Annotated in this window: 49 protein-coding genes, 2 tRNA genes and 4 pseudogenes (1 of these 55 cut by a window edge); 21 read left to right on the top strand and 34 right to left on the bottom strand. The window is 72.8% G+C overall.

Translation table 11 applies throughout. The features are described 5' to 3' along the window. Together ACTWQH_RS19975 and ACTWQH_RS19980 are read left to right on the top strand one after the other, a co-directional pair. Positions 1–128: family 16 glycoside hydrolase (locus ACTWQH_RS19975; RefSeq protein ID WP_443288062.1), on the top strand; the 128-nt coding region annotated here is incomplete at its 5' end. Between the two features lie 204 nt (positions 129–332). Continuing rightward, complete coding sequence (locus ACTWQH_RS19980) at positions 333–1,304, top strand: extracellular catalytic domain type 1 short-chain-length polyhydroxyalkanoate depolymerase (protein WP_443287996.1); 972 nt, start codon at positions 333–335, stop codon at positions 1,302–1,304. A 161-nt stretch (positions 1,305–1,465) separates the two neighbouring features. Here the strand turns inward: ACTWQH_RS19980 and ACTWQH_RS19985 are convergent. From ACTWQH_RS19985 to ACTWQH_RS20015, 7 genes and pseudogenes are all read right to left on the bottom strand, one after another. Further along, positions 1,466–1,808 (bottom strand): annotated as a pseudogene (locus ACTWQH_RS19985) (glycoside hydrolase family 2 TIM barrel-domain containing protein); the annotation flags it as partial. A 214-nt stretch (positions 1,809–2,022) separates the two neighbouring features. Further along, positions 2,023–2,352: a hypothetical protein gene (locus ACTWQH_RS19990; protein ID WP_443287997.1), complete on the bottom strand. Its 330-nt coding sequence runs from the start codon at positions 2,350–2,352 to the stop codon at positions 2,023–2,025. Then, positions 2,349–3,173: a phytanoyl-CoA dioxygenase family protein gene (locus tag ACTWQH_RS19995; protein WP_443287998.1), complete on the bottom strand. Its 825-nt coding sequence runs from the start codon at positions 3,171–3,173 to the stop codon at positions 2,349–2,351. Before ACTWQH_RS19995 ends, ACTWQH_RS19990 begins: the two co-directional genes overlap by 4 nt. Before the next feature lie 53 nt (positions 3,174–3,226). Then, the gene (locus tag ACTWQH_RS20000; RefSeq protein WP_443287999.1) at positions 3,227–4,357 is read right to left on the bottom strand and encodes an alpha/beta hydrolase; all 1,131 of its coding nucleotides are present in this window, start codon (positions 4,355–4,357) and stop codon (positions 3,227–3,229) included. Positions 4,358–4,384: 27 nt separating this feature from the next. Then, positions 4,385–4,555: pseudogene (locus ACTWQH_RS20005) on the bottom strand (ATP-binding cassette domain-containing protein); the annotation flags it as partial. 20 nt (positions 4,556–4,575) lie between these two features. Next, on the bottom strand, positions 4,576–5,259 hold the full coding sequence (locus tag ACTWQH_RS20010) for a response regulator transcription factor (RefSeq protein WP_443288000.1): 684 nt from the start codon (positions 5,257–5,259) through the stop codon (positions 4,576–4,578). Further along, the gene (locus ACTWQH_RS20015) at positions 5,256–6,464 is read right to left on the bottom strand and encodes a sensor histidine kinase (protein ID WP_443288001.1); all 1,209 of its coding nucleotides are present in this window, start codon (positions 6,462–6,464) and stop codon (positions 5,256–5,258) included. The genes ACTWQH_RS20010 and ACTWQH_RS20015 overlap by 4 nt, the downstream gene beginning before the upstream one ends. Before the next feature lie 70 nt (positions 6,465–6,534). On the opposite strand from ACTWQH_RS20015, the gene ACTWQH_RS20020 reads away from it, so the two are divergent. The 4 genes from ACTWQH_RS20020 to ACTWQH_RS20035 all read left to right on the top strand — a co-directional run bounded on the left by ACTWQH_RS20020 (position 6,535) and on the right by ACTWQH_RS20035 (position 10,524). Continuing rightward, entirely contained in the window at positions 6,535–6,900 is a 366-nt protein-coding gene (locus tag ACTWQH_RS20020) for a MerR family transcriptional regulator (RefSeq protein WP_443288003.1), read from the top strand. 47 nt (positions 6,901–6,947) lie between these two features. Continuing rightward, complete coding sequence (locus tag ACTWQH_RS20025; protein ID WP_443288004.1) at positions 6,948–7,964, top strand: zinc-binding dehydrogenase; 1,017 nt, start codon at positions 6,948–6,950, stop codon at positions 7,962–7,964. A gap of 245 nt (positions 7,965–8,209) precedes the next feature. Next, positions 8,210–9,232: a family 43 glycosylhydrolase gene (locus ACTWQH_RS20030; RefSeq protein WP_443288005.1), complete on the top strand. Its 1,023-nt coding sequence runs from the start codon at positions 8,210–8,212 to the stop codon at positions 9,230–9,232. After that, entirely contained in the window at positions 9,229–10,524 is a 1,296-nt protein-coding gene (locus ACTWQH_RS20035) for an MFS transporter (RefSeq protein WP_443288006.1), read from the top strand. Before ACTWQH_RS20030 ends, ACTWQH_RS20035 begins: the two co-directional genes overlap by 4 nt. Here ACTWQH_RS20035 and ACTWQH_RS20040 read toward each other — a convergent pair. The 3 genes and pseudogenes from ACTWQH_RS20040 to ACTWQH_RS20050 form a co-directional block, all read right to left on the bottom strand. Beyond that, a complete protein-coding gene (locus tag ACTWQH_RS20040) occupies positions 10,475–11,419 on the bottom strand; it encodes an RNA polymerase sigma-70 factor (RefSeq protein WP_443288007.1) in 945 nt (314 codons plus the stop codon). The two genes, ACTWQH_RS20035 and ACTWQH_RS20040, sit on opposite strands and share 50 nt — an antisense overlap. Continuing rightward, a complete protein-coding gene (locus tag ACTWQH_RS20045) occupies positions 11,416–12,330 on the bottom strand; it encodes an NAD-dependent epimerase/dehydratase family protein (protein ID WP_443288008.1) in 915 nt (304 codons plus the stop codon). Before ACTWQH_RS20045 ends, ACTWQH_RS20040 begins: the two co-directional genes overlap by 4 nt. 112 nt (positions 12,331–12,442) lie before the next feature. Beyond that, positions 12,443–12,628, bottom strand: a pseudogene (locus tag ACTWQH_RS20050) (LysR family transcriptional regulator); the annotation flags it as partial. 180 nt (positions 12,629–12,808) lie between these two features. On the opposite strand from ACTWQH_RS20050, the gene pruA reads away from it, so the two are divergent. From pruA to ACTWQH_RS20065, 3 genes are all read left to right on the top strand, one after another. After that, positions 12,809–14,434, top strand: coding sequence for an L-glutamate gamma-semialdehyde dehydrogenase (gene pruA / locus ACTWQH_RS20055; RefSeq protein WP_443288009.1), 1,626 nt, complete (start codon positions 12,809–12,811; stop codon positions 14,432–14,434). A 17-nt stretch (positions 14,435–14,451) separates the two neighbouring features. Next, entirely contained in the window at positions 14,452–15,375 is a 924-nt protein-coding gene (locus ACTWQH_RS20060; RefSeq protein WP_443288010.1) for a proline dehydrogenase family protein, read from the top strand. 95 nt (positions 15,376–15,470) lie between these two features. Beyond that, positions 15,471–17,138, top strand: coding sequence for a PucR family transcriptional regulator (locus ACTWQH_RS20065; RefSeq protein WP_443288011.1), 1,668 nt, complete (start codon positions 15,471–15,473; stop codon positions 17,136–17,138). 70 nt (positions 17,139–17,208) lie between these two features. Here ACTWQH_RS20065 and ACTWQH_RS20070 read toward each other — a convergent pair. Continuing rightward, positions 17,209–18,677: pseudogene (locus ACTWQH_RS20070) on the bottom strand (amino acid permease). Between the two features lie 376 nt (positions 18,678–19,053). Between ACTWQH_RS20070 and ACTWQH_RS20075 the strand changes: the two are divergent. Both ACTWQH_RS20075 and ACTWQH_RS20080 read left to right on the top strand, forming a co-directional pair. After that, entirely contained in the window at positions 19,054–19,464 is a 411-nt protein-coding gene (locus tag ACTWQH_RS20075) for an ArsR/SmtB family transcription factor (protein ID WP_443288012.1), read from the top strand. Between the two features lie 41 nt (positions 19,465–19,505). Continuing rightward, positions 19,506–20,387 (top strand): cation diffusion facilitator family transporter, encoded by an 882-nt coding sequence (locus tag ACTWQH_RS20080; protein WP_443288013.1) that lies wholly within the window; start codon positions 19,506–19,508, stop codon positions 20,385–20,387. A 113-nt stretch (positions 20,388–20,500) separates the two neighbouring features. Here ACTWQH_RS20080 and ACTWQH_RS20085 read toward each other — a convergent pair whose 3' ends face one another. From ACTWQH_RS20085 to ACTWQH_RS20105, 5 genes are all read right to left on the bottom strand, one after another. Then, entirely contained in the window at positions 20,501–20,923 is a 423-nt protein-coding gene (locus ACTWQH_RS20085; RefSeq protein WP_443288014.1) for a hypothetical protein, read from the bottom strand. A gap of 114 nt (positions 20,924–21,037) precedes the next feature. Continuing rightward, complete coding sequence (locus ACTWQH_RS20090; protein ID WP_443288015.1) at positions 21,038–21,544, bottom strand: DUF7848 domain-containing protein; 507 nt, start codon at positions 21,542–21,544, stop codon at positions 21,038–21,040. Continuing rightward, positions 21,544–21,783, bottom strand: coding sequence for a DUF7848 domain-containing protein (locus tag ACTWQH_RS20095; RefSeq protein WP_443288016.1), 240 nt, complete (start codon positions 21,781–21,783; stop codon positions 21,544–21,546). The genes ACTWQH_RS20090 and ACTWQH_RS20095 overlap by 1 nt, the downstream gene beginning before the upstream one ends. After that, positions 21,780–21,938, bottom strand: coding sequence for a hypothetical protein (locus ACTWQH_RS20100; RefSeq protein WP_443288017.1), 159 nt, complete (start codon positions 21,936–21,938; stop codon positions 21,780–21,782). The genes ACTWQH_RS20095 and ACTWQH_RS20100 overlap by 4 nt, the downstream gene beginning before the upstream one ends. After that, a complete protein-coding gene (locus ACTWQH_RS20105; RefSeq protein ID WP_443288018.1) occupies positions 21,938–22,090 on the bottom strand; it encodes a hypothetical protein in 153 nt (50 codons plus the stop codon). Before ACTWQH_RS20105 ends, ACTWQH_RS20100 begins: the two co-directional genes overlap by 1 nt. A gap of 222 nt (positions 22,091–22,312) precedes the next feature. On the opposite strand from ACTWQH_RS20105, the gene ACTWQH_RS20110 reads away from it, so the two are divergent. Next, on the top strand, positions 22,313–23,764 hold the full coding sequence (locus tag ACTWQH_RS20110) for a transcriptional regulator (RefSeq protein ID WP_443288019.1): 1,452 nt from the start codon (positions 22,313–22,315) through the stop codon (positions 23,762–23,764). An 18-nt stretch (positions 23,765–23,782) separates the two neighbouring features. Further along, entirely contained in the window at positions 23,783–24,133 is a 351-nt protein-coding gene (locus ACTWQH_RS20115) for a hypothetical protein (RefSeq protein ID WP_443288020.1), read from the top strand. Between the two features lie 602 nt (positions 24,134–24,735). Here ACTWQH_RS20115 and ACTWQH_RS20120 read toward each other — a convergent pair. Continuing rightward, on the bottom strand, positions 24,736–26,235 hold the full coding sequence (locus tag ACTWQH_RS20120; RefSeq protein WP_443288021.1) for a DUF5605 domain-containing protein: 1,500 nt from the start codon (positions 26,233–26,235) through the stop codon (positions 24,736–24,738). Positions 26,236–26,469: 234 nt separating this feature from the next. Between ACTWQH_RS20120 and ACTWQH_RS20125 the strand changes: the two genes are divergently transcribed. Continuing rightward, positions 26,470–28,497, top strand: coding sequence for a polysaccharide lyase family 7 protein (locus ACTWQH_RS20125; RefSeq protein WP_443288022.1), 2,028 nt, complete (start codon positions 26,470–26,472; stop codon positions 28,495–28,497). Between the two features lie 112 nt (positions 28,498–28,609). On the opposite strand, the gene ACTWQH_RS20130 is transcribed toward ACTWQH_RS20125, so the two are convergent. Continuing rightward, positions 28,610–30,055 (bottom strand): glucose-6-phosphate dehydrogenase, encoded by a 1,446-nt coding sequence (locus tag ACTWQH_RS20130; protein WP_443288023.1) that lies wholly within the window; start codon positions 30,053–30,055, stop codon positions 28,610–28,612. A 400-nt stretch (positions 30,056–30,455) separates the two neighbouring features. Between ACTWQH_RS20130 and ACTWQH_RS20135 the strand changes: the two genes are divergently transcribed. Then, positions 30,456–31,328: a hypothetical protein gene (locus tag ACTWQH_RS20135; RefSeq protein WP_443288024.1), complete on the top strand. Its 873-nt coding sequence runs from the start codon at positions 30,456–30,458 to the stop codon at positions 31,326–31,328. 27 nt (positions 31,329–31,355) lie between these two features. Here ACTWQH_RS20135 and ACTWQH_RS20140 read toward each other — a convergent pair whose 3' ends face one another. The 7 genes from ACTWQH_RS20140 to rpmF form a co-directional block, all read right to left on the bottom strand. Further along, positions 31,356–32,552 (bottom strand): ribonuclease inhibitor, encoded by a 1,197-nt coding sequence (locus ACTWQH_RS20140; RefSeq protein ID WP_443288025.1) that lies wholly within the window; start codon positions 32,550–32,552, stop codon positions 31,356–31,358. Continuing rightward, entirely contained in the window at positions 32,546–33,979 is a 1,434-nt protein-coding gene (locus ACTWQH_RS20145; RefSeq protein ID WP_443288026.1) for an SDR family NAD(P)-dependent oxidoreductase, read from the bottom strand. Before ACTWQH_RS20145 ends, ACTWQH_RS20140 begins: the two co-directional genes overlap by 7 nt. 26 nt (positions 33,980–34,005) lie before the next feature. Further along, positions 34,006–34,078 (bottom strand) — tRNA-Val (locus tag ACTWQH_RS20150). A 36-nt stretch (positions 34,079–34,114) separates the two neighbouring features. Next, positions 34,115–34,186: transfer RNA gene (locus ACTWQH_RS20155), tRNA-Gly, on the bottom strand. Between the two features lie 108 nt (positions 34,187–34,294). After that, the gene (gene rpsN / locus ACTWQH_RS20160; protein WP_443288027.1) at positions 34,295–34,600 is read right to left on the bottom strand and encodes a 30S ribosomal protein S14; all 306 of its coding nucleotides are present in this window, start codon (positions 34,598–34,600) and stop codon (positions 34,295–34,297) included. An 18-nt stretch (positions 34,601–34,618) separates the two neighbouring features. Further along, complete coding sequence (gene rpmB / locus ACTWQH_RS20165; protein WP_443288028.1) at positions 34,619–34,855, bottom strand: 50S ribosomal protein L28; 237 nt, start codon at positions 34,853–34,855, stop codon at positions 34,619–34,621. A gap of 38 nt (positions 34,856–34,893) precedes the next feature. After that, a complete protein-coding gene (gene rpmF, locus ACTWQH_RS20170) occupies positions 34,894–35,064 on the bottom strand; it encodes a 50S ribosomal protein L32 (protein WP_443288029.1) in 171 nt (56 codons plus the stop codon). Between the two features lie 322 nt (positions 35,065–35,386). Here rpmF and ACTWQH_RS20175 point away from each other — a divergent pair, with 322 nt between their 5' ends. Then, positions 35,387–37,615 (top strand): NADP-dependent isocitrate dehydrogenase, encoded by a 2,229-nt coding sequence (locus tag ACTWQH_RS20175; RefSeq protein WP_443288030.1) that lies wholly within the window; start codon positions 35,387–35,389, stop codon positions 37,613–37,615. A 150-nt stretch (positions 37,616–37,765) separates the two neighbouring features. Continuing rightward, positions 37,766–39,097: an SGNH/GDSL hydrolase family protein gene (locus ACTWQH_RS20180; RefSeq protein ID WP_443288031.1), complete on the top strand. Its 1,332-nt coding sequence runs from the start codon at positions 37,766–37,768 to the stop codon at positions 39,095–39,097. Between the two features lie 60 nt (positions 39,098–39,157). Here ACTWQH_RS20180 and ACTWQH_RS20185 read toward each other — a convergent pair whose 3' ends face one another. Together ACTWQH_RS20185 and ACTWQH_RS20190 are read right to left on the bottom strand one after the other, a co-directional pair. Beyond that, entirely contained in the window at positions 39,158–41,029 is a 1,872-nt protein-coding gene (locus ACTWQH_RS20185) for a protein kinase domain-containing protein (RefSeq protein WP_443288032.1), read from the bottom strand. A 99-nt stretch (positions 41,030–41,128) separates the two neighbouring features. Continuing rightward, positions 41,129–42,406, bottom strand: a complete 1,278-nt coding sequence (locus ACTWQH_RS20190) for an IS701 family transposase (protein ID WP_443288033.1) — start codon at positions 42,404–42,406, stop codon at positions 41,129–41,131. Positions 42,407–42,710: 304 nt separating this feature from the next. On the opposite strand from ACTWQH_RS20190, the gene ACTWQH_RS20195 reads away from it, so the two are divergent. Then, complete coding sequence (locus ACTWQH_RS20195) at positions 42,711–43,364, top strand: TetR family transcriptional regulator (protein ID WP_443288034.1); 654 nt, start codon at positions 42,711–42,713, stop codon at positions 43,362–43,364. A 58-nt stretch (positions 43,365–43,422) separates the two neighbouring features. Here ACTWQH_RS20195 and ACTWQH_RS20200 read toward each other — a convergent pair whose 3' ends face one another. After that, complete coding sequence (locus ACTWQH_RS20200; RefSeq protein WP_443288035.1) at positions 43,423–44,445, bottom strand: ScbA/BarX family gamma-butyrolactone biosynthesis protein; 1,023 nt, start codon at positions 44,443–44,445, stop codon at positions 43,423–43,425. A 134-nt stretch (positions 44,446–44,579) separates the two neighbouring features. On the opposite strand from ACTWQH_RS20200, the gene ACTWQH_RS20205 reads away from it, so the two are divergent. Further along, a complete protein-coding gene (locus ACTWQH_RS20205; protein WP_443288036.1) occupies positions 44,580–45,272 on the top strand; it encodes a ScbR family autoregulator-binding transcription factor in 693 nt (230 codons plus the stop codon). Further along, positions 45,269–46,177: an NAD(P)H-binding protein gene (locus ACTWQH_RS20210; protein ID WP_443288037.1), complete on the top strand. Its 909-nt coding sequence runs from the start codon at positions 45,269–45,271 to the stop codon at positions 46,175–46,177. The genes ACTWQH_RS20205 and ACTWQH_RS20210 overlap by 4 nt, the downstream gene beginning before the upstream one ends. 25 nt (positions 46,178–46,202) lie before the next feature. On the opposite strand, the gene ACTWQH_RS20215 is transcribed toward ACTWQH_RS20210, so the two are convergent. The 6 genes from ACTWQH_RS20215 to ACTWQH_RS20240 all read right to left on the bottom strand — a co-directional run bounded on the left by ACTWQH_RS20215 (position 46,203) and on the right by ACTWQH_RS20240 (position 55,601). Next, a complete protein-coding gene (locus ACTWQH_RS20215) occupies positions 46,203–46,976 on the bottom strand; it encodes an AfsR/SARP family transcriptional regulator (RefSeq protein ID WP_443288063.1) in 774 nt (257 codons plus the stop codon). Positions 46,977–47,212: 236 nt separating this feature from the next. Then, the gene (locus ACTWQH_RS20220) at positions 47,213–48,142 is read right to left on the bottom strand and encodes a GHMP family kinase ATP-binding protein (RefSeq protein WP_443288038.1); all 930 of its coding nucleotides are present in this window, start codon (positions 48,140–48,142) and stop codon (positions 47,213–47,215) included. Positions 48,143–48,197: 55 nt separating this feature from the next. Beyond that, positions 48,198–51,542, bottom strand: coding sequence for an amino acid adenylation domain-containing protein (locus ACTWQH_RS20225; RefSeq protein WP_443288039.1), 3,345 nt, complete (start codon positions 51,540–51,542; stop codon positions 48,198–48,200). Then, positions 51,539–52,822 (bottom strand): ATP-grasp domain-containing protein, encoded by a 1,284-nt coding sequence (locus tag ACTWQH_RS20230; protein WP_443288040.1) that lies wholly within the window; start codon positions 52,820–52,822, stop codon positions 51,539–51,541. Before ACTWQH_RS20230 ends, ACTWQH_RS20225 begins: the two co-directional genes overlap by 4 nt. After that, a complete protein-coding gene (gene argH, locus ACTWQH_RS20235; RefSeq protein WP_443288041.1) occupies positions 52,819–54,510 on the bottom strand; it encodes an argininosuccinate lyase in 1,692 nt (563 codons plus the stop codon). The genes ACTWQH_RS20230 and argH overlap by 4 nt, the downstream gene beginning before the upstream one ends. Next, positions 54,507–55,601 (bottom strand): pyridoxal-phosphate dependent enzyme, encoded by a 1,095-nt coding sequence (locus tag ACTWQH_RS20240; protein WP_443288042.1) that lies wholly within the window; start codon positions 55,599–55,601, stop codon positions 54,507–54,509. Before ACTWQH_RS20240 ends, argH begins: the two co-directional genes overlap by 4 nt. 265 nt (positions 55,602–55,866) lie before the next feature. Between ACTWQH_RS20240 and ACTWQH_RS20245 the strand changes: the two genes are divergently transcribed. After that, positions 55,867–56,488, top strand: partial view of a thioesterase II family protein gene (locus tag ACTWQH_RS20245; RefSeq protein ID WP_443288043.1) — the 5' portion only. The gene runs 125 nt beyond the window's last position; the window shows 622 of its 747 coding nt (coding positions 1–622); the start codon lies at positions 55,867–55,869; the stop codon falls past the right edge of the window.

Here is a 56,488-nt window from a genome sequence, read left to right on the forward strand (position 1 = left end):
ACGACTTCACCAACACCGACCCCGACCGCAGCCTCACCACCGGCCACATCGGCATCCAAAACCACGGCCCCGACGACACCGTCTCCTTCCGCAACATCCGCATCAAAGAACTCGACGCCGCGCCGTAGCACGAGGCTGCCCACCCCCGGTGACGCACGGTGGGGTGAAACCGCGCAGGTCTCACCCCACCGTCCACCGTCCACCGGCCCGCCACGCTGTGGCAGCGCCGCCACCAGGCGCAGCTCCAGGCACGGACCGGCACCGTCCCCGACACACCCGCAAGCCGCAGGCTACGAAAGGACAAGGGCGTGTCCCGCACTGACCATCACACAGTGAAAGCCCTCACCGGGAGCCGGATCCGCTCCCGGCAACGCCGCGCCTTCGCAGCGCTCCTCGGCGCGGTCCTGCCGCTGCTGGCCGCGACGTTCCTCAGCGCGACGACCGCGGCCCCCGCCTCGGCCTCGGCCGCCGAGCTCACCGAGATCACCGACTTCGGCGAGAACCCTTCCAACCTCCGCATGCACCTCTACGTGCCCGACAGCGTCACCGAGCAGCCCGCCGTGCTCCTGGCCCTCCACTACTGCACGGGCACGGGCGAGGCGTACTACGCCGGCACCCAGTTCGCCTCGCTCGCCGACCAGTACGGCTTCATCGTCATCTACCCGACGGCCACCCGCTCCAGCCAGTGCTGGGACGTCTCCTCACAGCAGGCTCTCACCCGCGACGGCGGCAGCGACCCCGTGGGCCTGAAGTCGATGATCGACTACACCGTCGAGACCCACGGCGCCGACACCAGCCGCCTCTTCGTCAGCGGCGGCTCGTCCGGCGCGATGATGACCAACGTCATGCTCGGCAACTACCCCGACGTCTTCGCGGCGGGCTCGGCGCTCGCCGGCGTGCCCTTCGGCTGCTTCGCCACCACCGACGGCTCCGAGTGGAACAGCGCCTGCGCCGGCGGCCAGATCACGCACACCCCGCAGGAGTGGGGCGACCTGGTGCGCGCGGCCTACCCCGGCTACGAGGGGCCGTACCCGCGCATGCAGGTCTTTCACGGCACCGTGGACGACATCCTGAACTACACGAACTTCCAGGAAGAGATCAAGCAGTGGACGAACGTCCACGGCCTGAGTCAGACCCCGGAGTACACCGACAACCCCACCCCGGAGTGGACCCGCACCCGCTACGGCGGCACCGGCACCCAGGTCATGGTCGAGGCGAACAGCTTCGAGGGCTACGGTCACGGCCTGCCCGGCGGCCTGGAGCAGCAGGTGATCGAGTTCCTCGGCCTGAACAGCGCCCCGTGAGGCGGTGAGGCGGTGAGGCGGTGAGGCGGCGGGCCGGGCGAACGGCACTCCGCGACCCGTCCGCTCACTGGGGGCGTCACGGCGACCCCGCCGGAGCCGGTCGATCGGCGAGACACCGATCGACCGGCTCCGGCGTTTGCCCACCGCGGCCGTGTGGGCACCTCCGGCCTTGCCGATCGCGCCCAGGCGCCGTTCTCCTGCGTCCGGACGTAGGGGGTCTGCAGGGCGTCGACGGTCATGGCGTAGCGGCCGAGGCGCGAGGCGGCACGGGTGTCGGGGTACGCCTCTCCCGGGCCGCCGCCGAACCAGGCGGCGCGGTCGAAGCCGGCCGGCAGGCCCAGCAGCAGCCCCAGGCGCGGCAGCGGGCAGGGCCAGTCGCCCTCGGGCGTGACGGTCACCGTGAGCAGCAGCCGGTCGTCGTCGGTGCCGGCGGTCCAGCGGTAGTCGGCGTAGAGGCCGAGGTTCGGTGGCGGCGGGGGCGACGCGGGTGCGGACGGTGCCGGTGCCCTCGGCGGTGTCCGACAGCCGGAACGCCCAGGCGCCGTTCAGCGACAGCCGAGCGGCGTCGGAACCGGCGTACCAGGAGCGGGCGGGAAGCGTGCCGCTGCCCGGGGAGCGGTCCTCGTAGTAGGGAAGCCGGTCGTCCACACGCCCGATGTCCATGCGTCTCCTCGGACGTCGCGCTCTACGCTTGCTGCTCGCTCGCCGGTGCCGATCGCTACTGGGCGTTGCGGAGGTCCACGAGCTTCTCGAAGAAGAACTCGTGCTTCAGGAACGACACGTCGTACTCGTGCCCCGGGTAGGGCGGGATCAGCTGCGCGGCCTGGATCAGCCGCCAGCCGTCGCACAGGGCGGCCACGCCCGTCGGGTAGGGCGGCTCCTCGCTGTCGCCGGTGGTCGGGGAGGTTCGGCCGGTGCCGTCGTAGCACGACCAGCCGACGACCTCGGAGTCCAGCGCCGAGTTGGACAGGTACAGCACCAGGACCTGCTGGCGGACGGTGGACGCGGGGGCGGGGGCAGGATCGGAGGCGGGGGTCGTGGTGATCATGCGACAGTGTCCTTCGGCCGGTTGGAGACGCGGGTGACCCAGTATTCGAGGTCGAAGTCCGCCTCGCCGGTCAGGGCCCGCCACATCAGGACGCGGTTGTACCGCTCCAGGCGGCCGGTCGCCTGCTCGTACCAGGGAAAGTGGGTGTCCAGCTCCGCCGCCACGCGCGGGTCCGCCAGGTCCGAGGTGTCCCACAGCAGCCGCTGCCTCACCGTCGGGTTGAAGCGGATCTTGAACATGTAGCGCGGGGTGTCGCTGTCGTTGCGCCGGCCGCCGTGCCAGAGGCCGTGGTGCAGAAACACCACGGTGCCCGCCGGGCAGACCAGCCGGCTCTGGCCGCGCAGGTTCTGGTACCGGCCGGTGTCGCTCTCGTTCGTACGCCGCAGATGGCTGCCGGGCACGCTGAGCGTGCCGCCCATCTCAAGCGTCACCTCGGCCGGGTAGTACATGAGCTGGACGTCGAACGCGTCCGGCCGCACGTCGATGATCGCGTCCGCGTGCAGCGACTGCGCCTTGCCCTCGCGCGGCTGGCGAACGTGCACGGCGTGGTGGTCGACGTTCGGGTCCGGCCCCACCAGGCTGCGCAACGCGCCCGCCACCTGGGGCAGTCCGATGAGCCGCCGCACGAAGGACCCTTCGGGATACGCCGCATTGACCGGCGTGCCGTACGGCACCCGCGGAATGCCGGCCGGCAGGAGCTCCAGCGCCTCGGCGTTCATCTCCTCCGGCACCACGGCGTCCAGCCGCAGCGACCCGTGCGACACGAAGTGCGCCATCTCCACCGAGGTGAGCAGACGCTCCGCGACTGTCGTTGTAGTCATACATCACACGTTAATGACCTCTATAAAGTTGGGGATAGGGGCCCGGCTCACCATCACTGGTCGTTTCTCACCATCGAGCCGCCGTCGTGGCGGTGCGGCGACGGCGCTGGGGTGGTGGAGCCGGGTCTCCGCAGGGCCCGGAGAAGCATCGGCAGTGAGGCGTGGAACTCCCGCGCCCAGTAGGACGGATCGTGAGTGCCGGCGTAGAAGTGGGTGGTCACGTGGGCGCCCGCCGCCCGGAGGCGGGCGGCCAGGGTCTCGTTCTCCTCCCGCATGATCGCCTCGGTCGGGGACAGGACGTCGTCGGGGAAGGGAGCGTCCGGGTCCTCCAGACCGGGGATGTGCTCGTCCGGCTCGGTGTCCGGGGGATCGAGCGGGCCGAGCCGGCCGTCGCCCGAGGCCAGGTACACGGGAACGCCCGTGAGCCGGCCGGCGAGGCAGGCCGGGTCGTGGGACTGCCAGCGGCTGCGCTGCCGCTCGGGGTGACCCCACAGCGCCAGCCAGTCCAGGCCCAGGTAGGTCATGCCGGCCCGGACGGCGTGCGGGTGCTGATGGGGATGGACGAAGCCGCTGTAGCTGGCCGCCGCCTGGAACATCCCCGGGTGACGCGCGGTGTAGGACAGGGCGCCGAAGCCCCCCTGTGACTGCCCGGCGACCGCCCGCCGTGGTCCGGCACCACAGTGACGCTCGAGAAGGGGGATCACCTCCTCCAGGTGGAAGGTCTCCACCGCCGGAGGGCCGCCCGCGCCGTGGTTCCACCAGTCGGAGTAGAAGCCGTACAGGGGCATTTGCGGCATCACCACGAGGACGTCCCGCAGGGCGGGGAGGTGCTGGATGCCGTAGTCCCGCGTCCAGGGCAGGTGGTCGCCGTCGCCCCCGGGCAGCAGGTACAGCGTGGGCCAGCGGTCGGCGGGGCGGCGGCCGTGCCACCCTTCCGGAGTGAGCAGCCGGACCTCGGCTCTGCCGCCGAGGGCGGGGGAATGCAGGGTCAGATCGGTGATGCGGTCGCCGAGTCGTTCCTCGCCCACGACCCGCGCCCGCTTGGGCCCGTGGCCGAGTGTGGCGCCGGCCGCAGGCCGGGCCGAGGCGGTGAGGATCACCGCGGCCAGCTGAAGGACACGGCGGCGTCGAAGCCGGCCGCCCGGTGAGGCGTTGAGCACGAGCATCCCTTCACATGTCCTCATCGAATGTCTGGATCCTCACGGGGATCGCCGCATGGTCGTGGACTTGCCCGCGCCGTTGGGACCGGGGAAGCCGGTCACCCGGCCGGGCCGGACCGTGAAGGACAGGCCGTCCACGGCCGTGGCGCCGCCGTATCGCTTGGTGAGGTCGTGTATGTCGATCACGCCCCCGACGCTAGGCGGCGGCGCGGCCCCCGCCATCCGCCGCCCGGAGTCGCCCGCTACTCCCGACGGCGTACGCGGTCTCCTGGCCTGACCAGTCCCGTCTCATAGCCGAGGACGACGAGCTGCGCCCGGTCCCGGGCGCCCAGCTTGGTCATCGCGCGGTGCACGTGGGTCTTCGCCGTCAGCGGCGACATGTGCAGCCGCGCGCCGATCTCATCGTTGGACAACCCAGCCGCCACCAGCGTCATCACCTCCCGCTCCCGCCCCGTCAGCGGCGCCAGCAGCCGCGCACCGTCCGCCAGCGGGGCGCGCAGCCGGGCGTACTCCTCGATCACCCGGCGCGTGACGGCCGGGGCCAGCAGGCTCTGCCCGGCGGCGACCGTGCGGATCGCGGCACGCAGGTCATCCGGCTCCACATCCTTCAACAGGAAGCCGGCCGCCCCGGCGCGCAGCGCCTCGAAGACGTACTCATCCGACTCGTACGTCGTCAGCACCAGCACCCGCACCGCCCCCAGCGCCGGATCGGCCGCGATACGGCGCGTCGCTTCCAGTCCGTCCACGCGCGGCATGCGGATGTCCATCAGCACCACGTCCGGCCGCGTGGCCCGCGCCGCCTCCACGGCACGGGCGCCGTCGGCCGCCTCCGCCACCACGGCCAGGTCCCCGGTCGACTCCAGCAGCGCGCGGAACCCGGCCCGCACCACCGTCTGGTCGTCCGCCAGCACCACCCGCACGCTCACGCCGGCTCCCCTTCCACGGGCAGCAGGGCCCGCACACGAAATCCCCCGCCCGCCACCGGCCCGTACTCCACGCTCCCCCCGACCGCCGCGGCCCGCTCCCGCATCCCCACCAGCCCGAAGCCGCCCGTGTCCCTGGCTCCACGGGCCGGGCCGGCGTCCGCCACCTCGACCACCAGGCGTCCGTCCCGCTCCTCCACCGACACGGCCGCCTCCCCCGCCCGCGAGTGCTTGACGACGTTGGTCAGCGCCTCCTGAACGATCCGGTACGCCGCCAGCCCCACCACCGGCGGCGCCCCCTCTCCGTTCGGCAGGCGAAGCGCGACGCGCAGCCGCTCGCCGGAGATCCGTTCCACCAGTTCCCGGATCTCCCCCACCCCTGGCGCGGGGGCCTGCGCGCCCGGGCCCGACTCGTCCTCCCGCAGCACCCGCACCGTCGCCCGCAGCTCCCGCGCCGCCTCCCGGCCCGAGGCCCGCACCTGCCGCAGCGCGGTCCGCGCCAGCTCCGGGCGCCGCTCCAGCGCGTCCAGCGCCACCCCGGCCTGCACGGTCATCGCCGAGACGGTGTGCGCCACGATGTCGTGCAGCTCCCGGGCCATCCGCACCCGCTCCTCCCGCACCCGCCGCACCGCCTCCCGCTCACGCTCCCGCTCCGCACGCCGCGCCCGCTCCGCGTAGTACGCCGTCAGCTCCCGCCGCCCCCGCACCACCTCCCCCAGCAGCAGCGGCACCAGCGGCCAGATCATCTCCATCACCGGCGAGGGAAACGGCCGCCCCTCCTCCTGCCCCGACACCACGGCCACCACCCCGGACGCCAGGGACGCCACCGCCCCCGTCCACAGCGTGCGCCGCCGGTCCCCGCCCACGGCGACGCCGTAGAGCGCGACCATCACGGGCAGGTTCAGCAGTTCCCCGATGTGCCCGTACAGCGTCCAGGTCGCCACTCCCGCGCCCGTCACCGCCGCCGAGGCCAGGGGCCAGCGCCGCCACAGCGCCAGCCCGGCCACCACCAGGCCGAAGATCAGCCAGCTGAACCAGTCGTCCTCCCGCACCCCGCGCGCGTTCGCCGCCAGATCCGCCGCCGTGAGCGCACCGGCCCCCGCCACGAGCACCGCAGTCTTCAGCACGTCCTCACCGTACGGGCGCACACGGACCCCGGCATACGACAACGGGCGTAGCCCGCCCCCGCTTGCGCGCAGCTCCCGCACGCCCGGGTTCGCCCACGTCGAGCGCCTGGGGCCAGGAAGATCGCGGAGCCCTCGGGCGTTGCCTCCGGGTATGAAGATCAGCGAAGCCTCACAGGCCAGCGGCGTGAGTGCGAGGTCGTTGCGGCACTACGAGGACGAAGGCCTGATCGTCCCCGGGCGCTGCGGCAATGGGTATCGCGACTACTGCCAGTCCACCATCGACCGGGTCCTCGTCATTCGCTCGCTGCTGGAGTCAGGCCTGCCGGTGCGCCTGATCAGGGAAGCCCTGCCCCGCCTCGCTGACGGACCCGATGCGGGCACGGATCGGTCGTGCGCCGAGTTCCTTCACGAGGTGCGGAGCTATCGCGATCGGCTCGCGGCACGCATCGCCGTGCTCAGCGCTCAGCGGGCGGCGCTCGACGCCTACCTGCGAGAGGCCCGCCGCACTGGTCGATGACCGCCGCTTGACCTTGACGCCAGTGGGAGGCTCCTACCTTCCCGGGCATGGAGATCAATGACCACCGCCACACCGCTGAGCGCACGATGCGGGCACTGGTCCAGCGGTCGCACCGCGGGCCCGGGGATCTGACCCTCACCACCGGCCACCGCCGCCCCGCCCCGGGCCCGGGCGAGTACCTGATCCGAGTCGGCGCCGCCGGGGTCAACTTCGCGGACGTCATGCAGACCCGTGGAACCTACGGAGGAGGGCCCCGGGCGCCCTACGCGGCGGGCTTCGAAGCCGCCGGCGAGATCGTGGGCGTCGGCCCGGAGGTCGAGCGCCCCCTCCCGGTCGGCACCCGGGTCGTCGGAACCGGCCCTGGTGCCTTCGCGGAGTACATGGTGATGCCGGCCACGGGTGTGCTTCCCATCCCGTCCGGCTGGGGGGAGGCCGAAGCCCTCGGCATGGTGCTGAACTGGGCGACCGCCTTGGCCGCGCTGAAACCGCTGGGCGAGATCACGACAGGTGACGCGGTGCTCATCCATGCCGCGGCGGGGGGAGTGGGGCAGGCCGCTGTCCGCCTCGCCCGTCACTACGGGGCGCGCGTGATCGCCACGGCTTCACCGGCCAAGCACGACACCGTCAGAGCGCTCGGCGCCGACGAGATCCTGGACAGCGGACGCCCCGATCTGGCCGCGGAGATCACCCGTCTGACCGGCGGCGTTGACCTGGTCCTCGAATCGGTGGGGCGAGCCACGTTCGGGGTCAGTCTGGCGGTCGCGAGACCCATCGTCGGACGAGTCGTCGTGTTCGGTGCCGCTTCCGGCGACGCCTGCCTGAGCACTCACGACCTGGTCTTCACCCACCCGGTGCACGTCATGGGCCTGCACATCGGCGCGCTGGCGGCCGCTGCCCCGTCCCTCTACCGGTCGTTGCTCGCCGAGATAGAGGCGCTCATCGCCCAGGGCGTGTACCCGCCCGGCACGCCCCAGGTCCACCCCCTGGCCGAAGGGCCGGCTGTGCTCCAGGAACTCGAAGCGGGCCGTACCCGTGGCAAGCACGCTCTCGATCCATGGCGGTAGAGACCGGCCCGACGGGGCGGTCGGCCCACCCCACTCCGCCTCGGGTCAACGCGCGCTGGTGGCGGGCTGAACGGTGGCCAGCACCGTCCGACTGTTCGAAACCGGAGACATTCGTGGCTTTCTGAGCCCTCTTCGCCGCCAAAGCTTGACGGAGAACGTCGTGACCGCATACTGACGACAGCCACTCTGTCATGTTCGCGCAAACTTTTTCACCGCGGTCGGTTGTGCCCGGGAGGCGAGATCCCATGCGCTTGAGGCTCCATCACCTGCTCACCGTCGGCCTCTGCACGCTCCTGATGGCGAGCACGGGCCTGACGTTCGGCGCCGCCGCCGGCTCCCCCGCCGAACCCGCGGTCGCCGCGAACGCCTCGGCCCCGCCCGACGCCGGGACCGCTGTCAGCCCGGTCCTCCCGGGCTTCAACGCCGATCCCAACATCGTCCTCTTCGGCGACACCTACTACCTCTACCCGACGACCGACGGCTACGAGGGCTGGAGCGGCACCCAGTTCAGCGCCTGGTCCTCCAAGAACCTGGTCGACTGGACCAACGAGGGCGTCATCCTCGACCTCGGCCCCGACGTCAGCTGGGCCGACGAGCGGGCCTGGGCCCCCACCATCGTCGAGCGCGACGGACGGTACTACTTCTACTACTGCGCCGACGCCCAGATCGGCGTCGCGGTCGGCGACTCCCCCACCGGGCCGTTCCGCGACACCGGCCAGGCGCTCATCCCCGCCAACCCCGACGGCAGCGGCCAGGCCATCGACCCGGCCGTCTTCACCGACAGCGACGGCCAGCCGTACCTCTACTGGGGCAACGGATCCGCCTGGGTCGTCCCCCTCAACGACGACATGGTGTCCTTCGATCCGGACCGGGTCCAGCAGCTCACCAACCTGACCGACTTCCGCGAGGCGCCGTTCGTGGTGAAGCGGGACGGGCTCTACCACATGACCTACTCCATCGACGACACCCGCAGCGAGGACTACCGCGTCGGCTACGCCACCGCGACCAGCCCGACCGGCCCGTTCACCTACCACGGCGTGATCCTGCGGAAGGACGCCGAGCAGGGCATCCTCGCCACCGGCCACAACTCCGTGCTCCAGATCCCCGGCACCGACGAGTGGTACATCGCCTACCACCGCTTCGCCATCCCCGACGGCGACGGCACCCACCGCGAGGTCACCATCGACCGGCTGGGCTTCGGCTCGGACGGGCTGATCGAACCCGTCGTCCCCACGCTCGACGGTGTGCCGCCCCGCCCCATCGGGTGACGGCGCGCAGCCCGGCCACGGACGGCCCGCTGACGTACCGTGCCGTCCTGACCAGCCGCAACGTGCCGCAGCTGCTGCTGGCGGCCTCCGCGTCCCGGCTGGCGGGCACCATGCTGCTGTACGTCATCGTGCTGTACGTCATCGACGAGTTCGACTCCGCCTCGCTCGCGGGCCTGAGCGGTCTGTTCCTGTCCCTCCCGGGCGTCGTCGTGAGCCCGCTCGCCGGGGCCGTGCTGGACCGGATGGGCACGGTCCGCGCCGTGGCGTTCGACATGGTGTGCGGCGCCATGCTCATCGCCGCCGTGGCGGTGCTGTCGTGGGCCGGGGCGCTGACCGCTCCCCTGCTGTTCGCGATCCTCGCCCTCTGCTCCCTGACCAGCCCGCTGTCCACGGGCGGCATCCGCACCCTCTTCCCGCGCTTCGTGCCGGAGTCGGCGTACGACAAGGCCAACGCCCTGGATCTGAGCACGTTCTCCGTCATCGACGTGGCGGCCCCGCTCGCGGCCGGCGTGCTGTTCGCGCTGATCGGCCCCAACCCGACGATGCTGTGCGTGGCGGGCGCCTTCGCCCTGGCGGCGCTCAGCCTGGGCCTGCTGCGCGGCGGCTCCCCGGCCCCGCCCGCCGGGGACCCGCGGCTGCTGCGCTCGGCGGTGGAGGGCATCGGCTACCTGCTGCGCAACGCCACGCTGCGCGGGCTCGCCGTCGCGTACTCGATCTATCAGGTGGCCTCGGGGATGCTCGTCATCATCGCCCCGGTGGCGGTGCTGGCCTGGCTGGACGAGGGCGTCGCCGCCTCGGCCTCGGCCTCGGTCTCGGCCTCCGCCGACCGCTACACCGGCGTGATGTGGGCCGTGGCCGGCCTGTTCGGGGCGCTGGGCGCCCTGGTGGCGGGCAAGCTGATCCACGCGGGCGTGGAGCGCCGCTACATGCTCGGCGCCACCCTGATCACCGCCGTCGCCATCTTCCCCCTCAGCGCCCTCGGCTCCCTCGTCACCCTCGGCATCGGCCTCGCCGTGGTCGGCCTGATGGAGGGCTCGATCAACGTGAGCCTGCTGTCCCTGCGCCAACGCCGCACCGACCCGGGCTGGCTCGGCCGCGTCATGACCGTCTCGATCAGCGTGAACCTCTCCGGCTTCCCCATCGGCACGGCCCTGGGCGGCTACCTCGCCTCCCGCTCCCTCACCGCCGCCTTCGCGGTGGCGATGGCGGTCACGCTCCTGTCCGCCGTGTGCGTGCGCGTCCTCATCCCGGCCTCCGCTGGCTCGCAGGAGCGGAGCGGCGAGCCCGGCTGATCTCGCGTGCGACTGCCCACCCGTCCCCCACCGGGCCCAAGTGCCTGAGCTTGTCGGGGCTGGTCACCGCGCGGATCGTCTGGATCCGCCCGCCGAGCACGTCGAGTGTCAACGTGCCGACCACCCCGCCGGCCCGATCGCGGAGGATCGCGCCGGGCTGGCCGTTCACCTCGCGTGGCTCGACGCTCGCGTCGACCTCGCGGAACACCGGGAGGTTCGACGCGAGCAGGCGGGCCACGTTGTCCGCGCCGATCACGCCCCTGGCGAACGCGGGCGCCCTGCCTCCCCCGTCCCCGACCACCCGGACGTCCGCGGCGAGCAGCTCTCTCAGCGCGTCGACGTCGCCATCGCGGACCGCGTCGAAGAAGCGCGCCGCCAGCTCCTCGCGTTCCCGGCGGTCCGCCTCGAACCGAGGGCGCCCCTCGTCCATGTGACGCCGCGCCCGGACCGCGAGCTGACGGCAGGCCACCTCGGATCTGCCGACGGCCGACGCGATCTCGGGAAAGCCGAACCCGAACACGTCCCGCAGCACGAATACCGCCCGTTCGAGCGGGCTGAGCCGCTCCAGCAGCAGCAGCGCCGCCATCGACAGCGAGTCGGCCAGCTCGGCCGACCGCGCCGGATCCTCGTAGGGGTCGGTGAGCAGTGGTTCGGGGAGCCACGGCCCGACGTACGATTCCCGCCGCACCCGTGCCGATCGCAGCACGTCGATCGAGATCCGGGTGACGGCGGCCGAGAGGAAGGCCTTGGCGGACACGGGTTGTGTCGCGGAGGCGTCGTAGCGCAGCCAGGTCTCCTGTACGGCGTCCTCCGCCTCGGCCACGCTGCCGAGGATCCGGTAGGCGATGGCGAACAGGAGCGGCCGCAGCTCCTCGAACTCCTCGTCCCGGGTCATGCGAGTTCCTCCTTGAAGCCCTGCCGCCACGAGCGGTACGCCGGTTCCCAGCCGAGCTCCCGCTTGGCCTTCGCGTTGGAGAAGCCGCGCCCCTCGGTCATCATGCCCACCAGCATCTCGCCGGCCAGCAGCCGGGCCAGCCACGCAGGGAGCCGCCGCGGCGGTTTCGCGCCTGCGCACTTCGCGAGGTAGGGAAGCCACTCGCTGGCCGGTGCCGGCTCGTCGTCGACGATGTTGAACACGCCTTTCGCCCGCTGCTCCACGGCCAGGACGGTGGCGCTCGCCGCGTCGTCGACGTGCACCCACGAGAAGTGGCCGGTGCCACCCCCCACGAGCGGGAACATCCGCTTGCGCACGAACGTGACCTGGACGTCGTTGGCGCCCGCGCCGTAGAACCCGCCGTAGCGAAGGACCGCCCCGCCGGCCTTGACGACCACGTCCTCGAGGTGGCTGAGCGCCTTCGTCCCCTCGACCACCTCCAGCGGGTCCTCCTCGGTCTTGACCCATCCCCCCTCCCGGATGCCGTTGAAGATGGCGGCGCTCTGTACGACGACATGGGAGACGCCGGTCGCCTCGGCAGCGGCCAGCAGGTGGTCGGTCCCCTCGCTGCGGAGCCGGTTGGTGGGGGCGAAGAAGCGGTCGGCCTTCCTCAGGTTCGGCTTGCCGGCGTGCGTCGTGGAAAGGGCCGTCATCTGGTTCACTATCGCGTCCGGCCTGGCCACGGCCACCGCCTCCCCGACCGCCGCCGCGTCCAGCCCGTCCATCACGACGCCCACGGCACCCAGCTCCTCCAGCAGCCCCAGCTTGCCCTCGCTCGTCGTCGTCGCGGTGACCTGGTGCCCGCGGTCCACCAGCCGCGGCACGAGACTCCGCCCGATGACCCCGGTCCCGCCCGCCACGAACACTCGCATCACGTCACGCTCCTCGTCCCGTACTGGCTCTACTGGCCCTGCTGGCTCTACTGGCTCTCGCCATCGAGACGAGACAGCCCGGCGGCCTGTGACATGCGGAACGCCGTCGGCGCCGCTGGCGGAAGTCGCGCAGCGCATCGGGGATGTCGACCGCGGCGACCGTGGGAATCGGGCCCACGCGGAGCCGTCCGCGTACCTCCCCGACAGCCGCGGCGACCTCGGCGGACGCGCGCTCGGCGGCGTCCAGACACTGGCGGGCGGCCGGGAGGAACGCCTCGCCGGCCGGCGTCAGCCGCACCGCATGACACATCCAGCAGCAGCGGGCGGCGCTCCCCCGAGGGAACCTGCCCCGCATCGCCCTGACCGCGTCGGTTACCAGGGCGTGCGGCCCTCTCTTTGTTCGTCGGGACAATACGCGCCGCGTCACGGTAGAGGATCAGACAGTGTGCGGCCGCGGGGGGCCTCATAGCGTTCGCGCATGGATGCGATCACCAGCCCGCCCCCACCGCGCAGCGAACCCGCTCGCGACTACGCCCCCGGCTCCCCCGAACGCGAAAGCCTCACGCGCGCGCTCAGCGAGCTGGCGAGCCGGCGCCACGATCTGACCGCGACGATCGGAGGCGAGCAGCGGATGCCGCACGGCGACCCGATCGACGTCGTGCAGCCGCACCGCCACGACCGCGTGCTCGGCACCACGGCCAGCGCCACCCACGAGGACGCCAAGGACGCGATCGAGGCGGCGCTGCGCGCCGGCGAGTCGTGGCGGCGGCTGCCGTTCGACGAGCGCGCCACCGTGCTGCTGCGCGCCGCCGAGCTGCTGTCGGGGCCGTGGCGGGACAGGATGAACGCCGCCACCATGCTCGGCCAGTCCAAGACGGTGGTGCAGGCCGAGATCGACTCCGCGTGCGAGCTCGCCGACTTCTGGCGCTTCAACGTGCACTTCGCCCGCCAGCTGCTGGCGGGGCAGCCGGAGAGCGCGGCCGGGGTGTGGAACCGGCTCGACTACCGCCCGCTGGAGGGTTTCGTCTACGCCGTCACCCCGTTCAACTTCACCGCGATCGCCGGCAACCTGCCCACCGCGCCCGCCCTCATGGGCAACACCGTGCTGTGGAAGCCCGCCCCCACCCAGGGCCTCGCCGCGCACCTGACCATGCGGCTGCTGGAGGAGGCGGGGCTGCCGCCGGGGGTGATCAACCTGCTGCCGGGCGACGGGCTCGCCGTCTCCGAGGTGGCGCTGGCCGACCCCGCGCTGGCCGGCATCCACTTCACCGGGTCCACCAGAACCTTCCAGCACCTGTGGGCCACGGTCGGCGCGAACATCGGCAGCTACCACGGCTACCCGCGGCTGGTCGGCGAGACCGGCGGCAAGGACTTCGTGGTCGCCCACGCCTCCGCCGACGTCGACGTGCTGCGCACGGCCCTGGTCCGGGGCGCGTTCGAGTACCAGGGGCAGAAGTGCTCGGCGGCCTCGCGGGCGTTCGTGCCGCGCTCGGTGTGGGCGCGGCTGCGGGACGACCTGGTGTCCGAGGTGGACGCGCTGCCGATGGGCGACGTCACCGACTTCCGCAGCTTCCTGGGCGCCGTCATCGACCGGCGCGCCTTCGACCGGCTCGCGGGTGTCCTGGAGATGGCGCACCGGTCGCGGTCCGTGACGGTCCTCGCCGGCGGCACCTGCGACGACACGCGCGGCTACTTCGTGCGCCCGACCGTGCTGGAGGGCTCCGACCCCGCGCACGAGATCTTCCGCACCGAGTTCTTCGGGCCGGTGCTCGCGGTGCACGTCTACGACGACGGCGACTACGACCGCGTGCTGCGCCAGGTGGACAGGGGCGCGGCGTACGGCCTCACCGGTGCCGTCGTCGCCCGCGACCGCGCCGCCATCGCGCGCGCGGGCGAGGCGCTGCGCTTCGCCGCCGGCAACTTCTACGTCAACGACAAGCCGACGGGCGCGGTCGTCGGCCAGCAGCCCTTCGGCGGGGCCCGCGCCTCGGGCACCAACGACAAGGCGGGCTCGGTCCTCAACCTGCTCCGGTGGGTCAGCCCCCGCACGGTCAAGGAGACCTTCGTCCCTCCCGTCCGCTCGTCCTACCCCCACCAGGGCTGAGGGAGGCGTCGAGAGTCATGCTGCGTTCCGCGCTCGTCACCGCATCCCGCTCGCCGCGCTGCCGCTCGCTCGTCGAGGGCCTGCCGCTCGCGCGTCCGGTCGTCGGCCGCTTCGTCGCGGGCCACGACGTCAACGCCGCGCTCCGCGTGACGCGCACCCTGGCGCGGGACCGGCTCGTCACCCTCGACCGCCTCGGCGAGGACACCACCGACCGGGCGCGGGCCGGCTCGGCCGTCGCGGCCTACCGCACGCTGCTGGCCACGCTGGCGCGCGAGGGCCTCGCCGGCCGCGCGGAGGTGTCGGTGAAGCTGTCCGCGCTCGGCCGTGCCCTGCCCGCCGACGGGGACAGGATCGCGCTCGACAACGCCCGCGAGATCTGTGCCGCGGCCGCGGTGGCCGGGACGACGGTGACGGTCGACATGGAGGACTACGCGAGCGTCGACGCGACGCTGTCGATCGTGGCCGAGCTGCGGGCGGACTTCCCCTGGGCCGGCGTGGTCCTCCAGTCCTACCTGCGGCGCACCGAGGCCGACTGCGCCGACCTCGCGGGGCCCGGCTCGCGGGTCCGGCTGTGCAAGGGCGCCTACGACGAGCCGGCCTCGGTGGCCTACCGGCGCCCGGCGGAGGTCGACGCCTCCTACGTGCAGTGCCTGAAGGCGCTGCTGGCCGGGCAGGGCTACCCCATGGTCGCCACGCACGACCCCCGGCTGCTCGCCATCGCGGAGGCCCTCGCGGCGCGCGCCGGCCGCAGCGCCGGGGACCACGAGTACCAGATGCTCCACGGCGTCCGCACGGACGAGCAGCGCCGGCTCGCCGCGCGCGGCCCGCGGGTGCGCGTGTACGTGCCGTACGGCGCCGAGTGGTATCCGTACTTCATGCGCCGCCTCGGGGAACGCCCGGCGAACCTCGTTTTCTTCGCCCGTGCCCTGCGGGGACGCTGAAAGCACCGGATCTGTTGTCCGCCGTCCGCCATGGCAAGTAACGTCTGTGCCCCATTCCGGCAAACCGCTTTCCATGGCGTGAACAGGTGGAAAAAGTGAATGAGAAGCGGGAGCCGGCCTGTGCCAGCCTGCGACAGCTCCTGTCCGCGGTCGGCGATCCGGTCATCGGCCTGCTCGCCGCGCCGAACGGGCTCGACACCGAGATCAACGGGATAGCCATCCTCGACGCCGACGAGGAACCGGGCGACTACCACCCCGCGGGTCTCGTGCTGATCATCGTCGCCCGGGGCCGAAGGGGGCTGCGCCTGGCGCGTTCCGCGGCCCTGCGCGGCGCCGCCGCGGTGGCGGTGAAGCTGGAGCACGAGGACGACGTCCGGGACCTCCAGGATCTGGCCGCCGAGACCGGCGCCGCCGTGCTCGGCATCCGGCCCGAGGCGAGCTGGACGCAGCTGGGCTTCCAGGCCAGGGCCGTGATGGCGGACGCGGGGACGGCTGCCCCCGCGGAGGTCGGACAGCCGAGGGACCTGTTCACGCTCGCGCAGACCGTCGCGACGCTCACGGGGGGCAACGTCACCATCGAGGATCCCTCCAGCCGGGTGCTGGCCTACTCCCGCTCGGACGAGGCCGACATCGACGAGCTGCGCCGGCTGTCGATCCTGGGGCTCCAGGGGCCCGCCGACTACCTGGCGCTGCTGCGGCGGTGGGGGGTCTTCGAGCGGCTGCGCGCCGGGGACGACGTGATCGACATCGAGGCACACCCCGAGCTGGGCATCCGGCGGCGGCTGGCGATCGGCATCCGGGTCGACGAGCAGCTGCTGGGCTCCATCTGGGTGCAGGAGGGCCGGGAGGAGATGGCCCCGGACGCGGGCCGGGCCCTGCTCGGCGCGGCCCGGGCGGCGGCGCTGCAGCTGGTGCGGCGGCGGACGGGGGCACAGGGCGAGAGCCAGGTGGAGGACTCGCTGCTCACCGGCGTTCTCCAGGGGCACGTCCACCCGCGGACGCTCGCCGACGGCCTGGGGACCGACCCGGACAGGCCGGCGGTGGTGGTGGCGTTCGAGCTGGGCGGCGGCGTGCCGGACCCCGGGGACGACGGGGAGGTCGACCGGCCGGAGTCCGAGCTGCGCCGGTCGGTCATGGTGGGGCTGATCACGGTGCACACCTCGGCGTACCGGCGGCCCTTCATGGTGACCGACGCCGACCCGCGGGTGTACGCGCTCCTGCCGGGGCTGCCGGCGCACGGGGCGGAGAGCCTGGTGGGCGGGCTGGCCGAGGCGATCGTGGAGGCGGCCGGGCAGCGTCTGAAGCTCGACGTCCACGCGGCCGTCGGATCGGTCGTTCCCTGCCTGGACGAGATCACCGAGTCCCGCGAGGCGGCCGACCGCGTGCTCGACGTCATCGCGCGCGACGGGGGGCGGCGGGTGGCCACGATCGGCGACGTCCGCTCCGAGGTGCTGGTCGGCGAGGTGCTGACGCTGCTCGGGGAGAACCCGCGGCTGCGGGACCCCCGGGTGTCGGCGCTCGTCGCCTACGACGCGGAACACGACAGCGGGCTGGTGTCCTCGATGCTGGCGTACATCGGCGCGCTGGGCAATGTGCGCGAGGCGGCCGAGTCGCTGCATGTGCACCCGAACACGCTTCGCTACCGCCTCAGGCGGGCCGATGCGGTCAGCGGGATCGATCTGGCCAACGCGTACCAGTGCCTCTTCTCTCACCTTCAGCTGCTGCTGGAGGTGAGAGAAGAGGCACCACCGGCGGAGCGCTGAGCGGCAGCGGCGGCCCCGGGGCGACGCGCGGGGCGACGCGCGGGGCGACGCGCGCCGGCGGGCGCCGGCGTCAGGGCGGGTCGGCGGTCGCCGCCGCCTGGACCGTGCGGCTGCGGCGGATCCGCTCGCAGACCAGCGCGGCGGCCACCACGCCGGCGGCGACCAGCAGGGAGAGGGACACGGTCCGGCGCCCGTCGTGCTCGGTGTCGGTCAGCATGTAGCCGAGCACGAACACGATCATCGCCGCCGTCGCCCACGTCAGATACGGGTACAGCCACATCCGCACGACCAGCTTCTCCGGCGTCTCGCGCTGGATGATCTTCCGCATCCGCAGCTGCGAGAAGCAGATCACCAGCCAGACGAACAGGGCGACCGCGCCGGAGGAGTTGACGAGGAAGAGGAAGACCGTGTCGGGGAATCTGTAGTTGAAGAAGACGGCCACGAAGCCGAAGACGACGGACGCGAGGATCGCCGTCTGCGGCACGCCGCGGGACGTGGTCCGCGCGAAGGCCCGGGGCGCGTCGCCCCGCTCACCGAGCGAGAACGCCATCCGGGAGGCCGTGTAGAGCCCGGAGTTCAGGCAGGACAGCACCGATGTCAGCACGATGAAGTTCATGATCTGGCCGGCGTGCGCGATGCCGAGGGAGTCGAGGGCGGCGACGTACGAGCCGTTCTCCGTGATCGACGGGTCGTTCCACGGCACCAGCGAGACAACCACGAGGATCGAGCCGAGGTAGAAGACGGCGACCCGCCAGATGACGCTGTTGGTCGCCTGAGTCACGGCCCGCCGCGGGTTCTTGGACTCGCCGGCGGCGAGCGTGACGATCTCGCTGCCCATGAAGGAGAAGACGACGAGGAGCACGCCGGTGAGGACGGCGCTGGGCCCGTTGGGCAGGAAGCCGCCGTGGTCGGTGAGATTGGCCGGCCCGGCCCCGTCGCTGTCGACACCGGGCAGCAGACCGAAGATGGCGAGCCCGCCGACGACGATGAACGCGCTGATCGCCACCACCTTGATGCCGGCGAACCAGAACTCGAACTCGCCGTAGGAGCCGACGGAGACGAGGTTGGTGCCGGTCAGCACGACCATCACGATGAGGGCCCAGGCCCACTGCGGCACGGCGGGGATCCAGCCTTCGAGGATGACGGCGCCCGCGGTGGCCTCCACGGCCAGCACCACCACCCAGAAGAACCAGTACAGCCAGCCGATGGAGAACCCGGCCCAGGTGCCGAGCGCGCGGTCGGCGTGCGCCGAGAACGATCCGGACGTCGGGTTGGCGGCGGACATCTCACCGAGCATCCGCATCACCAGCACGACGAGGACGCCGACGAGGGCGTAGGACAGGAGATGCCCGGGCCCGCGCTGGCGATGGCGGAGCCGGATCCGACGAACAGGCCGGCCCCGATCACGCCGCCGATGGCGATCATCGACAGATGGCGGTGCTTGAGGCCGGCCTGGAGGCCACCCGTGGCGGGTCCCGGTGCCGGAGGGGGAGGAGGAGGGTCGGAGGGGACGTGCACCTTGCTGGGGGATGCGCTCATTCGAATTCCTTGAGATGAGGCGTTCGGCCGGGTCGCCGCCCGGCCGAAGGGGACGGACGAGGCGCACAGGGCGCCGCACCGGGGGAGGCGGGTCGACGGGAGGCGGCGCGGCCGATCAGCATTGTGTGGGACAGCGACCAGGAGCGGCCTGGACGCGAGGCGTAACCATGAACACAAGAAGTTAAGGCTGCGCAATCCCATCCGTATATGTCGCATTTCACAGCGAGGCGGCATTTCGTTTGTCCGAAACGGAAATGCCCGCGCGGCCTCCCGAAAGCGCGGCGATGGGCTGGCGTTGTCGTTGACCTGGCGACGCTGACAACGATCACCAGTGCAGCCTTTGACACCGGCCCTGGCACCTCCCCATCATGCACATGTGAATAGACATTCAGATGAGCCGGTTCAGGCGGACGGCTGCGCGGTCCGCGTCGTCGACGCCGAGCGCGTTCACGCGGTGCGCGCCCGCATGCCTGCCGAGGACGAGCTGGCCGACACCGCGGATGTCTTCGGGCTGATGTCCGACCCCGGGCGGCTGCGGCTGCTGGTCGCCCTGCTGGATGGGGAGCTGTGCGTGTGCGACCTCGCCGCGGTGGCCGGGCTCAGCGAGTCCGCCGCCTCCCACGCCCTGCGGCTGCTGCGGGCCCACCGCGTGGTCACCGCCCGCCGCTCCGGGCGCATGGCCTACTACCGGCTGGCCGACGCCCACGTGCGCATGCTGCTCGACCTGGCCGTCGCCCACACCGGACACACCGAGGCCATCCACCCCGAACGCACCGGAGGCCGCTGATGGGCCACGGACACGGCCACGCGCATGGTCATGGGCACGGGGTGACCTCCGCCACCGGCCGTCACCGCCGGCGCCTGGCGGTCTCCCTCGCCCTCATCGCCGGCTTCTTCCTCGTCGAGCTGGCCGCCGGGCTCCTCGCCGGCTCCCTGGCCCTGCTCTCCGACGCCGGGCACATGGCCGCCGACGTCGTCACCCTGGCCGCCGCCCTCGTCGCGACCCGCATCGCCACCCGGCCCGACAGCACGGGGCGGCGCACCTACGGCTCCTACCGCGCCGAGGTCTTCGCCTCCGGCCTCGCGGTGCTGCTGATGCTCGGGGTGGCCGCCTACATCACCGGCCAGGCCATCGGGCGCATCGGCTCCACCCCGGAGGTCGAGACCGGCCCCATGCTGGTGGTCGGCGTTCTCGGCCTCCTCGTCAACCTCGCCGCCCTGCTCCTGCTGCGCGCCGGGGCCGCCGACAGCCTCAGCGTCCGGGGCGCCTACCTGGAGGTGCTCGCCGACACCGCCGGGTCGCTCGGCGTCATCGCCGCCGCCTGGCTGGTCGCCGCCACGGGCCAGCCGCTGTGGGACAGCCTCATCGCCCTGGCCATCGGCGCCTTCGTGGTCGTCCGCGCCCTCGCGCTCGGCCGCCAGGTCCTCGCCGTGCTGGGCCAGCACGCGCCCGACGGGATGAGCGTGGAGGCCGTCGCCGGCGACCTGGCCGCCATCGACGGCGTCGCCGACGTCCACGACCTGCACCTGTGGACGCTGACCTCCGGCATGCCCGTGGCCACCGCCCACCTGGTCACCCACGAGCAAGCCCCCACCCACGCCGTCCTGGACCAGGCGCGCGACGTGCTGCGCCGGCGTCACGGCGTCGCCCACGCCACGCTCCAGGTCGAGCCCGCGGACCACAGCGGCTGCGACGAGCTCGGCTGGTGAGGCCCAGGCGGCCGCTTCCGGATCTTCGCGGCGCGGGCCCGCGTCGTCCGGCGCCCGCAGGCAAGGCGCCGGATCGCGTGATGCGTACTTGGGTACGAAAGCATCCCAGCCGGTCAGCGAGCAGCAGGGCCCTCCCCTCGCGGTCGCGGCGTCCAGTCGGGGCCGCGAAGGCGTTCCCACAGTTCACGCAGTACGCGCAGCTCGTCCGTCAGTGAGGCGACGTGGGTCGTGTTGACGTGTGGCAGTTCGGTCCGGCGGCCAGTGTGGTCGTAGATCGCGACGTACTGACCGGTGTCCACGGGCACGTGTCTCCTGGTGCGTGGCGTAATGGCGTCGACGATCTCGATGGCCTGGATGTCCCGCCACGCGGTCCGGCGGATACCGGACGCCGTGTGCACCTCGATGTGATCAGGGGTGGTGATCGTCGCACTTCGCCGGGAAGCCGCACGCACCAGGAAGTGGCCCAGGATCCCCAGGCCGGGAGCCCCGGCCCCCGGCCCAGCCCCATAGACCGGGAAGTGCGGTTCGTTCGCCATGACACGCCACGGTAGGCCGTGCGTCCCGGGACCCCTCCCGGCCCGGATCTTGCGCCCAGCTCCGGCTGGGCGTCACTTCCTGACGGCACAGCCGGGGCGGGAGGCTTCGCAGGGTCAGCCGCCACCCGCCCCACTCGCGGCGTTGAGCAGGGCGGCCAGCAGCGCCGCCGAGGCGAGGACGAGACCGGCCACGGCCAGTGGCGCGCCGAACCGTCCCGTACGGACCACTGCGCGGTGTAGCAGCGTTCCGGGGTGCCAGCGTCCGCGCGGCCGGGCGTGCACCCCCGTGCTCTGCGGCCGGTTGACCCCCGGGCCAGGCAGCGCCGTTCCCGCCGCCGCGTCCGGTTCCGTAGCGGGGACGGGCTTGCTCGGCGGCGCGGGCAAGCCGATGCGTGGGTCAACCGTCCAGTGGCTCTGTGTCGTCACGCTGAACTGGCTGTGGGACAGGCCGCGTTGTGCGGTGTGGTTGATCGCCCATAGCTCGACCGGGGTCGAGTCGTTGTCCACCCATGCGGACTCGGCCGGGCACGCCATGCACGCCGCGCCGCAGACCGCGTGCGGCGCCTCGGGCGCGCGTTCGGCGGACAGCACCCAGGCAGCGGTTCTCCGGATGGTGTGCATCACTGCCACGCTCCCGCTTCGGCCCGGTACGGGCGCGTGATGTGCTCGCGGTAGGTGAGGTGATCAGGGTTTGCCTTCAGGTGCGCCGCCGCCCAGACGGTGACCTGCCCGGGGTCAGTGTCCGTCGGCCCTGTCACGCCGCACGCGGTGCACTGCATCGTGTACGTCCAGGCTTCCGCCTCGGGCCGCTCGTCGGGCACGATCGCGTCCTCGCGGAAGCGGTACGTCGCGCGGCTCATGACCGGCCCCCGCTCGTCTTGCTGCCCTTGCTCTCCCGGTTCTTCTTGTTGATCTCGTTGACCCGCCTGACCTCCTCGCGCAGCCTCCTTATGGTCGCGCTGTCCTGAGTCCCCTGCTGTCCCCCGGCCGGGGTGGCGGTCTGCTGCTCGGGCATCACGCCACCACCTTCACGCCGTCGACGATGCGCGGGCCGTTTTCGATCCCCACCGACGCCAGCCACAACGACCGGGGCACCCGGTATGGGATGGATGCGAGCAGCATCAAAGACAACAGCACGTCGAAGAGTCGCGCGATAGTGTGATCCATGTCCACCTGCCTCAATCAGGTTGGGCCACGCCCCCGGGCCGAAGCGCATCGGCTGCGGGGGCACCAGGTTCGGTGCGTTGCGCGTGGCGTTTCACGAGCATCAGGGCAGCGGCGCCCTGCGGGAACCGCGAACGGGGAGCCCCGCGAACGGTTTTGGGGAACCCCGCTCTCGACTGCGGCTACGCTTGGGGTTGATCCACTTCTGTCACTGCGAGGTGGCCCATGGGCGAACGAGCGGACCAACGGCGGGGCTACTCGCTGACCATCCCGGATGCGCTGCTGAACAGCGACGCCATGCGGCGAGCTTGCGCCACGCGGAACTTTCAGGAGATCTTCCGCCTGATTAATCGGCGTACCGGGTCCAGTCACGCGGACATGGCAGCCGCTATCGGCAAGATGAGCAGCGCCCGGGTTAGTGACGTAATCCGAGGCGAACGGCGCATCCGAGGACTCGCGGTTATCGAACGCATTGCCGATGGTTTCGGCATTCCCGGCGAAATGCTCGATCTGTCGCCACGGCCATGGGAGAGTTCCCCGGAAAATAGCGCTCGGTCCGAGACTCCGACCTATGCTGGCCCAGGCCATGAAACGGCAAATGTGCCGTCTAACACCCACTTGTCGGCACAGCCAGAGAACGTAACACCAGGCCAGAATTACTTGGATGCGGGTGACCTCGACGAAATGATCCGACGCGAATTCCTGCGACTCATAAGCATAACAGGGGTCTTGATTTCCACAGCGGAGGCCCAAGCTTCCACCGAGGAGATTCAGGAGCTTGCCCGCACTGAGGACATCGCAAGCTTTGGCCGAATGAACTCACACATCTGGCAGGTCTTCTCACTCTCCTCATCCAAGCATGCCGTATACCCGGTAGTCAGAGAACAGCTGAACGAAGTGGTACAGAGCTTGAGTAGGGCAAAAACCCAAGGCGCCCACCGGCAACTCTGTGGCAGCGCAGGTGATCTCTTCCAAATTGCCGGAGAGATCTTCTTCGACAGCAACCGATACACTGACGCCGCCCATTGCTACACGCTGTCTGCAAGCGCGAGCAAAGAGGCTAGCAATTTTGACCTCTGGGCTTGCGCTTTGACGAGACACGCATTCATCGGCATGCATGAGAGGAAATTCAACGAGGTTCCCCCCTTGCTTGACGCTGCGGCGCACGTCGCCAGGCGCGGAGATAATCAGATGTCTACGCGTTATTGGGTTGCCGCCGTACGAGCTGAAGCATTTGCCAGGCTTGGAGACTTTGACGCCTGCATTCGAGCATTGGATGAAGCGGAACAAGTCCGATCGCTCAATGGCACCATCCACAATGGCGGTTGGTTGCGCTTCGACAGTTCGAGGCTGGCAGAGGAGCGCGGCACATGCTACGTCGCGCTTGGCAGACCCGATCTCGCCGAAACAGCGTTGATGGATGCCCTTGAACAGCCACTATCTGCTCGCCGGAGAGGAGGGGTTCTTACAGACCTTGCCGTGCTCGGGATTCAGCGGCGCGACATTGATCAACTGTTGACGTTCGCGCACGCTGCTATTGAACTCGCGCAGCAAACCCACTCGGGATATATCAAACGGAAGATCCAGGGCTTGCAGGGACAATTGTCACCGCTTCTTTCGGATCGCCGCATTTCTCATCTCAGTCAAGAAATCGCCATGCTTGACTCGACCAAGTAACCAATCGAAAGAGGGATTATGGCTGACGAACACGGCCGCATCTTCCGCGAAGCATGGATTGCCGGGGTCAAGAGGCATTACCCGGGAGAACCGAAGTCAGGCTATATTACCCCCTGGGATGAGACCCCTGAGTGGGAACGGCAGGCCGCCGCTGCTGTCTACAGCCAGATTCGGGATTTCATTGCGATCAGCGATGGGAATTCTTCGAAGTTGACCCGTGAGCAGAAGGGTCGATTCGTAGCCATCTGCTGGATTGCGCAGATTCATAAGCATATCGAATCACCAAAGCCAAGCTACGTGGCCGACTGGGAAGATCTCCCTGAGTGGCAGCGCGAAACTGATGCCGACATCTTTGAGGCTATCGAATAGCCGGCGTGAATGTGTCTCGTCGCCAGGGCTTCGGAGAGAACCGGCGAGCGCGGCCAGCCCGGCCTGGCGGGAACACCGGCGCCTGGACGCGCGGGTCCGGGACGCGAGCCAGCCGCGTCAGCGCCGGGACGCCGCCCGCGCCGTCCAAGCCCACGTGCCCGCTGACGGCGGCCAGCAGCACGGCCGTCTCCGGGCCCGCCAGCGCCGCGCGGGTGTGGCCCCGAGGTCGAGCCGGTTCCCGTGTTGCCCGCCGGGCGGTGCCGGACCAGGGTGCCGCCTGCCGCTCGTGACCCGACTTTGCTCAAACTAGTACGCACTTGGCCGGGACTGGATCTGCTTGAGTGCGTCCTTCAGGTCGTCGGGGAGAGCACACCCTGCGGATCGAAACACCAGCTCATAGCCCTGGGAAGCCCCGAATCACGTCCCAGTGATAAAAGTCGGGTCTCAGGGTCCAGGACCGGCGTGGCCCTCAGCGCGGCGAGGGCCGCATAGACCTGCTCCGAGCTGACCGGATGCTCGCTGCTGATACTCACCGCACCAGCATCGCCGGCAGGAGCCTTGACGCCCTCTCACACACTCACACACCGCGATCGAACACGCACTCACCCTGCCGCGGCGTCGTCGGGTAGGCGGGTCAAGCGGATGGCCATGTACGGGCGGCCCGGCAGCTCTACGCGCAAGCTGGTGTTCGCCGTCACGCCGACATGGTCGATCGTCATGGCCCACGTGTCGATCACGTCGATCGCGAACCGCCCGTGGGCGGGCACGCTGATGTTCCGGAATCGTGGGCGGTTGAAGCCGAAGTAGATGAGTTCGTACGCGCCGTGGACTCCGCCGCGGGGGGCGTCCCAATCGGAGGGAAGGGGGTCGAGAACGCCGGTGGGGGACTGACGGATGACGTCGTGCAGGAACGCGATGCGTTCAGGGCTGGTCCCGACCAGCTCGCCGCCCTTGGACCACCACAGCTCCTCGGGGTCGTTGAGGTACGTCTCGCCGTGCTGAACGTACCCGCCGCGGACTGCGCCTTCCCAGCAGCGCCGCACCAGTTCCTCACCCGTGATGTTGCCCCAGCCCTGGTCGATGTCGCCCTCGTACCCGCACTCGTCGACCACCACGGGCTTGCCCCACTGAGTACGCCACGTGTCGGTGTTCTCCGCGGTGCGGTACACATCGACGCGCTGGATGCTGCAATGCGTGATCCATGGCTTGGCGTGGTCGTAGAACGGGCCGCAGTTGTGGATGGAGTGCAGGTGGCCGTACGGGTCCTCCTCGGCCACGATGCCCGCCAGGCGTTCCCAGTCGTCCTCTGTCTTGGTTCCCACCAGGTCGTACTCGTTCGCCATCGACCACCACACGTTCGACAGCGCCGACAGCCGCCGTACCACGTAGCGCGTCAGCCGGTCGTCCGCGGCGGGCCCCAGTGCGGAGAAGCCCCATCGGTCGTAGGGGTGGAAGAGGATGACGTCCGCCTCGATCCCCATGTCCCGCAAGGCTCGTACCTCGTCCTCGAACCGCCGGAAGAACCGGGTGTCGAAGCGGGTCGTGTCCCAGCCGTCCGCAGCGGAGCCGGGAAAGGGATACAGCTCGGGCTCACCTGTGTTGTAGAGGTATGCCTTGGGCAGCAGGCACATTCTCACCTTGGTGAACCGGCTGGCCGCCAGCGTGTGCCGGGTCGCGGCCCGCAGGCGTTCCACCTGGTGCGTCCAGGCGTACGCGGTGGTTCCGAGCGGCAGGTACCGCGTGCCGTCGGCATACGCGAAGTGGTACCGGTCGGCCACCCGCACCGGACCGTGGAGTCCCGGTGCGGCTGGCCCGCTCACGAAGCGGCCGGAGAGGCCATCGAGCGACCGCGCCGTGGACGACGTCACGAAGGTCCAGGGGCCCTCGGCGTCAGGCATGAACCGGATCCGGTACGTTCCCTCCCCGTCGTAGAAGCCGCCGACACGCAGCTCGCGCTGCCCGTCGCTGAACGTCACGCCGAGTTCAACGTCAGTGAACGGGTTACCGTGCGGCGGCCCGTCCATCTCGATCTCGAACACGTCCCACCGCGCGCAGCGCTCGCCGTGGCGTATGCCGGCCGTGCTCTTGTCGTCGCGATCCACGGGGCGCACCTTAGCGGGAAAGGCGGAACGGGCCAAAGAGGGATCCGCGCGACGGACTGGAGGTTCAAGACAACGCCGCGGGGGTGTGGCCCCGAGGTCGAGCCGGTTCCCGTGTTGCCCGCCGGGCGGTGCCGGACCAGGGTGCCGCCTGCCGCTCGTGACCCCTCTCGCGGCTTCTTGCCTACGGTCCCGCGAGAAGGCGAATGGAGCACTCGAACAAGGAGGGCACTGAAGGTGAAACACACCCGCCTGTCCCGTTTCGCGCCTCGGGGGCGTGCGCGGCTGCCGTTGGCGGTCGCCGTCCTCGTCGCGGGCGCGGCGGCGATAGCCGTGCCGGCGACCACCGCGCAGGCCGCCGGCGAGCAGATCACACCCGCCGCCGGCGCGGTCACCGCCAGCACCAGCGACGAGAACACGCCGGCCAACGCCGTCGACGGCGACCTCGGCACCCGGTGGTCGGGCGAGGGCGACGGCGCCTGGCTGCAGCTCGACCTCGGCTCGACCATGACGGTCAGCGAGATCAGGCTCGGCGTGTACGAGGGCACCACCCGTCAGAACGTCTTCGAGCTCCAGTACTGGAACGGATCCGGCTGGGCCACCGCCTACGACGGCGAGAGCAGCGGCACGACGACACAGCTGGAGGCGTTCGAGTTCGAGCCCGTCCAGACCTCGAAGGTCCGCTACCTCGGCCACGGCTACACCGGTGACGGCGAGGGCGACTGGAACAGCCTCACCGAGGTCGAGATCTGGGGCAGCCCCGACGGCGACGGCGGAGGCGGCGGAGGCGGCGGAGGCGGCGGAGGTGGCGGCGGCGACGCCGAGATCCCCGCGGACGTGCTCGACCTGAGCGACTGGAAGGTGACGCTGCCCCTCGGCGACGACGAGGAACCCACCGAGATCTTCCAGCCCGACCTCGGCGAGTTCTCCCACGACCCCTTCTTCACGGTCACCGAGGCCGGGGACGCCGTGCAGTTCCGCTCCCCCGTCAACGGCGTCACCACCGGCGGCTCCAGCTATCCGCGCTCCGAGCTGCGGGAGATGGAGAGCGGCGGCGAGGACGAGATCGAGTGGTCCTCGACCTCCGGCACGCACACCATGACGGTCCGGGAGGCGTTCACCCACCTGCCCGAGGACAAGCCGGAGGTCGTCGGCGCCCAGATCCACGGCGGCGACGACGACGTGACCGCGCTGCGGCTGGAGGGCTCGGAGCTCTGGATCACGGAGGGCGACGAGACCAACCACCACCTGATCACCGACTCCTACGAGCTCGGCACGGTCTTCGAGGTCACGTACGTGGTCAGCGGCGGTGAGATCGAGGTCTACTACAACGGCGAGCTGGAGACGACCCTCGACCACTCCGACTCCTCCAACTACTTCAAGGCCGGCGCCTACACCCAGGCCAACTGCGAGAACTCCTCACCGTGCAGCGAGGACAACTACGGCGAGACGAACATCTACGAGCTGAGCGTCACGCACGGCGACGGCTCCGGTGGCGACGGCGGCGGTGATGGTGATGGTGGCGGTGACGGCGGTGACGGCGGCTCCGACGAGACGCAGGCCGCCGTTCGCTACGACTGGGGCACGCCGCTGCCCATCTCCGACGAGTTCGACTACACCGGCCCGGTCGACCCCGAGAAGTGGGGCGTGCCGAGCGGCGACGTCGGCGGCACGGAGGGCTGCTGGGAAGGCCACAACGACAACGGCCGCCGGTGCGCGAAGAACAGCACCGTCGCCGACGGCCTCCTCACCATGACGGGCGAGGAGAACGGCGACACGGGATGGCTGCGGCAGGAGTACGAAACGCAGTACGGCCGGTGGGAGATCCGTTCCCGCTCGATGAACACCGGCCCCGAGGGCGGGCTCTACCACCCGCTGCACCTGATCTGGCCGACCTCGGACGAGCGCCTGGAGGACGGGGAGTACGACTGGGTCGAGTACACGGACCCCGACGAGCAGTGCCTCGGGGCCTGGATGCACTACCCGCAGAGCCCGTCGGACGAGAAGGAACACCACGAGCGGTGCGGCGTTGACATGACCGAGTGGCACAACTTCGCCTTCGAGTGGACGCCCGAAGGGGTGGTCGGCTACGTCGACGGCGAGGAGTGGTTCCGCATGGCGGACGGCGCGAACGACGAGCGCGGCAACATCCAGGACATGCCCTCGGGGCACCTCAACATCCAGCTCGACAACTTCACCGGAGACGGCGGCCTGCGCCCCGCCGAGTTCCAGGTCGACTGGGTCCGGGTGTACGAGGTCGGCTAGCCCGGCCCGTCCCCTCCCCCTCGTGACGGCCCGCCGGTTCCTTCCGGCGGGCCGTTTCAGCATCTTCGGCGCGGGCGTTCCGCGAGCTCGCCGCCCGGGCCGCGCCGGCCGGTCATCCCGCGTCCGCGCCCGCCGGCCCGGCAGAGCCCGCCGGGTACTCCCGCAGGGGGACGAGGCCGCGGGACCAGGCCGACATGACGGGCTCCAGGACACGCCAGGACGCCTCGGCCTCGTCGCCGCGCACGGACAGGGCCGCGTTGCCGAGAAGCACGTCGAGCAGCAGGCGGCCGTAGGCGGGGAGTTCGGGCGGGGGCTTGCGGGCGGTGAGGGTGAGGGGGGCGAGGGCGTTGGCGGCGCCGGAGCCGGCGGTGGTCAGGTCCAGGGCCAGGCTCTCCGGGTCGAGGCCGAAGCGGAGCACGTTGGGCAGGGCCTCGCCGGCGAGGCCGGCGGGCAGGTGGGGGACGGGGCGGAAGCGGACGGCGACCTCCTTGCGGTCGGTCGCGAGGGCCTTGCCGCTGCGGAGGCGGAAGGTCGTTCCCGACCAGCGGGGGCTGTCGAGTTCCAGCTCCACCTCGGCGAAGGTCTCGGTGCGGCGCGCGGGGTCGACGCCCTCCTCGTCGGCGTACGCCGGGACCTGGCGGTCGCCGATCCGGCCGGCGAGGTAGCGGGCGCGGCGGGTGCGGCGCGGGTCGGTGACGGGGCGCACGGAGCGCAGCACGTCGGCCTTGCGGTCGCGCAGGTCGCGCTCGCCGAGGCTGGCCGGGGGCTCCATGGCGACCAGGCACATCAGCTGCATCAGGTGGCTCTGGAGCATGTCCTTGAGGGCCCCGACGCCGTCGTAGTACGCGGCCCGGCCCTCAAGTGTGAGGGACTCGTCCCAGACGATGTCCACCGCCGCGATGTGGGTGCTGTTCCACACCGGCTCCAGGAGGCGGTTCGCGAGGCGGCCGCCGAGGAGGTTCTGAACGGACGTCATCGCCAGGAAGTGGTCGACGCGGAACACCGCCTGTTCCGGCACGAGCCGGGCGAGCAGCCGGTTGAGCCGCATGGCGCTGTCCAGGTCCACGCCGAACGGCTTCTCCAGCACGAGGCGGCTGCCCGGCGGCAGGCCCGCGTCGTGCAGGGCGGTGGCCACGGCGGGGAAGAGGCCCGGGGGGAGGGCGAGGTAGACGGCGACGGGCCCGTCGCCGGCGAGGGTCGCGGCCACCTCGGCGGCGGAGGTGACGTCGGCCCGCCGGTAGCGGGCCGAGGCCGCCACGGCCCTCCCTGCGTCGAGGATGCGAGGGCCAGCCCGGCCGGCCCGGCCGGCCCGGCCGGCGTGGTCGGCACGGTCGGCGTGGTCGGCGTGGTCGGCGTGGTCGGCGTGGTCGGCGTGCCGCTTGATCTGGTCCGCCGCCCACCGCCGGAACCGGTCGTCGTCCCAGTCCGCGCGGTCCACGCACACGAGCCGGAAGGCGTCGCCGAGGTGCCCGGCGGCGCGCAGCGCGGCCAGCCCGGGCAGCAGGTAGCGCGCGCTGAGGTCGCCGGTCGCGCCGAAGATGACGAGCCGATGGATCACCGATGAGCTCCTGCCTGGCCCTGGTGGGGATGACGTCACCGGCCATCATGTCCGTCGCGAAGCGCCGGCGCACGGCGCAGGGGGCGATCTGCTCCGGCTGGCCCAGGGTCTGTCCGGTCAGGGCCGCGATCAGGTCCTCGGGCGGGGTGGTGGAGGGGCGATCGGGCACCTCGCTCGCACCGGCATTCCGGCCTCGCCTCGCGCGCGGTCTGGTGTGGGTGTACGGCATGGGCGCGCGGTGCCGCCGATGTGGCTGCGCGCGGAGCACGCTGACGACCGCCTCCGCGCCGTGATCGACACCGGCCGTGGCCGGGCTGGGCTGGGCTGGGATTCACGAGGATCTGGCGCGACACGGTTGGCTAACCTGGCCTCGGCGCCGGAGGTTGATCGGGGGATCGGGATGCGGACGCGGGCGGGGACGGGGACGGGCCTGGACGTGCTGGTCGGGCTGGTCGAGTCGCGCGAGGCGGAGAAGGTGCGGCGGCGGCTCAGGGTCGCCGCGCGCTCGGGCGCGGGCGCGGACCTGTCGCCGATGCGGCTCGTCGCGGAGCTGACGCTCAACGGCATGCCCATGACCGGCGTGCTGTGGCTGCTCGAACGCGACGACCCGGTCATCAACAAGGCCGTCTACCACCAGACGAACGTCCCCAACGCCATCAGGCGCGACATCCTGCGCGGCGTCCCCTTCGGGCCCGGCGCCCGCGCCGGCGCCGACGTCGCCGGTGAGCGCATCGCGGTGTCGCGCGACCTGGCGGGGATCGCCGAGCCGGACATCCCCGCGGCGCGCGAACCGGGCGGACCGATCGCGGCGCTGCGGCGTGCGTACACCATGCGGCAGGGGCGTGCGGCTGCCAACGCCGTCAGCCGGGCCGACTGGCCGCGGGTCGCGGAGGCGGACCGGGCCGAGCCCCTGCCCGGCTACGCCCGCTGGGCGCTGGCGGTGCGCATCGACTGCCCGCCCGAGGTGCGCGCGCAGTTCGGGACCCACCCGAAGTTCGCGCACCGGCTGCGGCAGGCCGGGATCGCCAGCGGGCCGAGGGAGTACGTCGAGCGGTGGCGCCCGGCCCGGAACGTGCTGGCCGTGCTCGGCCTGGGGCGTGAGGCGTTCCCCGCGCGCGTCGCCGAGGCCGGGGACGCCCTGCGGCCGCTCGTACGCCGCGAACTCGGCGGGCACGTGGGCGCCTGGCTGGCGCTCGCGCGGCTGCTCCCGGCGTTCGAGGGCACGCTGCCGGGGCTGATCGCCGCGGCTTCCGCTTCCTCGGACGCCGCCTGACGCCTGCGCCTGACGCCTGACGCCGCGTCAGCGGTGCACGCTGCGGATCGCGGCGACGTCGGCGGGGACCGGCGGCAGCGCGGGCAGGTGGGCGCTGAGGGCGTTCAGGCGGCGGCGCACGCTGGTGGCCACGCCCTTGCCGAGGACGAACCGGGTCGCGGTGGCCGCCCGCCCGGCGGTGTCCAGGAGCCGGTGGGCCTCGCGGCTGCCGATGCCCGTGTCCGTGAGGATCAGGTGCCGCAGCCGGTGCGGGCGGGCGGCGAGGGCGTCGGCGATCGCGGTGGCGGCGGCCTCGTCGAGGCGGTTGCCGGGCGCGCCCAGGGCGCCGGCGGCCCGGACCCGGCCCAGGTCGCACATCTCGGCCCCGGCCGTCACGGCCGCGGCGACCAGCCGGGCGGAGGCGCTCGGGCCGATGCCGTCGCTGGCGACGGACAGCCGGGCCAGGCCGCCGTGGGGCGCCCGCGCCAGGGCGTCGGCCAGGATCAGCGCGCCCGCGTCGCCCAGCCCGGCGGCGGCGGCGTACAGCTCGCCGACCGCCCCGGCGGCGAGGAGCCTCGCGAGGGGCTCGGCCCCGGCGGGTCCCAGCGGGTTGCCGCTGACGTAGAGGCGTTGGACGCGGCGGCCGGACCGTGCGGCGGCGATCAGCGCGTCGGCCAGGACGGCGAGGGCAGCGGCGTCCAGGCCGGTTTGCACCAGGTCGAGGGTGCGCAGCGAGCGGGCGGCCCCGACCAGCGCGGCGGCCGACTCGCCGCCGCCGGCGCCCGCGTGCCCGAGTGGGTTGCGCTTGAGCCACACGCCGGTGACGCCGGTGACGCCGGTGGCGGCGGCCGGGGAGGCGCGGAGGCTGTCGGCGATGCGGCAGGCGCCGTCGGCCGTGATGCCGTTGCAGCCGAGGTAGAGCGTCTCGACCTCGCTCTCGACGGCCCTCCCGACGACGGCGGAGGCGCCGTCGTCGCCGAGCCCGTCCGTGCCCAGCAGCAGGTGGCGTACGGGGCCGGGGCGCAGCGCGTCGGCGACCCGCGCGGCGCCGTCGGCGCCGAGGGCCTGCTTGCACAGGTCGAGGCGGCCGTCGGGCAGGGCGGTGCCGGCGGGAAAGTCGAGGCGTTCGGCGGTGGCGTGGCCGGTGCGCAGCCAGGCGAGGAGTGGGGCGAGGTCGGCGGCGGGGCGGGGGACGACGGGCGGGACGCCGGCGAAGCGGGCGGGGGGTTCGGGGGTCTTCACCACGCGGCCTCCCGGTAGTCCTTGAGGAAGACGCCGGCGACCGGGGCCCCGGCCTCGCCCCGCACGATGGGGTCGTAGACGCGGGCCGCGCCGTCGACGACGTCGAGCGGGGTGCGGAAGCCGTCCCGCGCGAGCCGGGCCCTCTTCGGCAGCGGGTTCTCGTCGGTGATCCAGCCGGTGTCGACGCTGCACATGTAGACGCCGTGGCCGCCGAGTTCGGGCCCGCTGGTGCGGGTGAGCATGTTGAGGGCGGCCTTGGCCATGTTGGTGTGCGGGTGCCCGGCGGTCTTGTTGCGGACGGCGAACCGGCCCTCGACGGCCGTCACGTTGACGACGTAACGCCGTGGGTGCGGGGAGGCGAGCAGCAGCGGCAGGATGCGGTCGCAGAGCAGGGCGGGCGCGAGGGCGTTGACGAGCTGGGTCTCCAGCAGTTCGACGGGGTCCAGCTCCCCGAGGCGGGCGGACCAGGAGTTGGCGGGCGCGGGGTCGGGGAGCAGGCCCGCCTCGTCGGCATCGGCGGCCTCGGCGGCGTCGGCGACGGGTCGGGCGAGCACGAGGGCGAGGGCGCCGTCGGCGTGGGCGTGGGCGTTGGGCCGCGTCGGCCGGAAGCCGGGCGCGGGCAGCACCGCGCCGGCGCCCGGGACGTCGCCGCCGATCTCCCCGGCTGTCTCCCCCGCAGCCAGCAGGGCGTAGGACTCCGGCGGGCGGCGCACGGTCTGGGCGGCGTTGTTGACGAGGATGTCCAGCGGCCTGCCCTCCTCGCGCAGCCGGTCGCACAGGCCGAGCACCTGGCGCGGGTCGCGCAGGTCGATGGCGACGACGGTGAGCCGGTCCAGCCACGCCTCGCTGCCCGGCGCCGCCCGGAAGCGGCGCAGGGCGTCCTGCGGGAAGCGGGTGGTGACCAGCAGCTCGGCGCCGTCGCGCAGCATCATCAGGGCGAGCTGGAAGCCGATCTTGACCCGGCCGCCGGTCAGCAGCGCGCGGCGCCCGCGCAGGTCGGTGCGCTGGGCGCGGCGTGCGGCGCTGTCGGCGGCGCAGGCGGGGCAGAGCCGGTGGTAGAAGGCGTCGGCCGCGCGGTAGGGCTCCTTGCAGACGTAGCAGCGGCGGGGCCGGGCGAAGACGCCGGGCGTTCCGGGGGCGCGGAGCGGGGCGTCCTCGCGGCGGGCCGGCGCGCCGGTGGCGGTGGCGGCGGTGACGGCCGCGTCGGCGTCGGTGCGCCGCTGGTGGCGGGTCTTCCTGCGGCGCAGCCGCCCGTCCCGGGCGAAGGAGGCGGCGACCTGCTCGGCGCGCAGCCGCACCGGGTCGTCGGGGTCGAGCGCGCGCAGCTTGGCGACGGTCCGGTCGAACGCCGCGAGCTCCGCCGCCGTGACCGCCGTGACCTCCGTGACCGACTGGCCCGGCGGCTGCTCCGCCCCGTCGTCGCTGCCCATGTGCCGCCCCTCGCGTCTCGCCCCCGTGGCCCCGGCCGGATTCGAACCGGCGTCCTCCGCAATGTCAAAGCGGCGCGACTGCCACTGCGCTACGGGGCCTCGGGGTCGTGCCCTGGCGTGGTCTCGCCCGGCCTGCCCGGACGGCCGGATTCGAACCGGCGTGTCCCGCCTGGCAAGCGGGCGCGCCTGCCTCTGCGCTACGCCCGGGCATTACGCCGGAGCCTACCCGGCCGCGCGCCCAACCGGCCGCCGAACGCGGGGCGTTGGCCGCCGACGGCCCACGCGGGACCGCAGGCCCGCCGGCGGCGTGTGGGGTCACCAGCTGGACTTGGTCACCCCTGGGAGTTCGCCGGCGTGGGCCATGCGGCGCAGGTTGATGCGGGAGAGGCCGAACGCCCGCAGGTGGCCGCGCGGCCGTCCGTCGATGCTGTCGCGGTTGCGGAGGCGGGTGGCGCTGGCGTCGCGCGGCTGGCGGCGCAGTTCGCGCTGGGCGGCCTCCCGTTCGGCGTCCGTGCTGCGGGGGCTGCGGATGATCTCCTTCAGCTCGGCCCGGCGTTCGGCGTAGCGGGCGACGATCTCCTTGCGCCGCTCGTTCTTGGCGATCTTGCTCTTCTTGGCCACGGGATCGGTCCTTCCGGGTCAGATCTTCTCGCCGCGGGCCCGGATGCGGGCGACGGCGGCCTCGATGCCGATGACGTCGACGGTCTTGATCCCCCGGGTGCTGAGCCGGAGCCGGACGTAACGCCGCTCGCTGGGGAGCCAGTACCGCTTGGTCTGGATGTTGGGGTTGAACCGGCGCTTGGTGCGGCGGTGGGAGTGCGAGATGCGGTTGCCGAACGCGGGCGCCCGCCCGGTGAGTTGGCAGTGGGCCGACACGGGTGCTTCCTTTCGCAGGGGTGGGGGTGGTGGTGGCGTCAGTCCTCGGGCTCGATCAGGCCGCGCTGGTAGGCGCGTACGAGCCTGCGCGGGACGAGGTGCCGCCGGCCGTCGACGGTGATGGGGACCAGGTCGGGCGTGGTGGCCTTCCACTGGGCCCGCCGGTGACGGGTGTTGCTGCGGGACATGCGCCGCTTGGGCACGGCCATGGCGAGACCTCCGGGGCTCGGCGTTCGGTGAAAATGAAAGCGATTTTCATATCGTAGCGGCCGGGTGCCGTCGGCCGAAGGCGGCGCCGCCGCCGGGTCCCGGCCGCCACGACGCCGGCTGCCCTGTCGGTAGTGGGGGTTGCCCGGAGGAGGTATCCGGAGGGCACCGCGGGGCGTCGCCGGAAGGCACGCATCGCGTGGGGTCGTTGTCCGGCGCGGGCGGGCACGAGATATCGTGGCGGATATCTTGACGTCGAGACGATCCGAAGACGATCTGAGACGATCGATTGACGACGGCACACGCGGAGCGGAGCGAGCACCGGTGACTGATTCCACCGAATCGACGATCATCTATACGCGCACGGACGAGGCCCCGGCCCTGGCGACCTACTCGTTCCTGCCGGTGGTCCAGGCGTACGCCGGGGCAGCCGGTGTCCCCGTCGAGACGCGCGACATCTCCCTGGCCGGGCGGATCATCGCCAGCTTCCCGGAGTGGCTGGAGGAGTCCCAGCGCATCGACGACGCGCTCGCCGAGCTCGGCGGGCTGGCCCGGACCCCGGGCGCGAACATCATCAAGCTGCCCAACATCTCGGCGTCGATCCCGCAGCTCAAGGCGGCCGTCGCCGAGCTCCAGCAGCAGGGCTACGCGCTGCCGGACTACCCCGACGACCCGGCCACCGACGAGGAGCGGGAGATCCGCGCCCGGTACGACCGCGTCAAGGGCAGCGCCGTCAACCCGGTGCTGCGCGAGGGCAACTCCGACCGCCGCGCCGCCCCCTCGGTGAAGGCCTACGCCAGGACCCACCCGCACCGGATGGGCGCCTGGTCGCCCGAGTCGAAGACGAACGTCGCCACGATGGGCGCCGACGACTTCCGCTCCACCGAGAAGTCCGCCGTGATCGCCGAGGCCGGCTCCCTGCGCATCGAGCTGGCCGCCGAGGACGGCACCACCACCGTGCTGCGCGAGTCCGTGCCCGTGCTGGCCGGCGAGGTCGTGGACGCCTCCGTGATGCGGGCCGAGCGGCTGCGGGCGTTCCTGGCGGAGCAGGTGGCCCGCGCCAAGGCCGAGGGCGTGCTGTTCTCGGTTCACCTGAAGGCCACCATGATGAAGGTCTCCGACCCGATCATCTTCGGCCACGCGGTGCGGGCGTTCTTCCCCAAGACCTTCGCCGCCCACGGCGACGCGCTGGCCGCCGCCGGGCTCAGCCCCAACGACGGGCTCGGCGCCATCCTCGGCGGCCTGGACAAGCTGCCCCAGGGCGCGGAGATCAAGGCGTCGTTCGAGTCCGAGCTGGCCGAGGGCCCGGCGCTGGCTATGGTCGACTCCGACCGGGGCATCACCAACCTGCACGTGCCCAGCGACGTCATCGTCGACGCCTCCATGCCCGCCATGATCCGCACCTCCGGCCACATGTGGGGCCCGGACGGCAAGGAGGCCGACACCCTCGCCGTCATCCCCGACAGCAGCTACGCCGGGATCTACCAGGTCGTCATCGACGACTGCCGCGCCAACGGCGCCTTCGACCCGGCGACGATGGGCTCGGTGCCGAACGTCGGCCTGATGGCGCAGAAGGCCGAGGAGTACGGCAGCCACGACAAGACCTTCGAGATCCCCGCGCCCGGGACGGTGCGCGTCGTGGACGAGGCCGGGGCCGTGGTGCTGGAGCAGCCGGTGGCCGCCGGGGACATCTTCCGCATGTGCCAGACGAAGGACGCCGCGATCCGGGACTGGGTCAAGCTCGCCGTCACCCGCGCCCGCGCGACCGGCGACCCGGCCGTCTTCTGGCTGGACGAGGACCGCGCGCACGACGCCTCGCTGATCGGGAAGGTCCGGGCGTACCTGCCGGAGCACGACACCGAGGGCCTGCGGATCAGGATCATGGCGCCGGTCGACGCGATCGCGTTCTCCCTGGAGCGGATCCGGCTGGGCGAGAACACGATCTCGGTCACGGGCAACGTGCTGCGCGACTACCTCACGGACCTCTTCCCGATCCTGGAGCTGGGCACCAGCGCCAAGATGCTCTCGATCGTCCCGCTGATCAACGGCGGCGGCCTCTTCGAGACCGGCGCGGGCGGCTCCGCGCCCAAGCACGTGCAGCAGCTGGTGAAGGAGAACTACCTGCGCTGGGACAGCCTGGGTGAGTTCCTGGCGCTGGCCGTCAGCTTCGAGCAGTACGCCAGGACCACGGGGAACGCCCGCGCCCAGGTGCTCGCCGACACCCTCGACCGGGCGACGGCGGCCTTCCTCAACGAGAACAAGTCGCCCAGCCGACGGGTTGGCGGCATCGACAACCGCGGCAGCCACTTCTACCTGGCGCTGTACTGGGCCCGGGAGCTCGCCACGCAGACCGACGACCCCGAGCTCGCCCAGGCGTTCACCAACCTCGCGGCGACCCTCGGCGACCAGGAGCAGGCCATCGTGAACGAGCTGGTCGGGGTGCAGGGCTCGCCGGCCGACATCGGCGGCTACTACCGGCCGGACGACGCCAAGGCATCGGCCGTGATGCGTCCGTCGAAGACCTTCAACGAGGCGCTGACCACGCTCGGCTGAGCGCGACGCCGTAACGAGATCCGGCCGCCGAAAGCCTTTCGGCGGCCGGAAATCTTTCGGCCGCCGGAAATCTTGACGCGAAGACCCTGGATGTTAATGTCACCGCCACCAAGTGAGGCGCGGGGGCGCTTTTTGGAGGCACGGGGTCTCGTGAAGAAATTGTCGTTAATTGTCAATCTGTTCGCCCTGGGGGTCCTCGCGGTCGCCCTTGTCGTCACCTCGTCGATCGCCGGAACCGCGGACGCGCAGCGCGCCTCGCAGGGCCCCGAGATGCACTGGATGAACACCTGGACGGCCATGCCGCAGCTCACGGAGGAGTCCAACATGCCTCCGCCGCCGTTCACTCAGGAGAATCTGGTGATGGCGGACGCCACGCTGCGGCAGACCGTGCGCGTGACGACGGGCGGCGAGCGGATACGCCTGCGCTTCTCCAACGCCTTCGGGGGCGCGGACCTGCCCCTCACGGCCGTGTCGGTGGCGCTGCCGCTCGACGGGCAGGCGGGCGTGAGCGCCATCGAGCCGGGCAGCTCGCAGCCGGTCACCTTCTCCGGGCGGACCTCGGCGGTCGTGCCGGTCGGGGCGCAGGTGGTCTCCGACCCGCTGGAGGTGGACCTGGCGCCGGGGAGCAACCTGACGGTCACGGCGTACCTGGCGGAGGGCCAGGCGTCGAACAGCATCACCTCCCACCCGGGTTCGCGCACCACCTCCTACCTGCTGGCCGGCGACCACGTCGAGGACGCGGACCTGGCCGGGGCGACGCCCGTGGACCACTGGTACTTCCTCAGCGGCGTCGAGGCCTGGTCCCCTGCCGCCGCCTCGGCCGCCGCCTTCCTGGGCGACTCGCTGACCGACGGCCGCAGCTCGACCACCAACGGGAACAACCGCTGGCCCGACCAGCTCTTCGATCGCCTCCAGGCCGAGCCGGCGACGGAGGACGTGGCGATCCTGAACCAGGCGGCCGGCGGCAACCGCGTCCTGGACGACGGCCTCGGCCCCAACGTGCTCGCCCGCCTCGACCGCGATGTGCTGGCGCAAAGCGGCGTGAGCTGGCTGGTCCTCTTCGAGGGCGTCAACGACATCGGCACGGCCGAGGCGACCGAGGCCGCGCAGGAACAGGTGGCGGCCGATCTGATCGCCGCCTACGACCAGATCATCACGCGGGCGCATGCGCACGGAATTCGGGTGTACGGGGCGACGCTGCTGCCCTTCGGCAACAACGAGATGTATGACGACCCGGACGGACTCCGCGAATCGGCCCGGCAGACGGTGAATGAGTGGATCCGCACCAGCGGCCGTTTCGACGCGGTCATCGATTTCGACGCGGTGACGCGGGACCCGGATAACCCGGACCGGCTCCTGCCCGACATTCACGACGGCGACTGGCTGCACCTGATTCCGGAAGGGTACGGATTGCTGGCCGACGCCGTTCCGGCGGAGCTGTTCCAGAACCAGCCGCTGTCCCGGGATTTCGGCTTCAACTAGCGATCGCGGGGAGGGCCGCGGGCGACGGCGCCCGGCGAGGCGCGCACCGTCGCCCGCGGCCTACCCCGGCAGATGCCACATCTGGTACTCGTTGCCGGAGTCGCAGGGTGCGACGGTCAGCATGTCGCCGCCCGAGTTGGTCAGGCACCCCAGATCGCCCGCGCCGTCCAGCTTGATGCGGGACGCGCCCCCTGACGCGCTCTCCAGCACCCACGGCCCGCCCTCGGAGGAGAGGTGGAGCCCGTTCTCGTCCCCGGAGAGGGATGGGCTGCTCCGGTTGCAGGCGTGGAACGCCTCCCACGAGGGGAGAGGTCCCTCTCCGCGCACCCAGCCGAGGGAGGTGGTGCCGCCCATCACCACCTCGACGCCCTCGTCGGGCCTGCCGGACGCGAGCCCGACCCTGCGTCCGTCGGCGACGGACGTGATGTGGCCCCAGCCGTCGCCGCCGCACCCGTCCGGCGGGTCGGGACCGTCGTCCGGCGGCGGACTCGAACCCCCGCCCCCGCCCCCGCTACCGCTCCCGCCACCGCCGCTGCCGCCGGACGCGCCACCGGCCCCGCCGCTGTCACCGCCGCCGCTCGCCGCGCCGCCGGCGACGGACCCGGAGCCCTGGTCACCGCTGCCGCCCGCCTGCTCCGCGTCCCCGCCCTGTTCGCCGTCGGACGGCGTGTCGGACGGGCTGGGTTCCGTCTCGGACTCCTTGGGGGACGGTGAGCCCTTCTCCCCCCGTTCCCCCCGTTCCCCTCGTTCCCCCGGGTCCGTGGGCCCGCCCTCGGGCTGCTGACCGCCTCCCTCCGGCGCGGAGACGGAGGGCCCGACGCCGAGCGTGCCGTCCTCCCCGGGCTGCCCCGGCCACGGCATGAGGTACATGCCCGTGCCCGCGGACACGACGATCACCAGCGGCAGGAGCAGCATCCCGGGCCGAGGCCGCCGCTTCCGCTCCCGCGGAGGCTTGCGTTCCGGCGTGGCCTGCTGGGCCGAGGACTGCGGGGGCCGTGGTGGGAGGGGCGGAGGCAGGGGGACGCCGCCGGGGATCGGCTCTCCCGCCGCCGCGCGGCGGGCCGCCTCGGCCATCGCCGCCGCGTCCGCGTACCGGTCCTCGGGCCGCTTGGCCAGCGCACGGGCGACGAAGGCCCGCACCGGCTCCGGGAGGGTCCGGGGCAGCTCCGGCGGCGGCTGGTTGACGTGCTTCCACATCACGTCGAGCGGCGAGTCTCCGGTGAAGGGCAGGGCGCCGGTGAGGAGCTGGTAGCAGACGACGCCGACGGCGTACAGGTCACAGGCCGGGACCACCTCCCCCTCGACCTGTTCGGGCGCCATGTACAGCGCGGTGCCCACGACCGAGTGGTCGTCGGTCAGCTTGGTGCCGGCGGTGGCGCGGGCGATGCCGAAGTCGGTCACCATGACGTGGCCGTCGGCGCGGAGCATCAGGTTCGCCGGCTTGATGTCCCGGTGGACGATGTCGCGTTGGTGTGCGTCGTGCAGCCCCTCCAGGGCCTGCGCGAGGAGGGGGAGCACCCGGTCGGCGGGCAGGGTGCCGCCGTTCTCCTCGACGATCTCGTCCAGCGGCCGGCCGTCGATGAGCTCCATGACGATGTACAGGGGCTGCGCCTCGGTCTCGGCATCGCCCTCGCCGTCGCCTCCGCCGTCGCCTCCGCCGTCGCTCCCGCCGTCGCCGGCGGGCCGGCCCTCGCCGTAGGCGAAGACCCTGACGACGTTGGCGTGGCTGAGGGTGCTGAGCAGCCGCGCCTCCCGCCGGAACCGCGCGACGAACGTGGGGTCGTTCAGCAGCTCGGGGCGAAGGATCTTGACCGCGACCTGCCGCCCGAGCTCGCCTTCCTCGGCACGCCACACCTCCCCCATGGCCCCGACACCGATCCGCCCGACCAGGGTGTACTTCCCGCCGAGCACCATTCCCCGCCGTATCAACACGCCGCGCGCCCCAAAGGAGTTGGTGTACCTGACGCGCCGCATCATGTCCCGACGTCTGCGGGAACCTTCCCGGCGGGGAATGGACGGGCCCTCAACGCCTCAGGGCGCGGCGGTCGCGCAGCGCGCGGCGGGCTTCCGCTTGCGGGGAGCGGCCGGCGGGTGGGGGTGCCGGCGGGCGAGGACCGGCGGGTCGAGGAGGCGGGGGCTCTCGGTGCCGACGGCGTCGGGGACGTGCGGCAGGATCGCCGCGGCGTGGGCGACCGAGGCGAGGGTGGCGTGGCGGTGCCAGCCGGGGTAGGAGCGGCCCTCGAAGTCGCGGATGCCCACGCGGTCGGTGATGTCGGCGAAGTCCCGGTCGGCGCGGCGGGTCAGCTTGGTGAGGCGCAGCAGCGTGCCCGCCGGCGCGTCGGCGAGGTCGGTGAGCCAGAAGCCGCTGGGCTCGTCGCCGGCGTTGTCCCACTCCACGAGCAGGGCGACGGGCCGCGGCTGGGTCCGCAGGCTCGCCATGGGGGTGGGGAAGTTCAGCTTGGCGGCCAGACTGGTGCGCAGCAGGCCGGATTCGGGGTCGAGCCACTTCACGGGGTGACGCTTCCACCGGACGGCCGCGATGAGCTGCTGGGCGGCGACCAGGCCGCGCCCCGCGCCGGGGACGGCGGCCCGGCCCGCGGTGGCCATCACCTTGGCGCCGGCGCAGATGCGGGCGATGAACGGCAGCCCTGCGGCGGCGAGGGCCGCAGCGGCGGTGGAGTCGGGGTCCGCGCCGCAGTCCAGGACGACGGGGCGGCGGGCCAGGCCCCAGCCGCCGGTCTCCATCTCCACGGCGGCGCCGACCGCGCTGCGCAGCGGGGACTCGGCCAGGGCGGTGTCGGGGATGCCGACGCCCCGGCGGCGTTCGGGGTCCTCCAGCCACTCGCCGGGCAGCTGCAGCCGCCAGTGGACGGGGGCGCTGGTCTGCTCCGAGGCGAGCCAGACCCCGTACGCCTCCTGGCAGTTGATGGCCTGGTCGAGGTCGGGGATGTAACGCCGGGCCACGCCGACGGAGAGCGAGCCGGCCTTGGGAATCACCATCGGGCGCACGACCCAGGCGGCCGGCCGGATCGCCTCCTCGATCCGGCGGGCCAGGGCGGCGCGGATCTCGTCCCACTCCCAGGGTGAGGAGCTGACGAAGTGCTGGAGGCTCTGCTCGGCCGCGCTGTCCCGGGTGACCCCCGCGATCCTCCGGATGGATTTGCGTCCCTGCGTGCCCAGCAGCCCCTGCACGTACTGCGTGGCCCTTCTTCGCTGGTCGCTCCGGCGCAGCGGGGCGAACACCGTGGCGATGAGGTCGCTGGCGGCGTTCGACCGCAGCGTTGGGAGCGGTGTGTCGAGTGCGTTCACGCGTCAGTCCCCGTTTCCTGAGCGGTGAGGGGCCGGGTGATCCCGCCCGGCCCTTGTGGCACGATCGACTCTAACAAACCGACTCGGCTGTTTGTAACCCCTCTGCGGAGATCGACACCCCGGCTTCAGGAGAAGACCCGCAAGTCCCCGCGTGGCCTGCACTTATGGTGCCACATCAGGCCTCCGGACGCCGCAGGTTCGGGCACCCGCAGGGTGATCAACCGCTCCCACGACCCGTATTGACAGACCGGCCGCGCTGTTTTTAACGTTGGTCTGGGATGACGAGACGTGCAGAGGTGCTTACATGAGGCAAGAAAGGGCTGAGCGGACCAGATCGGCTCTGGTCCTGGCCGCCGCCAAGATGTTCGACCGGCTGGGCTACGAGCGGACCACGCTCTCCTGCATCAGCGACGCCGCGGCCGTGAGCAAGGGCGCCCTGTCCTTCCACTTCGCCAGCAAGGCGGAGCTGGCGGACACCGTGCAGCTCATGGGGTGCGCCTCCACGCGCAGCAGCCTGGAGCACCTGCGGCGGCAGAACGTGCCCGCGTTGCAGAGCCTCGTCGACATGACGCATGCCACGGCCCAGCAGCTCGCGACCAACCAGTTGGTTCGTGCCGGGGTGAGGCTCAACTACGAGTTGCGGACGCCCTCCGATGGGGAGATGAACTTCTTCACCGGCTGGTACGAGCTGTTCCTGACGACGACCCTCGAGGCCGAGCGGGACCACAGCCTGCGCGCGGAGTGCCATCCGGTGACGGTCGCCGGGCTCGCGCTGTCCATCGTCTGCTGGGCGTTCGCCGCCCAGGGCCGCACGCCCGACGAGATACGCCTCCAGCTCACCGAGTTCTGGCGGCTGCTGCTCCCCGCGCTCGCCGCCGACCAGGACGTCGCCCGCTACCAGCCCGTCGGGTCCGAACCGCCGGAAAGCCCGTTACCCCGCCGCACGGCGACCGGGTAACGGGCTTGGCGATAAGGAGGGGTCGGGTTCGGAGCCGGTGGCGGGAGGGGACGGGGTGTCAGTCCGCGGGGCCGAGTGCCTCGTGCGAGGAGAAGGGGCGGTCGCCGGCGTCGGCTCGGAGCGTCGCCCCATAGACCGGCTCTCCCTCCTGACTCCCGGTGACCCGCACCTGGGCGTCGTCGTCCGGATCGCACTCCAGGGTGATGACGCAGGGGCTGCTGAACTCCGCGTACCGGTGGAACTCCGAGGTGACGGACAACGCCCGGTACTCGCGCGGATAGATGCGGGCGGACGCCGCCTGGCAGGCCGCCTCGATCAGCACCATCCCGGGCACGTGGTCGACCGGGTGGTCGAACATCGTGGGATGGGTGACGTCGGCCCGCAGCCGCCACACGTGGGCCTCCCCCGTCGGCGCCAGGCACACGTCCAGGGGCGAGACGCGGCCGACGAACTGCGGCGCCACGGGCGCGGGCAGCGCCAGGGGCGGACGGGTGCCGGCGCCGCCTCCCGCGCGCAGCCTCTGGTAGACCCTGGGTGCGAGCGTGGCGAAACGCCCGCCCCCGGAAGCGATCGCTCCACCCCCGCGGTAGAGCGTCAGGTCGCAGCGGAACCCCGTGACCTTCGTCCCCTTACGGCGGAAGGCCGAACAGCGCGCCTCCAGCCGGATCTCCGCCGGCTCGGGTCCGACGGCGAGCCCGTCGAGGCTCGTGCGGTAGTCCAGCTCGTTCATGACGAAGTGGTCGCCCAGCGGGATACCGAACTCGGCATGCGCCAAAACAAAAACGGCCTGTCGGATTGTTTCTGCGACAAGCGAAGGCGCGTGGTGCGTGCTGGACGGCGGGGCGAAGAAGCTGTGACTGCGGGGCCACTGCGCGGTCAGCGTGAACCGGGCGTCGGTGCGCCGCCGCCACCCCGTCAGGAAGACCTCGGCCAGCGCGGCACGATGCACAAGTTCCTTGGGCACCGTGGTGGTCAGCGCGGAATCGAGGGTTCCGTTCCCGGCGATGGCGGGTGCCGGCGGGCTCCAGGGAGGAACCTCGACCTCTGTCTCCCCGCGATTCGGTAACGTGATCAGGTCCATGGCTGCTCCATGTGGCGAGAGGGTCAGCTCGTCTGGGGTGTGGTGCCATGCTCTAGGGCTTACGATACGGGGTGGACGGTTTATTTTCCATCGGTAGACCGGCGAGAATTTTTCGAGAAGCATCGGGAGGGGCATTGGCCCAGCAAGAGCGAGCGCTGCGTACCAGGGCCACCATCCTGAGGGCGGCGGCGTCCGTCTTCGGGGACATAGGGTACGAAGCGGCGACGATCGCCGACATCCTGCGGGAGGCCGGGGTGACCAAGGGCGCGCTCTACTTCCACTTCTCCTCGAAGCTGGAGTTGGCGCAGGCCGTCCTGGACGCCCAGGTCGGCGCGGTGGCCAATCCGCCGGAGGAGCCCCTGATGCTCCAGCAGATGGTCGACCAGGGCATGCTCCTGGCCGCGTCGCTCTCGGTCGACCCGCTGCTGCGCGGCAGCGTCCGGCTGACCGTCGAGTGGTCGGGCCGGGAGGACGGGCCCGACCGCCGCGTGCCCTACCTGCGGTGGGCGGGGGTGACCCGTGACTTCCTCCAGGCGGCGCGCGAGCACGGCGAGGTGCTGCCGCACGTCGACATCGACCGGATGGCCGACCTGATCGTCGGCTGCTTCGCCGGGATCCAGGGCATGTCCCAGGCCTTCACCAGCCACAAGGACCTGTCCGAGCGGACGGCGTTCATGTACCACACCGTCATGCCCGCCATCGCGGTGCCCGCCGTGCTCGCGCGGCTGGACCTTGCGCCGGACCGGGGTACCCGCCTGCGGGCGACGGCGGACGCGGCGGCCACGGCGGCAACGGCGGACGCGGCCGGGGCGAAGGAGCCGGCGTGACGGTCGTGGTGACCGGGGCCACCGGCACCGTGGGCGGGGAGGTCGCCCGGCGGCTGGTGGCGGCGGGTCACCCGGTGCGCCTGCTGGCCCGGCGGCCGGAGCGGCTGCGCGAGCGGCCCGAACTGGCGGGCCCAGGCACCGAGGTGGTGACCGCCGACCTCGACGCCGACGAGCCCGCGCGGCTGGCCGCCGCGCTCGCCGGGGCGCGGTCGGTTTTCCTCCTGACCAACAACCCGCTGCGCCCCGAGCACGACGAGCGGCTGGTGACGGCGGCGCTGGCGGCCCACGAGGCGGGCGGAGGGGCCGCGCCGCGGGTCCCGGGCCCGCGCCTGGTGAAGCTCAGCGCGCTCGCGGTCACCGATCCCGGGGCCCAGGACCTGATCACCCGCTGGCACCGCGAGAACGAGGCCCGCGTCACGGCCTCCGGCCTGCCGTGGACGCTGCTGCGGCCCCGGGCGTTCATGAGCAACGCCCTCTCCTGGGCCCCGGGCATCCGCGCCGACGGCACCGTGCGCGCGCCTGCCGGGGACGGACGCAACGCCTGCGTCGACCCCAGGGACATCGCCGAGGCCGCCGTGCGGGCCCTGACCGAGGACGGCGGCCCGCACGACGGGCGCGCCTACGCCCTCACCGGGCCCGCCGCCGTCTCGCCGAGGGAGCAGACCGAGCAGCTCGCCGAGGTGCTCGGCCAGCCCCTCCGCTTCGCCGAGCTGACCCTGCGGCAGGCCGGGGAGCGGCTGCGGCAGCGCTATCCCGAGCGCGTGGTGCGGGCACTGCTGGAGAGCGCGGAACGCCAGCGCGCGGGCGGCAAGTCGGAGGTGGCGACGGGCGTCGAGGAGGCCACGGGACGGCCGCCGGCGGCGTTCCTGGACTGGGCCGGGGACCACGCCGACCGCTTCCGCTGACCAGGGGCTGAAGGCGTTCACGCGTTCACGACACGGCGGAGAGGGTGGTCTGCTGCCGCGCCACGCGCAGTTCGGGCGCGTGGGTGAGGATCCGGTGCTCCAGGACCCGCAGCTCCAGGGTCGGGTCGAGGCCGAGCTCATCCCCGAGCCGGTCGCGCATGCGCCGGTAGACCGCCAGCGCCTCGGCCTGGCGGCCCGAGCGGTAGAACGCCAGCATCAGCTGGGCGCAGAATCGTTCCCTCAGGGGGTTCTCCATGTGCGCCTGGTACAGCTCGCCGAGCAGCAACGCGTGCCGCCCCATTGCCAGTTCGGCATCGAAGAGCGACTCCAGCGCCTGGAGCCGGACCTCGTTGATGCGGGTCGCGGCGCACTCGCACAGCAGTCCCCCCGACCTGCCGCCGAAGACGGGCCCGCGCCACAGGGCCAGCGCGGACCGCAGCGTCCGCGTCGCGCGCTCGGGCGCGTGCTCCCGCAGCCGGGCCGCCTCGGCCACGTCGCGCTGGAAGTCTGCGGCGTCCAGCCGGGCGTTCTCCAGCACGAGCTGGTAGCCGTGCGCGTAGGAGACCAGGCGGGTGCTGTCCCGGTCGCGGTCGATCGTGCGCAGCCACTTGCGGACCCTGCTGACGTGCGCCTGGAGGGCGTTGACGACGCCGGCCGGTATCCGCTCCCCCCAGACCTCCTCCATCAGCGCGGCGTGCGAGACCGTGCGGCCCTCGCTCACCAGCAGAGCCTGGAGCAGCACCCGCTTGGACAGGCCGCTGACCTCGTGCAGGAGACCGTCTGAGGCGCGCACCCGCATTCCACCAAGAATCTCGAAGCTCAGCACACGTTCCTCCCTGGTGTATAGAAGCCGCCTTCATCGTGCGGGGAATCGCGGGGGGGTCTCACGGATTCCTCCGCACTACGTCATGTGGCGGCGGGGCCGGGGAGTTAAGCCCGGTAGCGTGCGCCCGGGGAGGGGGCGGACCTGACGAGGTATCGGTGACCGCGGCGGCGGCTCGCGGCCGGAACGGGGCAACGCCCGTCAGGCGGCGGTCAGTCGAAGCTCAGCGTGCGGTACACGGTGACGTTCCCGGTGAGCTCCTGGCACGCCTGCGCCGCGGCGGCCAGCTGTGCCGGGCAGTCCGGGGAGGAGGTGTCCAGCAGGATCCCCAGGGCCGTGCCGCTGTGGCCGACGACGACGCCGAGGCCGCCGACGTCCTCGCAGATGCCGGTCATCGCCTCCAGCGACCACTTGTGGCGCAGCACCTGGTTCATGTGGGCGCTGGCGGTGGCGACCCGGCCGACCTCCGCGAGGTCGCGGGCGGCCACGGCGTTGCTCACGCGGTCCAGCAGGCGCGCGTACTCGCGCTGGTCGGACGCGGTGAAGGGCTTGGGGATGCTGTTGAAGGCGACCGTGTCCACCGCGCCGCCCTCGTCCACGCTGACCACCGCCATCGACGGCAGCGAGCCCAGCTTCGCGCGCAAACGCACGCTGCGGTGGTGGAAGGCGACGATCGACGGGTAGAGCACGCCGTCGGTCGGCTCGATGCGGGCGAGGTAGGTCTCGATGCGGCGCGGCGGCATCGGCTCGCCCAGGGCGTTGGCGACGGCGCGGGCCGTGGCCACCAGGTCGGCCGAGGAGCTGGCCAGGCCCTTGCCCTCGGGCAGCGTGCTGTCGATCCGCAGCGTGCCGCCGGCGGGCCGCCCCGCGTCCGCCACGATCATGCGGGTGAGGCGCAGCGCCTTCTTCTTGTGGGCGGGCCGGACCGTCAGCTCGGTGGCGTCCGGGTCGAGTTCGAAGCGCGCCACGGCCCAGCGGGCTACTGGCAGCGTCACGAGGAAGTTCGGGTCGGGGTCGCCGGCGTCCTCGGGCAGCACGCCCTGGAGCAGCTCGCCGAAGGTGCCGAACGCCGCGCTGACGCCGATGGCGGCGGCGCGGCGGTAGGGCGAGCGGGCGTGGGCGAGCGTCGGGATGGTGGTCATCGGTCGGTCCTCCTGACTGCCTGCTGACTGCCTGACGTGGCTTGAGGCTCTGGCTCTACGGGGGTGGCGGCGGCGCGGCGGCCGTGACGCAGGCGGCCCGCACCGCCTCGGCGGCCTCGGCCGGGCGGGTGGTGACGAAGTAGTGGCCGCCCTGGTCGAGTTCGCGCAGGCTGACCCGGTCGGAGAGCGCCTTCCAGTCGCCGTACCGCTCCGCCGCCCGCGCGGTGGTGGCGTCGTCGCGGGCCACGACGGCCTCGATGGGCGCGTCGAGGCGGTAGGGCCCGGCGTCCTGGCGCAGCCGCAGCAGGTGGCGGTTGGCGGTCAGCACGTCGTGCCGGTACGCCCGGCCCGCCACCTCGGCGCGCTCGGGCTGGAACGCGTCGAGCTCGACGTACGCGCTGTCCTCGCGCAGCCGCCCCAGCAGGTCGGCGTTGCCCGCGGCGGCGACCTCGGCGGACTCGGCGCGCAGGTCCTCGGCGTCCGGCAGCAGCGCGCCGCCGAGGAAGACGCGCTCGGCGGGCCAGCCCGCCTCCTGCAGCAGCCGGGCCGTGGCCAGGGCGGGGGCGGCGCCCGCGCAGTGGCCCCAGATCAGGACGGGTGTGGTGACGCCGTCCTGGATCTCCTGGCGGACGCGGCGGGCGATCCAGGGCACGTCCCGCAGCGGCTCGGCCGCGCCGGCGAAGTCGTGGCCGGGCGGCTCGACGGCGAGCACGGCGATGCCGTCGCCCTCCAGCTCGGCGGCGAGCGAGCGGAAGTTGACGGCGTTGCCGCCGGCGTAGGGGAAGCAGACCAGGGTGTGGTGCGGGTTGCGCGGCGAGGACAGCGGCTGGAGGAGGCGGGCGCCGGCCTCTCCGCGATCGCCGCCGCGATCGCCGCCGGGGCCGCCGTCGAGGGCCGTGGCGAGGTCGGCGAGTACGGGGTGGGCCAGCAGGTCGCGCAGGGACAGCGCGCCGTCGAGGTGGACCAGCAGCCGCACGGCAGCGAGCGAGGTGCCGCCGAGCGCGAAGAAGCTGTCGGTGCGGCCGATGCGCTCCAGCGGCACGCCCAGCACCTCCGCCCACACCATGGCCAGCCGCTGCTCGGCGGGCGTGCCGGGCGCGGCGTGGGCGGCGACGCCGCCGTGGCCGAGCGTCCCCGCCAGCCTCACCAGCGCCCGCTTGTCGATCTTGCCGTTCTCGGTGTGCGGCAGGCGGGCGAGCCGGTGGACGTACGCCGGGACCATGTAGTCCGGCAGCCGCTCGGCGAGGACCTCCCGCGCGCGCTCGCCGGGCGGGCCGGCGCCGTCTGCGCCGTCTGCGCCGAAGAAGGCGACGAGGTTGCTGGTGGTGCCGCCGGTCATGCCCGGCTCGGCGGCGCCGCGGTCGATGACGACGGCGGCCTCGCGGACGCCGGGCACGGCCAGCAGCCGGTTCTCGATCTCGCCGATCTCGATGCGGAAGCCGCGGATCTTCACCTGCTCGTCGTGGCGGCCGCGGAACTCCAGCCGCCCGTCGGGCAGCCAGCGCCCGAAGTCGCCGGTCCGGTACAGGCGGGCGCCCGCCCGGAACGGGTCGGGCACGAAGACCTGCCGGGTGCGCTCCTCGTCGTTGACGTAGCCGCGCGCCACGCAGACGCCGGAGAACGCGATCTCGCCGACCGAGCCGAGCGGCACGAGCTGGAGGTTCTCGTCGAGGACGTAGGCGTTGACGTTGTTCAGGGAGCGGCCCAGCGGCACGGGCCCGCGCGCGGGCGGGGCGTGGAGGACGTGGTGCGTGGTGTCGTCGCAGACCTCGGTGGCGCCGTAGGCGTTGACGAGCGCGATGCCGGGGCAGGCGGCGAACCAGCGCTGCACCAGCTCGTGGCTGAGCGCCTCGCCGGTGACGGAGACGGCGCGCAGCGCGCCGAGCCCGCCGGGCCCGCGCGGGTGGCGTTCCAGGTGGGTGAGGAGGACCTCCAGGTAGGAGGGCACGAGCTGGGCCACGGTGACCCGGCCGGTGACGATCTCGTCGAGGAAGGCGGCGACATCGAGCTGCGCGTCGGTGTCGATGACGCGGACGGCGGCGCCGGTGAGGAGAGGGGCGGCGAACTGCCACAGGGAGATGTCGAAGCCGGGGGACGCGGTCTGGGCGACGACCTCGCCGGGGCCGGGGGCCAGGCCCATGTCGGCGATCTTGGCGTGGAGGTGGTTGAGGAGCCCGGCGTGCTCGCACAGGACGCCCTTCGGCTCACCGCTGGACCCGGAGGTGAAGTAGATGTACGCGGCGCGCTCGCCGCGGTCGGGGGCTCCGCCCCCGGACGCCCAGACCCCCGGGGGTGTGGGCGTTCTCCGCCAGGTGCGGAGGACGTGCACACTCCCGGCGGCGGCCGGCGGCCCGCACTCCTCCCAGCGGGGGTCGGGAGGCGGAGCCCCCAGGACGTAGGCGGCGCCGGCGCGTTCGAGGTGGTCGTTGACGCGGGAGGCGGGGAGGTCCGGCGCGATCGGGAGGTAGACGCAGCCCGCCTTCAGCGTGCCGATGGCCGCGGCGATCCACTCCAGGGAGCGGTCCATGACGACGGCGACGACGTCCTCGCCGCCCGCCCCGGCCGCCCCGGCCGCGCGCAGCGCGTCGGCGACGCGCCGCGCCTGCTCGTCGAGCTGTCGGTACGTCCAGCGGCGCGCGCCGTGTTCCGCTGCGACGGCGTCGGGCGTACGCCGGGCCTGCTCGGCGAACAGCTCGGGGAACGTGGCCTCGGGCAGCGGCACGCGGGGGCCGGCGAGGCCGTAGAGCTGGGTCTCCACCTCGCGGGCGGACAGCAGGCTCTGCCGGTCGTGGCGGGCGTGCGGGTCGGCGACGAGGAGGCGCAGCGCGGTGAGGTGGTAGCCGGCCAGCCGCTCGGCGTACGCCGCGTCGACGGCGGCGGGGTCGTGCAGCAGCCGCAGGGCCAGTCCCCCCTCCTCGTCCCGCGACCATGCGGCGCGCAGCACCACGCCGTCGCCGCGCCGGAGTTCGCCGCCGGGCGCGAGCCCCGACAGGTCGAGCACGACCTCGGGCGGGGTCCCGGCCCGGTGCGCCGTGGCGGCGGCCTCGGCCGCGGCGTCCACCAGGGCCCGCCAGGTGGCGGGGGCGACGGTCAGGCGCAGCGGCCGTTCGGGGGCCTCCTCGGGCGCGGGCGCGGGGGGGACGTAGCCGATGAGCAGCTCGCGTTCGGCGGCGACGGTCGCCAGCACCCGGGCGTGGGCGGCCAGCAGCAGGGCGGGGAGCGTGGTGCCCAGCTCCCGTGCGGCGCGCCGCACGGCGCGGGCCAGCTCGGCCGGCAGCCGTACGCCGTGGACGCCGGTGTGCTCCGCCGGCGCGTCGGGGCCGGGCGGGGGGTCCGCGATCCAGCGCGGGACTCCGGTGCTGGCGTGCGGCGTTGTGGTGGGTTCGCTGTCGGGTCTCATGGGCGCCCCTCCCCCGTACTCGTGGTCGCGGTTGCCGCGGTGGTCGCGGTCTCGATGTCGATGCTGATCAGGCGGGCGGCGGCCAGCGCGCGCGCCGCCGCGCCCTCGGTGTCGGGGCCGGTGGCGACGACGCAGGCCAGGCGGTCGGCGAACGAGTGCGTCAGCCGCACCTCGCGCCCGGCCGCCGCGGTGGCGGTGGCGGCGACGACGCCGGGAGCGGCCGCCGCCGCGTCGAGCCCCGTCACGGACGTGACCCGCCCCTCCTCCCGCGCCCGCACGAAGCGGACGGCGGCGTGCCCGGCGCCCGGCGCGGCCGGCGGGCGCCAGCGGCCCGCCGCCCGCGCGATCACGGCGTCGACCAGGTCCACGCCGGTCGCGGCGCGCACGGCGACGGGGATCATGCCCCCCGCCAGCCGGGGGTTGACCTCGATGACGACCGGGCCCGCCGGGGACCAGCGCAGCTCGGTGTGGGCGGCGCCCCAGCCGAGGCCGAGCGCGGTCAGCGCCCGCAGCGCGGTGTCGCCGAGGGCGGCGGCCATCGGGGCGGGGACGGGGGCGGGCACGTCGTGGCCGGTCTCCACGAAGTACGGGGCGGGACCGAGGTGCTTGGCGACGACGGCGACGACCTCTCCGTCGAAGGTCTCGACCGAGAACTCCGGGCCGGCCACGGCCGCTTCGACCAGGATGCGGCGTGGCACGGCGTTGCCGCGCTCGTCGGCGGCGCGGTCGAGGAGTTCCACCGCCCACGCGCGCGTCTCGTTCCGGTCGCGGCACAGGCGTACGCCGACGGAGCCGGAGCCGCTGACCGGCTTGACGACGACGGGGTGGCCGATCTCCCCGGCCGCGCGCAGCGCGTCGGCGAGGGTGTCGGCGGGCCGGTGGTCGGGCACGGGCACGCCGGCGGCGGCGAGCGCGGCGCGCTGGGTGTCCTTGGCGCGGCAGCGGGCGATGGCGTCGCCGTCGGCGGCGGGCAGGCCGAGGGCGGCGGCGGCCTTCGCCGCCAGGGAGACGAAGTACTCGGAGCTGGAGGCGATCCCGGCCAGGCCGCCGCCCTCGGCGTCGTCGGCGAGGGCGGAGGAGGCGGCCAGCACGGCGCGCCCGTCCCCGGTGTCCACGGTGCGGGTGTCGATGGCGTCCTGCGCGGCGTAGGGGTAGCGGCCGGGGTCGCGGGTCAGCAGCACCGGGCGCAGCCCACGGGACCGGGCGGCCGCGCAGAACTCCCGCCCGGTGCCGGTGGTGTTGCTCTCGACGAAGGCGAACCAGCGCCCCGGCTCGTTCATGCGTCCTCTTCCCTTCGCTGTCCGTCTCGGTGGGTGGTCACGATGGCGGTGACGGCCTCGTCCAGCCGCCGCCGGGCCTTCCGCAGGCGGTGGCGGAGCGCGCCGAGCCCGTCGGCGTGGTCGACCAGCCGCCACCGCAGCACGGAGACGACCGTGTCGCACGCCCCCGGGCCGCCGCCCCGGTCGTGGGAGGCGGCCAGCTCGCCGGGCGTGGGCAGCGCGCCCTCGTACGCCGCGATCCCGGCGAGACGGGTGGAGCCGGCGGCCAGGGCGTCGCGGACGGCGGCGCCCACCAGGTGGTGGGCGGTGCGGAACGGAACGCCCCGCGCGACCAGCCGGTTGGCGACTCCGGTGGCGGTGGTGAAGCCCTCGTCGGCGCGCTGCGCCATGCGTTCGGCGTCCGGGCGGGCGCCGCTGACGAGGACCTGCGAGAGCAGCAGGGAGTCGGTCACGGCGGACAGCGCGGGCCACACGGCGGCGATGGCCTCGGTGCCGACCTCGATGGAGTTGGTGAACGGCGTCGACTTCATGGCGGAGGCCGAGGCGGTCCAGGCGCCGATGGCCGCACCCGCCTTGGCCTTGACGTGCTCCAGCAGGAAGGCGTTGCGCTTCTGCGGCATGGCGGAGCTGCCGCCCACCAGCCGCTCGGGGAAGTCGACGAAGCCGAACTCCTGCGTGCTCCACAGCTGGAGGTCGGTGGCGAGCCTGCTGAGCGTCACCCCGGCCGAGGCGGCGGCGGCCAGCGCGCGCAGCGCGACGTCGCGCGCCGCGACGGCGTCGGTGGCGTGCAGCGGCGGCTCGGCGAAGCCGAGGAGCTCGGCGGTGCGGGCGGGGTCGATCGGCAGGTCCGTCCCGGCGACGGCGCCGGCGCCCAGCGGGCAGCGGTCCAGCTCGGCCAGGGCGTGCCGCAACGCCGCGATGTCGCGGTCGAGCGCGGCGGCGATGCCCGCCAGGTGGTAGCCGTAGGTGACGGGCATGGCGGGCTGGAAGTGGGTGTAGACGGGCATGACGACGTGACGGTGCGCGCGGGCCCGGGCCAGCAGCACCGCCTGGAGGCGCAGCGTCTGGCTGAGCAGCTCCATCAGCTCCTCGCGCAGCCGCATCGCGGTGATGGTGGCCTTCAGGTCGTTGCGGGAGCGCCCGGTGTGCAGCTTGCCGCCGATGTCCGCGCCGAGCCGGGCGGCGAGGTGCCCCTCGTACATCAGGTACAGGCCCCTGGGGGCGGGCAGCCCGTGCAGCGCGCGGAAGCCGTCGGCGCGCAGCCGGCGCACGGCGTCGAGGAGCGTGGCGGCGGCCGGGCCGGGCAGCAGCCCGGTCTCGGACAGCATCACCACGTGGGCGAGGTCCACGGTGCTGGTGGGTTCCAGCTCGCGGCGTATCGCCTCGGGCCCGACGTCGCCGTACACGACGCGGCGCGTGCGCGGCCCGAGCGTGGCGGACAGCCGCCCGGTGTCCGCGCTCTTCGCCTGCGGCGAGCCGGCGGCGGACGGCGCGGCCTGCGCGTTCATCGCCTCCGGCGTGACCGCCGTGTCCGCTGCCGCGGTCGGCGACTCGGCCGGGTGCTCCGGCGCGGCCGGCGGGTGCGGTGCGTCCACCGCGACAGCGGCGTCCGGCGCCTCCCGTGCGGCCGTGCCATCGGCCTCCGCCCTGGCGGCGGCCCCCGCCGCCTTCGCGGCCGTCACTGTCATGACAGGGCCCCCTCGGGCTCGCGGACCGGCTCGGCGGGCGGCGGCGCGGCCAGGCGGGCCACCGCGCCGGGGACGGCGTCGTACGTGCGGCGGCCCCAGGCGAAGCGGGTCCAGCCGTCGCGGGCCTCGGAGGGGGAGGCCACGGGCGTGGGGGCGGCCGGCAGCGTCTCCAGGGCGAGGCCGTTGTCGGCGAGCCAGGAGTCGTCGTAGACGGTGGCCTGGTAGCGGTAGCCCTCGTCGGGGAGCATCACGACGCACATCTCGTCGGGGTGCCGCTCGGCCCACCACTTCGCCACCAGGTAGGCGGCGCCGCTGGTCGGGCCCTGGAAGAGGGCGTGGCGCCCGTGCAGCGCGCGGGTGGCGGCGTACGCCTCGGCCGCGTCGCACCAGTGGATCTCGTCGAAGACGCCGTGGTCGAGGTTTGGCGGCCACAGGCTGTTGCCCAGGCCGCGCAGTTCGCGTGGGCCGTCGGGCTGGCCGAAGAGCACGCTGCGGTGGCTGTCGACGCCGATGGCGAGGGTGTGCGGGGTGTGCTCGCGCAGGCCGCGCACCGTGCCGCACATGGAGCCGCCGGAGCCGACCGGGCCGACGACGCAGTCGACCACGCCGAGGGTGCCGGCGAGTTGCTCGACGACGAGCTGGTAGGAGCGGGGGTTGTCGGGGTTGCTGTACTGCTCGGGGCAGAAGGTGTCGGGGAGCTGGGCGCGGATCTCGGCGAGCCTGCGCAGCCGCGCCTGCTGGAAGCCGCCGGTGGGCGCGGGCTCGGTGCAGATCTCGACCCTGGCGCCGAGGTCGGTGAGGCGCCGGTAGAGGTTGTCGTCGATGGCGGGGTCGCTGACGAGGATCAGTTCGCGCTCCATCAGCGCGGCCTGCATCGCCAGGGCGAGGCCGAAGGTGCCGGATGTGGTCTCCACGATGACCGTGCCGCGGTCCAGCTCGCCCCGCTCGGCGGCGCGTTTGAGGATGTAGCGGGCCGGCAGCGTCTTCATGAGGGTGAACGCCGCGGCGTACAGGTTGGGTGCGAGGCGGATGAGGCGCGGCATCATCGTGGCCTCGGTGATCGAACGGTATGTCGGTGACGTCACCGGCATGGCATCTCCTTGGAGTGGTGGGGTGGACGCCGACACGGCCACCCGCGTCGTCGCCCGGCCGGAGAACCTGCCGTCAGCTCCGGTCATGGTCCGCGCCGGCCCTGACAGCCGACTGACACCGAGGTGCGGCCGTCGCGCGCGTCAGCCGCGCGTCAGGGCAGGCGGGACCATGGCCTGGACACCGGAGGCGGAACCGGCCGGCCGGGTTGATGTGTGTTGGTTGGGACTCGGCGGATCAGACCCTGAAGACGGCCCTGGGGGCACCATGGAGTGGATTCAGCGCGTCCAGTCGCGGCCCGGCGCGGCCGAGCGGCTGGTCTGCTTCCCTTACGGCGGCGGGTCGCCGTACTTCTTCCGCGGCTGGGGCCGTGGCCTCACCCGCTTCGAGGTGTACGCCGTGTGCTACCCGGGCCGTGCGGAGCGCGTCGCCGAGCCGCCGCCCACCGAACTGGTGCCGATGGCGCGCGGCATCGCCGACGAGCTGCGGCCCTGGCTGGCCGGGCAGGCCGGGCGCGGCGGCCCGCCCACGGCGTTCTTCGGCCACAGCATGGGCGCGATCGTCGCCTACGAGGTGGCCCGCGCGCTGGCGGCCGACGGGCTGGTGGTGAGTCATCTCTTCGCCTCCGGCGCCCGGGCGCCGCAGCTGTACCTGCCGGAGGACGATCCCGCCGCCGTCTGGGACGACGCGCGGATCGTCACGACCCTGGAGGAGCTGGGCCAGACCGACGCGGAACTGCTGCGGAACCCGGCGTTCGTTGAGCTGGTGTTGCCGTACATCAGGGCGGATCTGCGGATGCTGGCGGCGTACGGGGGGCGGCTCGGGGAGCCGTTGGACGCTCCCGTCACCGCGCTGGTCGGCGCCTCGGACCCGTGGGTGAGCCTCGAAG

Origin of the sequence: Streptomyces sp. 6N223 (genome assembly GCF_052246635.1) — a bacterium.
In the GTDB taxonomy this organism is placed as follows: Bacteria; Actinomycetota; Actinomycetes; order Streptomycetales; family Streptomycetaceae; genus Streptomyces.

Coding starts and splice junctions, on each gene's coding strand:
- ACTWQH_RS19990 (WP_443287997.1), bottom strand. CDS start 2,352: ATGATCACCACGACCCCCGCCTCCGATCCTGCCCCCGCCCCCGCGTCC.
- ACTWQH_RS19995 (WP_443287998.1), bottom strand. CDS start 3,173: ATGACTACAACGACAGTCGCGGAGCGTCTGCTCACCTCGGTGGAGATG.
- ACTWQH_RS20000 (WP_443287999.1), bottom strand. CDS start 4,357: ATGAGGACATGTGAAGGGATGCTCGTGCTCAACGCCTCACCGGGCGGC.
- ACTWQH_RS20020 (WP_443288003.1), top strand. CDS start 6,535: ATGAAGATCAGCGAAGCCTCACAGGCCAGCGGCGTGAGTGCGAGGTCG.
- ACTWQH_RS20025 (WP_443288004.1), top strand. CDS start 6,948: ATGGAGATCAATGACCACCGCCACACCGCTGAGCGCACGATGCGGGCA.
- ACTWQH_RS20030 (WP_443288005.1), top strand. CDS start 8,210: ATGCGCTTGAGGCTCCATCACCTGCTCACCGTCGGCCTCTGCACGCTC.
- ACTWQH_RS20040 (WP_443288007.1), bottom strand. CDS start 11,419: ATGACCCGGGACGAGGAGTTCGAGGAGCTGCGGCCGCTCCTGTTCGCC.
- ACTWQH_RS20045 (WP_443288008.1), bottom strand. CDS start 12,330: ATGCGAGTGTTCGTGGCGGGCGGGACCGGGGTCATCGGGCGGAGTCTC.
- pruA (WP_443288009.1), top strand. CDS start 12,809: ATGGATGCGATCACCAGCCCGCCCCCACCGCGCAGCGAACCCGCTCGC.
- ACTWQH_RS20060 (WP_443288010.1), top strand. CDS start 14,452: ATGCTGCGTTCCGCGCTCGTCACCGCATCCCGCTCGCCGCGCTGCCGC.
- ACTWQH_RS20085 (WP_443288014.1), bottom strand. CDS start 20,923: ATGGCGAACGAACCGCACTTCCCGGTCTATGGGGCTGGGCCGGGGGCC.
- ACTWQH_RS20090 (WP_443288015.1), bottom strand. CDS start 21,544: ATGCACACCATCCGGAGAACCGCTGCCTGGGTGCTGTCCGCCGAACGC.
- ACTWQH_RS20095 (WP_443288016.1), bottom strand. CDS start 21,783: ATGAGCCGCGCGACGTACCGCTTCCGCGAGGACGCGATCGTGCCCGAC.
- ACTWQH_RS20100 (WP_443288017.1), bottom strand. CDS start 21,938: ATGCCCGAGCAGCAGACCGCCACCCCGGCCGGGGGACAGCAGGGGACT.
- ACTWQH_RS20105 (WP_443288018.1), bottom strand. CDS start 22,090: ATGGATCACACTATCGCGCGACTCTTCGACGTGCTGTTGTCTTTGATG.
- ACTWQH_RS20110 (WP_443288019.1), top strand. CDS start 22,313: ATGGGCGAACGAGCGGACCAACGGCGGGGCTACTCGCTGACCATCCCG.
- ACTWQH_RS20115 (WP_443288020.1), top strand. CDS start 23,783: ATGGCTGACGAACACGGCCGCATCTTCCGCGAAGCATGGATTGCCGGG.
- ACTWQH_RS20135 (WP_443288024.1), top strand. CDS start 30,456: ATGCGGACGCGGGCGGGGACGGGGACGGGCCTGGACGTGCTGGTCGGG.
- ACTWQH_RS20145 (WP_443288026.1), bottom strand. CDS start 33,979: ATGGGCAGCGACGACGGGGCGGAGCAGCCGCCGGGCCAGTCGGTCACG.
- rpmF (WP_443288029.1), bottom strand. CDS start 35,064: ATGGCCGTGCCCAAGCGGCGCATGTCCCGCAGCAACACCCGTCACCGG.
- ACTWQH_RS20195 (WP_443288034.1), top strand. CDS start 42,711: ATGAGGCAAGAAAGGGCTGAGCGGACCAGATCGGCTCTGGTCCTGGCC.
- ACTWQH_RS20200 (WP_443288035.1), bottom strand. CDS start 44,445: ATGGACCTGATCACGTTACCGAATCGCGGGGAGACAGAGGTCGAGGTT.
- ACTWQH_RS20215 (WP_443288063.1), bottom strand. CDS start 46,976: ATGCGGGTGCGCGCCTCAGACGGTCTCCTGCACGAGGTCAGCGGCCTG.
- ACTWQH_RS20220 (WP_443288038.1), bottom strand. CDS start 48,142: ATGACCACCATCCCGACGCTCGCCCACGCCCGCTCGCCCTACCGCCGC.
- ACTWQH_RS20225 (WP_443288039.1), bottom strand. CDS start 51,542: ATGAGACCCGACAGCGAACCCACCACAACGCCGCACGCCAGCACCGGA.
- ACTWQH_RS20230 (WP_443288040.1), bottom strand. CDS start 52,822: ATGAACGAGCCGGGGCGCTGGTTCGCCTTCGTCGAGAGCAACACCACC.
- argH (WP_443288041.1), bottom strand. CDS start 54,510: ATGACAGTGACGGCCGCGAAGGCGGCGGGGGCCGCCGCCAGGGCGGAG.
- ACTWQH_RS20240 (WP_443288042.1), bottom strand. CDS start 55,601: ATGCCGGTGACGTCACCGACATACCGTTCGATCACCGAGGCCACGATG.